The organism is Amycolatopsis sp. FDAARGOS 1241 (genome assembly GCF_016889705.1).
Lineage (GTDB): Bacteria > Actinomycetota > Actinomycetes > Mycobacteriales > Pseudonocardiaceae > Amycolatopsis.
On sequence record NZ_CP069526.1, the window covers coordinates 2,535,314 to 2,591,976 of the forward strand.

General features: G+C 67.4%; 55 protein-coding genes and 3 pseudogenes (2 of these 58 running past the window's edge). 38 read left to right on the forward strand and 20 right to left on the reverse strand.

From position 1 onward, the window contains the following. Positions 1-1,009, forward strand: the 3' portion of a protein-coding gene (gene ctaD, locus I6J71_RS12580; RefSeq protein ID WP_204094880.1) for a cytochrome c oxidase subunit I. Its footprint begins 764 nt before the window's first position; the window shows 1,009 of its 1,773 coding nt (coding positions 765-1,773); its start codon lies beyond the left edge, outside the window; its stop codon occupies positions 1,007-1,009. Positions 1,010-1,547: 538 nt separating this feature from the next. Here ctaD and I6J71_RS12585 read toward each other — a convergent pair. From I6J71_RS12585 to nhaA, 3 genes are all read right to left on the reverse strand, one after another. Next, positions 1,548-2,174 carry a TetR/AcrR family transcriptional regulator gene (locus tag I6J71_RS12585; protein WP_239154724.1) on the reverse strand — a complete coding sequence of 209 codons (627 nt, stop codon included), beginning with the start codon at positions 2,172-2,174 and terminating at the stop codon, positions 1,548-1,550. A gap of 130 nt (positions 2,175-2,304) precedes the next feature. Continuing rightward, positions 2,305-2,892, reverse strand: a complete 588-nt coding sequence (locus I6J71_RS12590; RefSeq protein ID WP_239154726.1) for a uracil-DNA glycosylase family protein — start codon at positions 2,890-2,892, stop codon at positions 2,305-2,307. 126 nt (positions 2,893-3,018) lie between these two features. Next, on the reverse strand, positions 3,019-4,431 hold the full coding sequence (gene nhaA, locus I6J71_RS12595; RefSeq protein ID WP_204094882.1) for a Na+/H+ antiporter NhaA: 1,413 nt from the start codon (positions 4,429-4,431) through the stop codon (positions 3,019-3,021). Between the two features lie 196 nt (positions 4,432-4,627). Between nhaA and I6J71_RS12600 the strand changes: the two genes are divergently transcribed. The 7 genes from I6J71_RS12600 (at position 4,628) to I6J71_RS12630 (ending at position 10,298) form a co-directional block, all read left to right on the forward strand. Beyond that, positions 4,628-5,068, forward strand: a complete 441-nt coding sequence (locus tag I6J71_RS12600) for a thioredoxin domain-containing protein (protein WP_204094883.1) — start codon at positions 4,628-4,630, stop codon at positions 5,066-5,068. A gap of 454 nt (positions 5,069-5,522) precedes the next feature. After that, positions 5,523-6,032, forward strand: coding sequence for a hypothetical protein (locus tag I6J71_RS12605; RefSeq protein ID WP_204094884.1), 510 nt, complete (start codon positions 5,523-5,525; stop codon positions 6,030-6,032). 145 nt (positions 6,033-6,177) lie between these two features. After that, on the forward strand, positions 6,178-6,525 hold the full coding sequence (locus I6J71_RS12610) for a GNAT family N-acetyltransferase (protein ID WP_204094885.1): 348 nt from the start codon (positions 6,178-6,180) through the stop codon (positions 6,523-6,525). Between the two features lie 55 nt (positions 6,526-6,580). Next, entirely contained in the window at positions 6,581-7,195 is a 615-nt protein-coding gene (locus I6J71_RS12615) for a GNAT family N-acetyltransferase (protein ID WP_204094886.1), read from the forward strand. A 42-nt stretch (positions 7,196-7,237) separates the two neighbouring features. After that, the gene (locus I6J71_RS12620) at positions 7,238-8,110 is read left to right on the forward strand and encodes an aldo/keto reductase (RefSeq protein WP_239154728.1); all 873 of its coding nucleotides are present in this window, start codon (positions 7,238-7,240) and stop codon (positions 8,108-8,110) included. Positions 8,111-8,186: 76 nt separating this feature from the next. Next, positions 8,187-9,653 carry an MFS transporter gene (locus tag I6J71_RS12625; protein WP_204094887.1) on the forward strand — a complete coding sequence of 489 codons (1,467 nt, stop codon included), beginning with the start codon at positions 8,187-8,189 and terminating at the stop codon, positions 9,651-9,653. A 168-nt stretch (positions 9,654-9,821) separates the two neighbouring features. Beyond that, on the forward strand, positions 9,822-10,298 hold the full coding sequence (locus I6J71_RS12630) for a hypothetical protein (RefSeq protein ID WP_204094888.1): 477 nt from the start codon (positions 9,822-9,824) through the stop codon (positions 10,296-10,298). Positions 10,299-10,365: 67 nt separating this feature from the next. Here I6J71_RS12630 and I6J71_RS12635 read toward each other — a convergent pair whose 3' ends face one another. The 5 genes from I6J71_RS12635 to I6J71_RS12655 all read right to left on the reverse strand — a co-directional run bounded on the left by I6J71_RS12635 (position 10,366) and on the right by I6J71_RS12655 (position 14,208). Then, complete coding sequence (locus I6J71_RS12635; RefSeq protein ID WP_204094889.1) at positions 10,366-10,605, reverse strand: hypothetical protein; 240 nt, start codon at positions 10,603-10,605, stop codon at positions 10,366-10,368. Between the two features lie 65 nt (positions 10,606-10,670). Continuing rightward, positions 10,671-10,874: a hypothetical protein gene (locus tag I6J71_RS12640; RefSeq protein WP_204094890.1), complete on the reverse strand. Its 204-nt coding sequence runs from the start codon at positions 10,872-10,874 to the stop codon at positions 10,671-10,673. Between the two features lie 180 nt (positions 10,875-11,054). Then, positions 11,055-11,441 (reverse strand): hypothetical protein, encoded by a 387-nt coding sequence (locus I6J71_RS12645; RefSeq protein WP_204094891.1) that lies wholly within the window; start codon positions 11,439-11,441, stop codon positions 11,055-11,057. A gap of 59 nt (positions 11,442-11,500) precedes the next feature. After that, positions 11,501-12,604, reverse strand: a complete 1,104-nt coding sequence (gene tal, locus I6J71_RS12650) for a transaldolase (RefSeq protein WP_204094892.1) — start codon at positions 12,602-12,604, stop codon at positions 11,501-11,503. Then, entirely contained in the window at positions 12,601-14,208 is a 1,608-nt protein-coding gene (locus I6J71_RS12655; protein ID WP_204094893.1) for a cytochrome bc complex cytochrome b subunit, read from the reverse strand. Before I6J71_RS12655 ends, tal begins: the two co-directional genes overlap by 4 nt. 574 nt (positions 14,209-14,782) lie before the next feature. Between I6J71_RS12655 and I6J71_RS12660 the strand changes: the two genes are divergently transcribed. From I6J71_RS12660 to I6J71_RS12685, 6 genes are all read left to right on the forward strand, one after another. Continuing rightward, positions 14,783-15,286, forward strand: coding sequence for an SDR family oxidoreductase (locus tag I6J71_RS12660; RefSeq protein WP_239154732.1), 504 nt, complete (start codon positions 14,783-14,785; stop codon positions 15,284-15,286). A gap of 97 nt (positions 15,287-15,383) precedes the next feature. After that, complete coding sequence (locus I6J71_RS12665) at positions 15,384-15,854, forward strand: hypothetical protein (RefSeq protein ID WP_204094895.1); 471 nt, start codon at positions 15,384-15,386, stop codon at positions 15,852-15,854. 648 nt (positions 15,855-16,502) lie between these two features. After that, positions 16,503-17,150: a sigma-70 family RNA polymerase sigma factor gene (locus I6J71_RS12670; RefSeq protein ID WP_204094896.1), complete on the forward strand. Its 648-nt coding sequence runs from the start codon at positions 16,503-16,505 to the stop codon at positions 17,148-17,150. 137 nt (positions 17,151-17,287) lie between these two features. Further along, positions 17,288-17,893 (forward strand): sulfite oxidase-like oxidoreductase, encoded by a 606-nt coding sequence (locus tag I6J71_RS12675; protein ID WP_204094897.1) that lies wholly within the window; start codon positions 17,288-17,290, stop codon positions 17,891-17,893. Beyond that, on the forward strand, positions 17,893-18,591 hold the full coding sequence (locus I6J71_RS12680; RefSeq protein ID WP_204094898.1) for an FAD-binding oxidoreductase: 699 nt from the start codon (positions 17,893-17,895) through the stop codon (positions 18,589-18,591). Before I6J71_RS12675 ends, I6J71_RS12680 begins: the two co-directional genes overlap by 1 nt. 340 nt (positions 18,592-18,931) lie before the next feature. Next, positions 18,932-19,357: a hypothetical protein gene (locus I6J71_RS12685; protein WP_204094899.1), complete on the forward strand. Its 426-nt coding sequence runs from the start codon at positions 18,932-18,934 to the stop codon at positions 19,355-19,357. Positions 19,358-20,428: 1,071 nt separating this feature from the next. Here I6J71_RS12685 and I6J71_RS12690 read toward each other — a convergent pair. Further along, the gene (locus I6J71_RS12690; protein ID WP_204094900.1) at positions 20,429-20,923 is read right to left on the reverse strand and encodes a hypothetical protein; all 495 of its coding nucleotides are present in this window, start codon (positions 20,921-20,923) and stop codon (positions 20,429-20,431) included. Between the two features lie 7 nt (positions 20,924-20,930). Here I6J71_RS12690 and I6J71_RS12695 point away from each other — a divergent pair, with 7 nt between their 5' ends. Then, on the forward strand, positions 20,931-21,464 hold the full coding sequence (locus tag I6J71_RS12695) for a hypothetical protein (protein ID WP_204094901.1): 534 nt from the start codon (positions 20,931-20,933) through the stop codon (positions 21,462-21,464). A 291-nt stretch (positions 21,465-21,755) separates the two neighbouring features. On the opposite strand, the gene I6J71_RS12700 is transcribed toward I6J71_RS12695, so the two are convergent. Then, entirely contained in the window at positions 21,756-22,700 is a 945-nt protein-coding gene (locus tag I6J71_RS12700) for an NADP-dependent oxidoreductase (protein WP_204094902.1), read from the reverse strand. Positions 22,701-23,049: 349 nt separating this feature from the next. Here I6J71_RS12700 and I6J71_RS12705 point away from each other — a divergent pair, with 349 nt between their 5' ends. Then, a complete protein-coding gene (locus I6J71_RS12705) occupies positions 23,050-23,664 on the forward strand; it encodes a TetR/AcrR family transcriptional regulator (RefSeq protein WP_204094903.1) in 615 nt (204 codons plus the stop codon). An 87-nt stretch (positions 23,665-23,751) separates the two neighbouring features. Further along, entirely contained in the window at positions 23,752-24,183 is a 432-nt protein-coding gene (locus I6J71_RS12710; RefSeq protein ID WP_204094904.1) for a DUF5709 domain-containing protein, read from the forward strand. 120 nt (positions 24,184-24,303) lie between these two features. Here I6J71_RS12710 and I6J71_RS12715 read toward each other — a convergent pair whose 3' ends face one another. Further along, entirely contained in the window at positions 24,304-24,894 is a 591-nt protein-coding gene (locus tag I6J71_RS12715) for an RNA polymerase sigma factor (RefSeq protein ID WP_204094905.1), read from the reverse strand. Positions 24,895-25,103: 209 nt separating this feature from the next. Next, complete coding sequence (locus I6J71_RS12720) at positions 25,104-26,075, reverse strand: ornithine carbamoyltransferase (protein WP_204094906.1); 972 nt, start codon at positions 26,073-26,075, stop codon at positions 25,104-25,106. Between the two features lie 188 nt (positions 26,076-26,263). On the opposite strand from I6J71_RS12720, the gene I6J71_RS12725 reads away from it, so the two are divergent. The 6 genes from I6J71_RS12725 to I6J71_RS12750 all read left to right on the forward strand — a co-directional run bounded on the left by I6J71_RS12725 (position 26,264) and on the right by I6J71_RS12750 (position 32,127). Next, the gene (locus tag I6J71_RS12725; RefSeq protein WP_204094907.1) at positions 26,264-27,202 is read left to right on the forward strand and encodes an NADP-dependent oxidoreductase; all 939 of its coding nucleotides are present in this window, start codon (positions 26,264-26,266) and stop codon (positions 27,200-27,202) included. Between the two features lie 180 nt (positions 27,203-27,382). After that, positions 27,383-27,619, forward strand: a complete 237-nt coding sequence (locus I6J71_RS12730; protein WP_204094908.1) for a hypothetical protein — start codon at positions 27,383-27,385, stop codon at positions 27,617-27,619. Between the two features lie 17 nt (positions 27,620-27,636). Beyond that, positions 27,637-27,858, forward strand: a complete 222-nt coding sequence (locus I6J71_RS12735; RefSeq protein WP_204094909.1) for a DUF2630 family protein — start codon at positions 27,637-27,639, stop codon at positions 27,856-27,858. A gap of 169 nt (positions 27,859-28,027) precedes the next feature. Next, entirely contained in the window at positions 28,028-28,699 is a 672-nt protein-coding gene (locus I6J71_RS12740) for a hypothetical protein (protein ID WP_204094910.1), read from the forward strand. A 549-nt stretch (positions 28,700-29,248) separates the two neighbouring features. Beyond that, positions 29,249-30,589 (forward strand): NAD(P)/FAD-dependent oxidoreductase, encoded by a 1,341-nt coding sequence (locus I6J71_RS12745; RefSeq protein WP_204094911.1) that lies wholly within the window; start codon positions 29,249-29,251, stop codon positions 30,587-30,589. Between the two features lie 164 nt (positions 30,590-30,753). After that, positions 30,754-32,127: an NAD(P)/FAD-dependent oxidoreductase gene (locus tag I6J71_RS12750; protein WP_239154734.1), complete on the forward strand. Its 1,374-nt coding sequence runs from the start codon at positions 30,754-30,756 to the stop codon at positions 32,125-32,127. 165 nt (positions 32,128-32,292) lie between these two features. Here the strand turns inward: I6J71_RS12750 and I6J71_RS50630 are convergent. Further along, a pseudogene (locus I6J71_RS50630) lies at positions 32,293-32,370 on the reverse strand (hypothetical protein); the annotation flags it as partial. Positions 32,371-32,482: 112 nt separating this feature from the next. Then, positions 32,483-33,260, reverse strand: a pseudogene (locus I6J71_RS12760) (transposase). 468 nt (positions 33,261-33,728) lie between these two features. Here I6J71_RS12760 and I6J71_RS12765 point away from each other — a divergent pair. The 3 genes from I6J71_RS12765 (at position 33,729) to I6J71_RS12775 (ending at position 35,736) form a co-directional block, all read left to right on the forward strand. Then, positions 33,729-34,019 carry a transposase gene (locus I6J71_RS12765; protein WP_204094912.1) on the forward strand — a complete coding sequence of 97 codons (291 nt, stop codon included), beginning with the start codon at positions 33,729-33,731 and terminating at the stop codon, positions 34,017-34,019. After that, positions 34,016-34,900: an IS3 family transposase gene (locus tag I6J71_RS12770; RefSeq protein ID WP_204094913.1), complete on the forward strand. Its 885-nt coding sequence runs from the start codon at positions 34,016-34,018 to the stop codon at positions 34,898-34,900. Before I6J71_RS12765 ends, I6J71_RS12770 begins: the two co-directional genes overlap by 4 nt. A gap of 173 nt (positions 34,901-35,073) precedes the next feature. Further along, entirely contained in the window at positions 35,074-35,736 is a 663-nt protein-coding gene (locus tag I6J71_RS12775) for a DNA-3-methyladenine glycosylase (RefSeq protein ID WP_239155338.1), read from the forward strand. A 183-nt stretch (positions 35,737-35,919) separates the two neighbouring features. Here the strand turns inward: I6J71_RS12775 and I6J71_RS12780 are convergent, their stop codons facing one another. Further along, entirely contained in the window at positions 35,920-37,797 is a 1,878-nt protein-coding gene (locus tag I6J71_RS12780; protein WP_239154736.1) for a transketolase, read from the reverse strand. 469 nt (positions 37,798-38,266) lie between these two features. On the opposite strand from I6J71_RS12780, the gene I6J71_RS12785 reads away from it, so the two are divergent. From I6J71_RS12785 to I6J71_RS12795, 3 genes are all read left to right on the forward strand, one after another. Then, entirely contained in the window at positions 38,267-38,647 is a 381-nt protein-coding gene (locus tag I6J71_RS12785) for a nuclear transport factor 2 family protein (RefSeq protein ID WP_204094915.1), read from the forward strand. A 197-nt stretch (positions 38,648-38,844) separates the two neighbouring features. Further along, the gene (locus I6J71_RS12790) at positions 38,845-39,726 is read left to right on the forward strand and encodes a hypothetical protein (protein WP_204094916.1); all 882 of its coding nucleotides are present in this window, start codon (positions 38,845-38,847) and stop codon (positions 39,724-39,726) included. 399 nt (positions 39,727-40,125) lie between these two features. After that, positions 40,126-40,659, forward strand: coding sequence for a TetR/AcrR family transcriptional regulator (locus tag I6J71_RS12795; RefSeq protein ID WP_239155340.1), 534 nt, complete (start codon positions 40,126-40,128; stop codon positions 40,657-40,659). A gap of 1,061 nt (positions 40,660-41,720) precedes the next feature. On the opposite strand, the gene I6J71_RS12800 is transcribed toward I6J71_RS12795, so the two are convergent. Next, positions 41,721-42,635 (reverse strand): DNA-3-methyladenine glycosylase, encoded by a 915-nt coding sequence (locus I6J71_RS12800; protein ID WP_204094918.1) that lies wholly within the window; start codon positions 42,633-42,635, stop codon positions 41,721-41,723. Positions 42,636-43,289: 654 nt separating this feature from the next. On the opposite strand from I6J71_RS12800, the gene I6J71_RS12805 reads away from it, so the two are divergent. The 4 genes from I6J71_RS12805 to pcaD all read left to right on the forward strand — a co-directional run bounded on the left by I6J71_RS12805 (position 43,290) and on the right by pcaD (position 47,064). After that, positions 43,290-43,838 (forward strand): carboxymuconolactone decarboxylase family protein, encoded by a 549-nt coding sequence (locus I6J71_RS12805; protein ID WP_204094919.1) that lies wholly within the window; start codon positions 43,290-43,292, stop codon positions 43,836-43,838. An 80-nt stretch (positions 43,839-43,918) separates the two neighbouring features. Continuing rightward, the gene (locus I6J71_RS12810) at positions 43,919-44,743 is read left to right on the forward strand and encodes an isocitrate lyase/phosphoenolpyruvate mutase family protein (protein ID WP_204094920.1); all 825 of its coding nucleotides are present in this window, start codon (positions 43,919-43,921) and stop codon (positions 44,741-44,743) included. 52 nt (positions 44,744-44,795) lie between these two features. After that, complete coding sequence (locus I6J71_RS12815) at positions 44,796-45,443, forward strand: nitroreductase family protein (RefSeq protein WP_204094921.1); 648 nt, start codon at positions 44,796-44,798, stop codon at positions 45,441-45,443. Positions 45,444-45,762: 319 nt separating this feature from the next. Further along, positions 45,763-47,064 (forward strand): 3-oxoadipate enol-lactonase, encoded by a 1,302-nt coding sequence (gene pcaD, locus I6J71_RS50635; RefSeq protein WP_370542128.1) that lies wholly within the window; start codon positions 45,763-45,765, stop codon positions 47,062-47,064. Between the two features lie 113 nt (positions 47,065-47,177). On the opposite strand, the gene I6J71_RS12825 is transcribed toward pcaD, so the two are convergent. Then, positions 47,178-47,483: a DUF427 domain-containing protein gene (locus I6J71_RS12825; RefSeq protein WP_204094922.1), complete on the reverse strand. Its 306-nt coding sequence runs from the start codon at positions 47,481-47,483 to the stop codon at positions 47,178-47,180. Between the two features lie 173 nt (positions 47,484-47,656). Here I6J71_RS12825 and I6J71_RS12830 point away from each other — a divergent pair, with 173 nt between their 5' ends. The 4 genes and pseudogenes from I6J71_RS12830 to I6J71_RS12845 all read left to right on the forward strand — a co-directional run bounded on the left by I6J71_RS12830 (position 47,657) and on the right by I6J71_RS12845 (position 51,341). Further along, positions 47,657-48,430 carry an SDR family NAD(P)-dependent oxidoreductase gene (locus tag I6J71_RS12830; RefSeq protein ID WP_204094923.1) on the forward strand — a complete coding sequence of 258 codons (774 nt, stop codon included), beginning with the start codon at positions 47,657-47,659 and terminating at the stop codon, positions 48,428-48,430. Positions 48,431-48,614: 184 nt separating this feature from the next. Next, positions 48,615-49,535 (forward strand): ferritin-like domain-containing protein, encoded by a 921-nt coding sequence (locus tag I6J71_RS12835; RefSeq protein ID WP_204094924.1) that lies wholly within the window; start codon positions 48,615-48,617, stop codon positions 49,533-49,535. 144 nt (positions 49,536-49,679) lie between these two features. Then, a pseudogene (locus tag I6J71_RS12840) lies at positions 49,680-50,232 on the forward strand (transposase). Positions 50,233-50,423: 191 nt separating this feature from the next. Further along, entirely contained in the window at positions 50,424-51,341 is a 918-nt protein-coding gene (locus tag I6J71_RS12845) for an NADP-dependent oxidoreductase (protein WP_204094925.1), read from the forward strand. Between the two features lie 1,073 nt (positions 51,342-52,414). Here I6J71_RS12845 and I6J71_RS12850 read toward each other — a convergent pair. From I6J71_RS12850 to I6J71_RS12860, 3 genes are all read right to left on the reverse strand, one after another. Next, positions 52,415-52,747, reverse strand: a complete 333-nt coding sequence (locus tag I6J71_RS12850) for a GNAT family N-acetyltransferase (RefSeq protein ID WP_204094926.1) — start codon at positions 52,745-52,747, stop codon at positions 52,415-52,417. A 1,320-nt stretch (positions 52,748-54,067) separates the two neighbouring features. Next, entirely contained in the window at positions 54,068-54,685 is a 618-nt protein-coding gene (locus I6J71_RS12855) for a TetR family transcriptional regulator C-terminal domain-containing protein (protein ID WP_204094927.1), read from the reverse strand. Positions 54,686-54,781: 96 nt separating this feature from the next. Next, positions 54,782-55,411, reverse strand: a complete 630-nt coding sequence (locus I6J71_RS12860; protein WP_239154740.1) for a TetR/AcrR family transcriptional regulator — start codon at positions 55,409-55,411, stop codon at positions 54,782-54,784. A 1,011-nt stretch (positions 55,412-56,422) separates the two neighbouring features. On the opposite strand from I6J71_RS12860, the gene I6J71_RS12865 reads away from it, so the two are divergent. Further along, positions 56,423-56,663, forward strand: the 5' portion of a protein-coding gene (locus I6J71_RS12865) for a TetR/AcrR family transcriptional regulator (protein ID WP_204094928.1). Its footprint extends 389 nt past the window's final position; 241 of the gene's 630 nt are visible here — the first part of the coding sequence; its start codon is at positions 56,423-56,425; its stop codon lies off the right edge, out of view.

Consider the following 56,663-nt stretch of genomic DNA (forward strand, 5'->3'; position numbering starts at 1 on the left):
GTTCTGGTTCTTCGGCCACCCCGAGGTCTACATCATCGCGCTGCCGTTCTTCGGGATCGTGTCCGAGATCTTCCCGGTCTTCAGCCGCAAGCCCCTCTACGGGTACAAGGGCCTGATCTTCGCGACCCTGGCTATCGCCGCGCTCAGTGTTTCCGTGTGGGCGCACCACCTCTATGCGACCGGTGCCGTGTTGCTGCCGTTCTTCTCCTTCATGACCTTCCTCATCGCCGTCCCGACCGGCGTGAAGTTCTTCAACTGGATCGGCACGATGTGGAAGGGCCAGCTGTCCTTCGAGACGCCGATGATCTTCGCTGTCGGCTTCCTGGTGACGTTCCTCCTGGGCGGCCTGACCGGTATCCTGCTGGCCGCCCCGGCCATCGACTTCCACGTCTCCGACACCTATTTCGTGGTGGCGCACTTCCACTACGTGCTCTACGGCACGATCGCGTTCGCGACCTTCGCCGGCATCTACTTCTGGTTCCCGAAGATCACGGGCCGGATGATGGACGAGAAGCTCGGCAAGTGGCACTTCTGGACGACGTTCATCGGCTTCCACGGCACGTTCCTGGTGCAGCACTGGCTCGGCGCCGAGGGCATGCCGCGCCGCTACGCCGACTACCTCGCCAGCGACGGGTTCACCACGCTCAACACGATCTCCACGATCGGCGCGTACATCCTGGGCGCGTCCACGCTGCCGTTCATCTGGAACGTGGTCAAGAGCTACCGCTACGGCGAGATCGTCACCGTCGACGACCCGTGGGGCTACGGCAACTCCCTCGAATGGGCCACGTCCTGCCCGCCGCCGCGGCACAACTTCACCGAGCTGCCCCGCATCCGCTCCGAACGCCCCGCGTTCGAGCTGCACTACCCGCACATGGTGGAGCGCATGCACGCCGAAGGGGAGATCGGCTTCTTCGGCAAGCCGCGCCACGGGGCCGCACCTTCGCAGAAACTCGTCGAGGCCACCATGCCGGGCAGCCACGACACCGACAACGCGGGCGAGCAATAGTCGTGCCCACCCTCGTCCGCTCCGCATCCGGAGGAAGCCCCAACCGGTGAGCGCCGGCGCCCCGGGGCTGATGTGCCACTGACACTCGCGAGGGGTGACCTCGCCGAGCTGGTGCGCTGCCCGGCGCGCCAGCCGGCTCCGAACGCGTTACGGACTGTGATCAGAACCCACGGATTCGGCGCGATGTACTGCGTTGAGCCCTCCGGCGCCTCGAGGTGCGACGAACTGGAAGGCGTCACCCTCGAGGCCCGTGGCAGACCGGGTCGCGCCGCGACCGCGCGATGCCGCATCCCCTGGTGTCCAGCAGGTCGCCGGCGACGGGGGATGCCCATCCGTCCCGCGAGCGGGTAAACGAAGCGCCTGGCAACCCGAATGCGGAGGCAAACAGGCGCAAGGGGCCCTCCCGAGGTGCGCACTGAGGCAGCCGTACCGGCGAGGCAAACGCGGACTGGCGATAGCAGGTCAGGATCAGGCCGTTCTGCAAGACGAGCGCCGCATTGGCTTCCATGGACGAGCCCGGGGTCTCGCCGGCAGCGTCTCACGCCTCAAAGGTGCGGATGTAGTCGATGGCCATGTCGAGTGCGATGCGCATCGGCTTGATGTCGTGCTCCGTCTGCGCCAGCAGATAGCCACCTTGGAGCGCCCCCATCAAGCCGGTGGCGAGCCGTTCGGGGTCGGCGTCGCGGCGCAGTTTACCGGTGTCGCGCATCCGCCGCAGACCATCCGTGAGCAGGCCGAGCCAGGTTTCGAAGTGGCCGGCAAGGGCGGATCGCGCCCGTTCGTTCTGGTCGGAAAGCTCACTCGCGAGCGACCCGAGCCGGCATCCATAAGCGCCGTTGCGCAGGGCGTTGCGCTGGATGATCGCATCACGCCAGCGCTCGAGCCCCCGGATCGAGTTCAGCCGGCGCAACTGCTCCCCCTGGTTGGCCAGCACCTCCTCGGCCTGATGTTCGATGACGTCCTGGACGAGCGCGTCCTTGTCGGCATAGTGGTGGTAGAGCTGTGACTTGCTGGTGCTGCTCGCCGCACGAACATCGTCGAGCGTGGTGGCGGCCACTCCCTTTACCGTCATCAGGTCTACCGCGGCTCGCAGAATCCGAGCCCGGGTCGCCTCGCCCCGCGCCGTCAGCCGGACAGGCTTCAGTGTGCTCTCCGGTTCCGCCACGGCGACAGGCTATCGTACCTGCGCGTGACCGGGGTGACTCGACCATCCGAGCCCAGGTCAGACCTCTCCGCGTTCTTCGTGAAGCTCCATGTCGATCAAGCTGGACTCCCTGAGCCGTAACCCGCAGTCATCAGTGTCCCAGCGCGATCGACACCCGGCGAGCCAGTTCAGGTACGACCTCGGCGGTGAACCAAGAGTTCTTGGCGTGCCAGCCGTAGTTCAGTGGTGACGGGTGCACCAGCGGAAACTCGGCAGGAAGGTATTGCCGGTAGGACTGCACGGTCTGGGTGAGGTTCGCCTTCGCTCGGCCCGCGAGGTAAAACCGCTGCGCGTATGCGCCGATGAGCACCCGGAGAGTGATGTTCGGCATCGCCGAGAAGATCCGTGGGTGCCACCGTGGCGCGAAGTCCTTGCGCGGAGGCAGGTCACCGGTCTTGCCCTTGCCCGGGAAGTAGAAATCCATCGGCACGATGGCGAACAGCGCCGGGTCGTAGAATTGCTCGTCGCGGACACCGAGCCACGCGCGCAGGCGCACGCCGCTGGCGTCGTCCCACGGGATGCCGCTTTCCTGGGCGCGCCAGCCTGGCGCCTGGCCGATGATCGCGATCCGCGCGGCCGGGGACCCGGCCCACACGGGACGGTAGCCGAGGTCGCGTGCCCACGCGTTGGACGGGTCGGACGTCAGTTCGTCCACGACTGCACGCAAGACGTCGGTCAACTGCACTCCTGGTTCGTGGCGGGACGGCCGGGCAACACTCTAGATGGACTATGTGGTCCATCGATTCAGGGGTCAGCGAGATTGCTGCCGCGCTCCGGAACGACGGAGGTGACCCAGCTGCCGGCGCTAGGCCAGGCTCGGATCCAGCCACGGACCTTCGGGCAGCTCCGGTAGCGCGAACTGCTCGTCGAAGGAGCACAACGGGAGGCGTTCGCCGAGGAAGCGCAGCACGACGGAGCCGAGGACCGCGGAACAGAGCGACCCGCCGAGAACACCCACTTTGGCCTGCTGCTGCAAGGTGGGGTCGGTGAAGGCGAGACCGGTGATGAACAATGCGATCGTGAAGCCGATGCCGGCCAGCATGGCGCCGCCGATGAGGTGGCTGTAGCGGACCCGGCCCGGCAGGGTGCCCAGTCCCGTCCGGAGCGCGATTCCTGCTGCGAGCGAGATGCCGACGGTGTTGCCGACGATCAGGCCGACCGCGACGCCGAGGGTCACGGTGGAGGACGCCGCAGCCCGCAGCGTGGCACCGTCGAGCTGCACGCCGGCGTTCGCCAGGCCGAACACGGGGATGATCACGAAAGCGCTTATGGGGTGCAGAATTGCCTGCAGCCGTTCGTTCGCCGAGAGCGTCGCCTTCATCGCGGTCGTGGCAAGCCGCACCCGCACGGCATCCGCGCGCTCGATCACGGCGCGCCCGTAGAGCCGGATTCGCTCGCGGGTGTGACCGTCGACCTCGCCGGCCGGCACGAGCAAGCCGATGAGCACGCCGGCCAGGGTGGGGTGAACTCCGGACGCGTCAACAGCTGCCCACAACCCGGCACCGACGACGAGGTAGGGCGCCAACCGCCACACGCCCAGCCATCGCAGGCCGAGCAGCGCCACGATCAGCACCGCCGCTACAGCCAGCGCCACCACGGACACGTGGTGCGTGTAGAACACGGCCATCACCGTGATCGCTCCGATGTCGTCGCCGATCGCGAGTGTGAGCAAGAACAGCCGCAGTTGGTCCGGGCAGCGAGGCCCGAACAGCGCCAGTACGCCGATCAGGAAGGCCGTGTCACTCGACATCGGAATGCCCCAGCCGACCGCGGCGGCGCCGGAACTGTTGAACAGGAAGTAGATGATCGCGGGCAGGGCCAGTCCACCGAGCGCGCCGCAGGCCGGGACGACGATCGAGCGGAGGTCGTGCAGCTCGCCGACGGACACTTCCCGGCTGATCTCCAGCCCCACCACGGCGAAGAACACGACCATGGCAACGTCGTTCACCCAGTCACGAAGGCTCAGCGAAAAGTGCGCGGCGCCGACTTCCGCGCCCGCATGAGTTCCCCAGAACGCGTCGTAGTTCACCCCTGCCACGTTCGCCCACACAAGGGCGGCCACTGTGGCGGCGAGAAGCAGGACAGCGCTGCCGGCTTCGGTCGCCAAGAACTGGCGGAACCCGGCCGACACGTACGGCAGCGGCACGTTCACGCGGCGGGTCGTCGACGGCAACCGAGGGAGGAGCCCCTCGGTGAATCGGCTCGAGTCGGCCTTCACGGGGCCGAGTATGCCTGACGTACAGGCAGCTTGGTTGTGTACCGTCCGTCAGACTGGGCGTTAGCCTGGGCACGTCCACAGCTGCCCTGCGGTGGCACTGTCCGGAGTGGACCGACCCGGCACGGAAGGATCGCGCGTGGCGACGCGGAGTGACATCAACCTGGACCGGCACGTGTACGGCAATCCATCAGCTCCGGTGACCGTGGTGGAATACGGAGACTTCGAGTGTCCGTACTGCGCTGCGGCGGCGCCCGAGCTGCGCAAACTGATCGACAGCTCGGGCGGCTCGATCCGCTTGGTGTTCCGCCATTTCCCGATCTTCACGATTCACCCGTACGCGCTCACGGCCGCTCTCGCCGCGGAGGCTTCGGGCGAGCTGTTCTGGGAGATGCACGACTTGCTGCTCACCCATCAGAGCAAGCTGACGGATGTCCACCTGCGGGCATACGCTGCCCGCATCGGAGCCGGCGACGTTACCGGCGAGGCCGTGCAACGGTTCCGCCCGGCCGTCGTGGCCGACTACACCTCCGGCGCCGAACTGGACGTCCAAGGCACACCGACGCTGTTCATCGACGGTCGCGCGTACGAAGGCCGGGTCAGCTATCAGGCGCTGCGATCGGCAGTACGCCTGCCCTGACCCGGCACCTCAGGCGCGGAGGTAGCGCTCCGGACCGGCTGCCGCGTGCTTACGAGCTGTCGAGAGCCTGCGTCCGGAAACGGACCAGGCTTGAGTTCGAAAAATGGACCTTCTGGTTCCGCACTCGGCATGATCGCCTCCAGTGATCGACAACACGGTCGTGACCGCCACCGAGACGACGTACGGGTGAAAAGAGGAGGAACCGGTTCCGAGACCTCAGGATGGCGCCGTAGTCTCGTCCAGTGGCGTGAGGCACGCCCGCCTTTGGGATCACGATGCGATGCACGGGCAACGTGACAAGGGCGACGTGCCTGGCGGTTCTCGACCCACTTAGTGGACTAAATAGTTCTCTTTGGTGCATGATGGGCGCGCCGGAGAACGAAGCTGCGTCACGCGCGCTCAGCAGCGCTGAATGGGCGGACTTCGTCGTGAGAACGCGAGAAGGGCCACCACGGTGAGTGAGCAGCTGGGCTTCATGCCGAGTGCGCCGGTGACAAGCCTTCCCTTGAAGCTGTCCGCAGCCGTCGTCACGGGCAACGGCAGCCGGTTCCGCGAGGTCGAGCCCGACCGCTTCTCGCAGCTGGAGCTCTCGATCAGTGTGCACCTGCTGGGCGGGATCGAAATCATGCTCGCCACGACCCACAAATCCGGAGAAGGCGCTGCCGGCTCCACGGAGGATAACCCGGCAGCAGAACGTTACGAGCTGCACACCAACTCGATCTTGCTGAGTTCGATGCCTGACGTCATTCACCTCGCCGGCCGGAGCCGCGGCTCGCACCACGACGGGGCCGGCGCGCGGTCGTACACGCTGACGTTGACCTTCTCCGATGGGAACGCTACCGAAAAGTTCTGGAGCACGACGTTCGACGTGCCACGTTCACCGCTCGTCGACTCGACATGGCACCTGACCGTGCCGTTCACTCACTCGTTGACATCGGCGGCTCTGCCTCCTCGCGCACCGTGACACGAGAAGGACGTCACCGCGGTGCACACAGCCCGCAGCCAGCACACTGCCCGGACAAGAGTGTCGGCCCTTGTGTCCAGTGCGGACTCCGTCCCGAAACCTCGTCGAAGACTGTCTTGCTTGAGCAGTGATCAGGAGAAATGAAGTGAGTACCGTGATGGATGTACAGAAGAACGGCGACAGCGGGTCGTATGAGGCTGTGGTTGATGGGCAGGTTGTCGGCATGATCGTCTACCACGTGCCGGGTGGTGGTCAGCGGGTGACGTTCAGTCATACGATCGTTGAGCCTGAGTACCGCGGTCGGGGGATCGCGACGCGGCTGGTGAAGCACGCTTTGGACGATCTGCGGGCACAGGATCTGAAGCTCACCAATTACTGCCCGTTTGTGGCGGATTACATTGCTGACCACCCCGAGTACAAGGTGCTGGTTGATGGTCGTTTCCCGGGCCGGGCGGCGGTACCCGACCGTGCGCCGCGCGAGCGCACCAACTGATGGTCGTGCGAGCCGCATCGGAAGCTGGGCAAACGACGGCGTAGGGAGTGTGGAGATGGTCAAGGGATCGCATTCGGTCGACATCGACGGAGCTGTGATTCGGACCGCGCGCCTGGAGCTTGCTCCGTGGACGATGTCCGATGTCGAAGCGGCTCTGGGCATCTTCGGTGATGGGGAGGTCGCTCGGTGGTTGGCGCCGGCCATGGATCGGATTCCGGACGTGGCTACCATGCGGCAGCTGGTGTCCGGGTGGGTTGTGGACGGTGCGGCCATCGAGCCGCCGCTCGGCCGCTGGAAGGTCACTGATCTCGCCCTGGGGCAGGTTGTGGGAGCGGTCTCTTTGCTGCCTTTGCCGCCGGACGACATTGATTCCGAGATTGGTGTTCAGATCGCTCGTGACCGGTGGGGGAGTGGCTATGCCGGTGAAGCCGGTGACGCGATCGCCCACTATGCCTTCGCTGCCGGCGCGGACGAGATTTTCGCGGTCTCGCGTCCGGCGAACCAGCGTGCCGCGGCGGCGGCGCGGCGAATGGGGATGGACTGGGTCGGGCAGACCGACAAGTACTACGAAACGAGGCTCGACGTGTTCCGTTTGCGCCGGTACGACCTGGACGCACCGGCGGTCGCGGCGCCGGACGCCGATCAGGCGGATGAACTCACCGACTTCTGACCGATTCGCACCGGTACGCGTGCACAACATCCTGGAGAAGAAATGACCATGCGTGGAACCCTTCCCGATCGCTGCGGCACCTTCACGATCGGAGGTCACGCGATCACTCGGCTCGGACTCGGGACCGCCCAGATGAGCGCGTCCGGTGTGTGGAGTCATCCGAAGGACGCCGCCGAAGCAGCACGTGTTCTCCAAGAAGCGATCGATCTTGGTGTGAACCTCATTGACGTCGCCGAGTCTTCCGGGCCGTTCGACTATGAAGAACTCATCGTGCGGGCACTGAGCCCGTTCCCCGAAGACTTGCTGCTGATGATCAAGGGTGGACTTCTTCGATCGCCCGAAGGACAGTGGGAACCGGTACCGCGGCCCTCGTTCCTTCGCAAACAGATCGAGACGCGGCTGTGGTACCTGAAGCTCAACCGTGTGCCGTTGTTCCAATTGCACGGGTTCAGTCCGAACGCTCCTATTGCTGATCAGATCGGACTGCTCACCGATATGCAGCGAGAAGGAAAGATCGGGCAGATCGGGTTGGCAGAAGTGACTCTGGCCGAACTGGAGGAAGCAAGAAAGTACGCGGAGATCGCGACGGTTCAAGCTGAATACAACCTCATCAACCGGGCGGCTGACCCGTTGCTGGACTACGCGGAAGCGGCGAACATCGGGTTCATCCCTTGGCTTCCGCTGGCGACCGGCGCGCTGGCCAGTCAGGACGGCCCTCTGGCAGAGATGGCGCGACGGCGCAGTGTCACGCCGGCGCAGCTCGCTCTGGCCTGGCTCTTGAAACGCTCGCCTGCGATGCTCCCCACCCCTGGCACACTGAGCCTCCAACACCTGAACGACAACGTGTCCGCAGTGGACATTCCTCTGACGGCAACCGAAGTCGGTGATCTCGATCGGTTGACAGCTGAACCGTGATCGCATTCTTTCGGAAACGGCGTTCGGTGAGTTCCCTCGGGAGATGCCGGCAGTCAGTACGTGGAGGGCACTCACCGTGGCCAGTTCCGAGGTTGCCCTGCCGCGTCCGGTGGGTTTTCCACTCCGGTCCGCGCAAGGTCGACGGATCCTGATCGCGACGGTCCTCGGCGCCAGCCTCGCGGGTATCGACTCGAACGTCGTGAACGTCGCCCTGCCCGACATCGGCCGGGACTTGGGCGCGAGCTTCGCGTCGCTGCAGTGGACCGTGACCGGGTACACCCTCAGCCTCGCCTCGCTCATCCTGCTGGCGGGCGCGCTCGGAGACCGCTACGGCCGCAGGCGGATCTTTCTCATCGGCGTCGCTGGTTTCACATTCGCGTCGGTCTTGTGCTCGGTGGTCCCCGACGTGGGTGGCCTCATCGGCGCGCGCATCCTGCAAGGCATCGGCGGTGCGTTGATGGCACCCGCGAGCATGGCCATCCTGCAGTCCACGATCGCGCCTGATGACCGGCCGAAGGCGATCGGAACGTGGTCCGGGTTCGCCGGAATCGCGGGAGTTCTCGCGCCGTTCGTCGCTGGGTGGCTGTTGTCGTTGGGTTCGTGGCGGTGGATCTTCCTGATCAACGTGCCCGTCGCGGTCATCGTGCTGCTGGTGAGCCTGCGCCACATTCCGGAGACCCGCGACGGCGAATCGTCCGGCATGGACTGGGGTGGCTCGGCTCTGGCCGTCGCGACACTCGCCGCGGCGACTTACGCGCTGACCGCGATACCGGCAAACCCCCGAGGACCGTGGGCATGGGTGAGCGCGTTCGTCGCCGTCGCGGCGGGGATCGGATTCGTCTGGTACGAACGGCGCACGCCATCGCCGATGCTGCCGGCGTCACACCTGAAGTCCAGGCCATTCGTCATGATCAACGTGATGACCTTCATCGTCTACGGTGCGTTCGGCGTGTTCTCCGTGATCTTCACGATCGCACTGGAGACCGTCTCCGGGTACAGTCCTGCCAAAGCCGGCAGCTCTCTCCTGCCGATCACGATCATCAGCCTCGTTTTGGCGCGATCCAGCGGTAAACTCGCCGCGCGGATCGGGCCCGGGTTGCAATTGATGGTCGGCCCCGCATTGTGTGGCGTCGCCGCGCTGATGGCTTTGCAGGTCAGCCCAGGCGCAGGCTACTGGAGTGTGGTGATCCCGCTCCAGTGCGTGTTCGGCCTCGGCACGGCCACGATGGTGGCTCCTTTGACGTTCGTGGCACTGTCGTCCATACCGGGCGACCACGCCGGAGTCGCGTCCGCGGTCAACAACGCCGTCGCGCGAAGTGCCGCCTTGCTGTGGATCGCCGCGCTTCCCCCGCTCGTCGGGCTCACCGGCGCCTCGTACACCCAATCCGAGGCGTTCCTGCCCGGCTATCGGCTGACGTGCATCATCTGCGCTGTCGCTCTGTTCGTCTCCAGCGCGCTCGCCGCCGCGGTTTTCCGCAGCCACACTCGGTGCGACCGGCGGCCCTTGCTGGTGCACCCCTTGCTGCACCCACCATGCCGATAGCGGCACGCCATTCTGTTCGTGCTCCACCATCTCGATCCTGATCACGAAATCGTGCGAATGGGCAGTAAGAGATGCGGCTGGCGTGTCGCCAAGCACGTGGTACTGAGGTAATGACGTCCTGGGAACCCGGCATCGTCGTGATGAGGACGAGAGGAAGAGGAGTCCTTGATGGACGCAGTAAACGGCAAGGTGGTGCTTCGCTTGCCGCGGCTGGTTGCAAGGGTCGACCGCGCCATGGCTGTTGCGGCTGCCGTGCACGCGGGGCTCGTGCTGGCCGACTTCGTGTTGCTGGGGCTGCTCGCCGGCGGTTTGCCCGTGCTGAAGGAGTTGTTCCTCGTCGTGCTCGGCCTCGCCGGCCCGGCGATCGGCATCACGCGCCATTTCCGCTCCGCGACACGGGACGGAGCAGGTCTCGTCATCGTCTCGTCCGCCGGCTCGCTGCTCCTGGGTGTGCTGTGGCATTTCGTGCTCGGCGGACCCGGCAGCCTTCGGGTCGCCCTCCGGTCGGGGGTGCCCGTCTTGACGCGGGTCTTCGAAGTCTCCGTGACGCTCCAGGTAGCCGCGGCCGCGGCGGCACTGCTGCTGGCCGCTTTCGCGTTTCGCCGCCGGACTTCGATCTTGTCGATCGGCCGGATCCAAGCGTAGAGCGTTGTTTTCAGCGTACTGCCGGGCGTTCATCGCGCCCCGGCGTGCCTGCGGGGAACACTATGGGTCAAGGAGGCCGGGGCATGGCTTCGACTGCCGCCGGTGATGGGGCGACCAAGCTGTCGAGCGCGGACTCCTCGCCGTCGGGCAGCTGCCCGCGCGGGACGCGGTGCTGAAAGACGCCGTCTCCCACGTCGAGGCGCCGTGAGACGTCGAAGCGCAAGCCGCGGATGCCGCTGAGCAGGCGGAGGACGACGAGATTGGCTTCGAGGTCTTGCTCGCCGAGGCCGTCGTTGTGCCAGATCACGGGGCCGCTGCGCCTCGGTGATCAGCGAGCGGGAACCGTCCACAGTGCTCGGTGGTCCGGGCCGGTCAGGAAGCCGTCGTCGAACGGCTGAGCTCCTCCCAGGCGCCGGCGTCGGCGCGCACGGCTTCGTGGTGGTTGCGCAGCCCGTCGAGCGCGTCTTCGCCGAGGAGGAAGTGCAGCGGCGGGTTCTCGGCGTCGAGCGCATCGAGGATCGCCGCGGCGTCCTTCGCCGGGTTGTTCGGCTCCTGCCCCACCACGCCCTTGACCATCCGCCGCAGCTCGCTCGAGGTCGCGTCGTAGGCCGATCGGGGGAGTAGCTGGCGCGCACGGCGTCGAGGTCGCCGCACGCCATTGCTCGGAAGTAGTCGTCCACGACGGAGGTGGTTGGTGCTCGTTTCGGGCATGGGCGTCTCCCCGAGCTTGCCGTGCCACGCCGGTCGATGGTGCGGTTACGACGACGCCGTGGTGCTCGACGCCTCAGCGGCGCGAGAGCCGGACGGCGTGGGTCGGGCGTAGCGTCCGGAGAACTGTGAACCATCTCCGCGGTGGGTGAAGCGCAGGCCGACGATCGAGCCGTTTTCGACCATCCAGTGCAGATCGTAGGAGGCGCGGTAGCTGGGTGGCCAGAACGACGCGAAGCGGCCGTCGACGTCGACGTACCAGTCTCCGTGCGTGGCGTGCCCCCGATCGAAGTAGGTCGTGGTGCCACTGTGGTCGAAAACTTGTTCTGCACGGTTGTCGTAAACGAGCCGGCCGGCCGTCAACGCGGCCACCAGGTTCTTCGTGGTCACTTCGGCGCCGTCGGCGGGGTTGAGTGACTCCAGTGATCGAGGCAACGGGATTCCTTCAGCACTGAGGTGTGGGCGCGGGCGCGAGAGGAGCGGTGAGGGGGTGTTCAGCCGAGCAGCGCGCCGACTGAGGCGTGGAGGGCGCGCCAGCTGGCTGAGAACTTGGCGACGCCCTGACTCAGGAGCGTGTTGTACACATCGTCGAGGTCGACACCCGCCGCGGCGACGGCCGCGATGTCCGCTGCCGCCTCCTTGCCGCGCCCGACGACCTGATCGCCGGGCACCTCGCCGTGATCGGCGAACGCCGAGAGCGTCGCGGGTGGCATCGTGGACACGGTTCCGGGCGTGATGAGACCGGTGACGTACTTGGTGTCCGGGAAGGACGGATCCTTGACACCCGTGGACGCCCACAGGAGCCGCTGTGGGCGGGCGCCCTCGGCGGCAAGGCTCTGCCATCGCGAGGATTCCCACACTGCCGACAAGGCCTCGTGAGCGAGCCGTGCATTGGCCAGCGCAGCCTGGCCGCGCAGCTCTGGGACGCCCATGGCGTCGAGGCGCATGTCGACCTCGGTATCCACTCTGGACACGAACAGCGAAGACACGGAGTGGAGGGACGCGAGGTCGTGGCCGTTCTCTCGGGCCTGTTCGAGGCCCTCGACGTACGCCTCGCCGACTTCGGCGCATCGCTGCGCCGAGAAGACCAGGGTCACGTTCACGTTCACGCCGGCCGCGAGGGCACCGGTAACAGCCTTGACGCCGGCCGGCGTGGCGGGGATTTTCACCATGAGGTTCGGCCGGTCGACGAGCTCCCAGAGCTGGATCGCCTCCGCGATGGTCGCGCCGGTGTCGCCGGCGAGCTCGGGGCTCACTTCCAGCGACACCCTGCCATCGACTCCGTCGGTCTTCTCCCAGATCGGACGGAGCACCTCCGCTGCGTGCTGAACGTCCGAGATGGTCAACGCTCGAACGGACTCCGCAACGTCGATTCCGTTGCCGGCCAGTTGTTCCAGCTGCGCGGCGTAGCGGCTGCTGCGAGTGATGGCGTTGGCGAAGATCGTCGGGTTCGTGGTGACGCCCACGACTGAACGGCTTCGCACGAGGTGTTCGAATTCGCCGTTCTCCAGGATGTCGCGTGAGAGCTCATCCAGCCAGATCGACACGCCGGCGTTGGTGAGTGCGTGGAGCGGGTCGCTGTTCTTGTCGTGTGTCATTTCGTTTCCTGCTGGTGGACGGCTCGTTCCAGGGCAGCGGTTTCTTCAGGTGGGTCCGGCGTCCACAGCGAACCCGGCACGGCACGACCGGCGGCCCCGAGCTTGTTCATCTTCTTCGGCACCGGCGCGCCCTGGTACTCGAGCGGGATCGCGTGGCCGTCGCCGTCCACGCCGCCCAGCGGCTGGTGGACCTCGATGAACTCACCGTGCGGCAGGCGCTTGATGATGCCGGTTTCGACACCGTGCTCCAGGACCTCGCGGTCGGCCCGCTGCAGGCCGAGGCAGATCCGGTAGGTCACGTAGTAGGCGATCGGCGGCACGATCAGCACGCCGATGCGGCCGGCCCACGTGGTGGCGTTCAGGGAGATGTGGAACTGGTCGGCGATGATGTCGTTGAAGCCCGTCAGCTCGATGACCAGGAAGAACCCGAGCGCCATCATGCCCAGCGAGGTGCGGACCGGTGCGTCACGCGGCCGCTGCAGCAGGTTGTGGTGCTGCCCTGTGTCCTTCGACAGCTTCAGCTCGATCCAGGGGTAGAGGATCAGCGTGCCGAACAGCACTGACATGCCGATCGCTCCGGAGAAGAACACCGCCGGGATCGTGTAGTTCCCGAGGTAGACCTCCCACGCGGGCCAGATGCGCAGCATGCCGTCGGCCCAGGCCATGTACCAGTCCGGCTGCGAGCCGGCCGACACCATCGACGGGTTGTACGGACCGAAGTTCCACACCGGGTTGATCTGGAAAAGACCTGCCATGAGGGCGGTCACGCCCGTGACGACCACGGCGAGCGACCCGCCGTGGAGTGCGAACTCCGGCATGATCCGGATACCGACGACGTTGTCCTCTTTCGCGCGTACGCCCGGGAACTGGGTGTGCTTCTGGTACCAGACCAGCGCCAGGTGGACGCCGATCAGGGCGAAGAGGATCCCCGGCAGCACGAGGATGTGCAGCGTGTACAGGCGCGGGATGATCTGGTCGCCCGGGAACTCGCCGCCGAACAGCGCCCAGTGAAGCCAGGTGCCGATGACCGGCACCGACAGCACGATGCCCGACAGGGTCGCGCGGATACCGGTGCCCGACAGCAGGTCGTCCGGCAGCGAGTAGCCGAAGAATCCCTCGAACATGCTGATCAGCAGCAGGACCACACCGATCACCCAGTTCGCCTCACGCGGTCTGCGGAACGCACCGGTGAAGAAGATCCGGAACATGTGCAGGAGAGTCGCGGCGATGAAGATCAGCGCTCCCCAGTGGTGCAGCTGGCGCACGAAGAGGCCGCCGCGCACGTCGAACGAGATGTCCAGCGTCGTCTTGAACGCTTGCGACATCTCGACGCCCTGCAGGTTCGTGAAGCTGCCGTGGTAGGTGACTTCCTGCATCGAGGGATCGAAGAACAACGTCAGGTACACACCCGATGCGATCACGACGAGGAAGCTGTACAGCGAAACCTCACCGATCAAGTACGACCAGTGGGTCGGGAACACCTTGTTCATCTGGTGCCGCAGGCCCTTGGCGAGCTTGTACCGCTGATCCGCGTTGTCCGCGGCCCGCCCAAGGCGCTCCTCGAGCGCGCCCGCCCTCTTCGTCGGCATGCTCAATGAGCTCATGTCACGTTGGTGGCAGGGGCCGGGCCCGGTCTTACCTCCGCGGGCGGGCAAAAGGAGTGACCGACACCACGTTCGACGGTCCACATCCGTTTCCTCGCCGATCCACGGGCTTGGTGGCCCCGGGGATTTCTACGGGTGCATCGTCGTTGCACGCGGAGTTGACTGGAACCCGGACGTTGCCACGGTGTGGTGCGCGGCGGAGGCACACGCTCCGGTTGTCGGTCGGTGCGTGCGCAGCGGGTGCCCGGTGGGTGTGGGCTCTTGGTCTGTGCATGTTCAGGGCGCCCAAGCCGTGTCTGTCACTCGCTACGGACGCGGTCGACTTGGCCGTGCTCCGCTCTGTCGCGCCGGCATGCCCGGTCCGGCTGCTGACTGGTTCGTTGTGGTTCACGTAGGCCTGGCTGCCTACTGACCTCGAGCCGGCCATGGGTTTTCATGTGCTGGCCGGTACTTTGTCGAGTGGGGAGTGAAATTCGATGGGTGAAGGCTTCGAGGGTTGTAAAGTCGTCGTTGTCGGGGGTTTGATACAGGTTTTGCTACGGCGCAGCAAGTGCTCGCGGGGGGTGGCAGCGCCGTGATTACCGGCCGAAGCCCCGGCAAGCTGCGGATGGCGGTGAAAACACCGTCGCGGCAGGGCGAGGCATGGGGCATCGCGGCGGAGCTGACCGACCGCGCCCAGGTTCCTGGGGTTCGAAAGCAGCTTGCCGCCGAGCGTGCTGATGCGCGTCTGCCGGTGAACGGGGCGGGGTTTTCACCCCGAATGCGTTCACTGAATATGACGAAGCCTTCTACCACTCGTTCAACGAACCTGAACCGCGCAGTGGTTTTCACTACCCGGACTGTCGTCGCCGGGATGCTCGCCGAGGGCACGGGTGGTGCGATCGTCAACATCGGCGCGTTGTGGGCACACCAAGGGATTGCGGCGACACCCACACTCCGGGTTCTCTGTCCAGGGCCGGATCGGCACCGTGGAAGAGAGGTAGCGAACATGGTGTCGTTTCTGCTCTCGGACAAGAGAAGCTGGATGATCGGGGCCATCGTCGACGTCGACGGCGGCGTCATGGCCGGGCGCAACTGAACACCGACCCGAGGCACGGGATCCCGAAGCGGCGGTAAGCGGAGACCGCCGCCGGTCGCCAACAGGTGAGCATCCACAGGGGAGGGAAACAGTGGGCGTGAGCCATGACAGCCGTCCGAACGGACCGATTCCGCCGAAGCCTTCTACGATGGCGACGGACGAGATCGCTGCTCATCCTCCGGTTCCGAAGGGCTACCTGAGGACCGCGGTCTCCGACGGCTCGATCACCATCTTCGTCACCGGCCGGCTGCTCGAGCCATCGGCCGTCGAACGGCTCTGTGCCGAGCTCGACTTCGCGACGTCGGTGTGCCGCGGGATGGTCACCATCGATCTGACCGACTGCACCGAGCTTGGCACGGAGGCGGCACAAGTCCTCCACCGGCAGCACAGCGCGGCTCGGGCCTCGCAATCCCGATACCGGTTCCGCGTCATCGTGGACTGTGCGTCGATGATTCGCGCCCTCGCCGCCGGTGGCGTCCAGCTCGAGCACGACGCTCGACGGCACCGTACGCGCACCGCCCCGCCTCGCCGGCACGCGGCCAGCCTGGTGTCGCTTCGAACGGCGTAGGGCACCGCGCGCCGTTCCCACTGGTCATCCCTTTGATTGTCTCTGGAGAGGTATCTGGACTTTTTGGTCCTTTTTCGCTAGGAAGGTAGCAGCGGTCTCGACAGTCCGTCCAGGATCGCGGCGGCCTGCCTCCGGTGCGGCCGTCGTCACCCGCCAACACAGGAGTCAGGATGCCCGAGACCGTGTCAACGACGACGAGCTGCTACGGGAGATCGAGACGACAAATCGGCCAAGGAAGGAACGACCGATCGACAACTGCAACCAGGATGCTCGTCGTGTTGAGGAGCTCTTCCACGGCGCCGTCGCGTAGCTTTGCGTCGCCCTCGCCGACAGGTGCTGTCGCAACGCGGACTGATGCGCACCATCGGGTGGTGTTCCAAGGCCCGGCAGCTCGAGCAGCTCTGACGGCGCCGCCAAGGCGCCGCTCGGCTGATGGCTCATGCCGCAGCGTGGTCTGACGGTGCCGCGCAATCGCTTCGCAGGCGCAGGGGCGTTCGGCTGCCCGACGACCGCCGGTATCGACGCGTAGCGGCGAGGTTGCAGATGCAGAAGGCGGTCAACGGAGAGAAGGTGAGGCGGCATGACGCAAGGCGCGTCCCGCATCCAGGCGGCATACACGGCTGAGACCGGACGGAAACCACAGTCCACATGACCACGTCAGACGTCAGCGGACGAGTCCTGGTCCGAGGACGCAGCTTCGACCCCGAGTCCGCCACCTGGGTCCGAGAGCTCAGCCCCGGCAGCCCGCACTTCGAAGACGCCTGCCGCAGGCTGCACGCGATGCTCATCAAAATCGCCAGGAGAGAAACGGCACGCAGATCTTCGACTTCGCGGATCAGCGGCCCCGAGCTCGAAGACTTGGCCCACCAGGCCGCAGCCGATGCGCTCATGCGCATCACCCACAAGATCGAGGAGTTCCGCGGCGACGCACAGTTCAAGACGTGGGCCTTCAAGTTCGTCATCTTCGAGGTGTCGACGAAAGTCGGCCGGCACTTCTGGCGCGACCACCGCGTGTCCCTCGACCAGGACGAGACGAACCACGCACGCGCCGCAGTCGGCGACGAGCCACCCCACCAGGCCCAAGCTCTCGAGCTCCGAGCCGCCCTCACCCACGCCATCGAAAACGTACTGACCGAACACCAGCGGACCGTCTTCGTCGCCGTGGCAATCGACAACGTTCCCATGGACGCCCTCGCCGCCCGACTGGACACCAACCGCAACGCCATCTACAAAACCATGTTCGACGCCCGCCGCAACATCCGCACCTACCTGGTGGAAAACGGCTTCATCGCTTGACCAACAGGCCACGAGCCGGTGACGTACCGCTACAGCGCGGTGATGGCTCTCACCTACCTCTAATCTGGACGTTATCGTCCACAAACGTCAGGATCGCTCTGCGGTCCGCAGCCGAACGAGAAAGGTGGACACACATCATGATCACAAGAGGCTTCGTCGGGCGCCAGCGCTCCGGCCGGGATCCGCGGCTGCCACCAGGTCAGTACGACGCGGGTAGCGAATGGCCGGTGCTGCACGCGGAAGCGACGCCGTCGATCAGCACCGACGAGTGGACTTTCACCATCGACGGCCTCGTCGACAAGCCCACCAGCTGGACCTGGGACGAGATCCACGCCCTCGAACCGGACCGGTACGAGGGCGCCATCCACTGCGTCACGACGTGGTCGAAGTTCGACATGACCTTCGACGGGGTCTCCATCGACACGCTGCTCGAGCTCACCGGGGTGAGCGATGACGCGGCGTACGTGCTGGCGCGCTCGCACACCGGCTACACGACCAACCTGCCGATCGAGGACGTGGTCGACGGCCGGGCCTGGGTGGTGTGGGACGTCAACGGCGCACCGCTGGACGACATCCACGGTGGCCCGGCCCGGCTGCTGGTGCCACACCTGTACTTCTGGAAGAGCGCCAAGTGGGTGTCCGGGCTGAAGTTCATGGCCGAGGACGAGCAGGGCTTCTGGGAGCGAAACGGCTACCACGACCACGGTGACCCGTGGCTCGAGCAGCGCTACCAGGGGGACTGATGCCGGCCTCTTCTTCCTGGCAGACCGGCGTCGTGACGGCGATCGGCCCGGAGACGCCACACGCGAAGACTTTCCGGCTGCGGCTGGCCGAACCCCGGACACACCGGGCCGGCCAGTTCTACGTCGTCCGGCTGACCGCACCGGACGGCTACCACGCCCAGCGCGACTACTCGGTGGCCAGCGCCCCCGGTGGAGACGAGATCGAGCTCACGGTCGAGATGCTGCCGGACGGCGAGGTGTCCGGGTTTCTGCACAACGTGGTCGAAGTCGGTGACGAGCTGCAGGTCCGCGGCCCGATCGGCAGGTCCTTCTCCTGGGACGGTGGCGCGCCGATCCTCGGCGTCGCCGGAGGCTCGGGCGTGGTCCCGCTCATGTCCATGCTCCGGCTTGCGCGACGCCTGGGCCGCGCTGACCTGATGCGGCTGATCGTGTCCGTCCGTTCGCCCGCCGAGCTGTACTACGCGGACGAAATCCCCGGTCCGGAGACCACCGTCGTTTATACGCGCGAAGCTCCCGTGCACAGCTCGCGACCCGTGGGACGTCTCACAGCTGACGACTTCCGCCCCCTTGTCGAGTCGGACCGTGAGGTCTACGTGTGCGGTTCTCCGGGCTTTTGTGACGGAGCCACCGAATCGCTACTCGAGGCCGGAGTCGAGACGCAGCGGATCCGCGTCAGCCGGTGGGGTCCCACAAGCTGAGCGAGTCGTCGTCACTGCGTCGTCGCGTCCGGGGCCGTGCGGAGCAATTCTGAAAGACATGGCTGTTGCCGGTGTTGACTAGGGTGAAGTTCACCACCAGCACGCGGGTTCCCGGTGGTGACGGTCCCCCTCCGGTCCTGTTCGGCCGGCTCCGCGAGCTCGGGTTGCTGGGCGCAGTGCTCGGCGAGCTACGGCAGGACCGCAGCGCGGTGCCGGTGGTTCGCGGCGAGGCAGGGGTTGGCAAGACTGCGTTGCTGAAACAGCGGTCGAGGCGGCCGGCGATCTGCAGGTTGTCCCCGTCGCCGGCGCCGAATCGGAGGCGGAGTTCCCCTGCTCCGGCGTGCACCAGGTGTGCGCGCCGCATCCGGACAAGCTCGAACGCCTGCCGACTCCCCGGCGTGCCGCGCTGACCACCGCGTTCGAGCTGGCGGAGGGGAGTCCACCGGACCCGTTCGTGGCCGCCCTGGCTGTGTTGACTTTGTTGACAGAAGCTGCCGCCGAGCAACCGCTGGTGGGTGTGATCGACGACGCGCAGCTCGACAGCGCCTCGATGCGGACGCTGTCGATGGTCGTTCGCCGGCTGCGGGCGGATCCCGTTGCGATGGTCTTCGTGGTCCGCGATGGCGAGCAGAACCGCGATCTGGCATACCTGGAGCGGCTGCCTGAGCTCCTCACCGGACGTGGCGACAGGGGATGCGCGGGCACTGCCGGTAACCACGATGCCCGCCCTGATGGAAGAACGGGCGTGCGAGTGCATCCTCGCTGAGGCGCGAGGCGACCCGTTGGCTCTGCGGGAATTGCCGCGTGTGGCGAACCTGCCCGCGTTCGCCGGAGGCTTCAGGCCGGATGGCCACCGAAGGCCACTGGCGCGACGCATCGAACGCAGCTTCGCCACCCGGGTGCCCGCATTACCGGCGGACACCGGGCTGCTGTGGCTCATCGCTGCCGCCGACCCGGTGGGGGAGGCGGCGGTGCTCTGGCGTGCCGCCGAACTCCTCGGTGTCCCTGAGTCGGCCGCGGAACCGGAACAAGCGGCAGAGCTGATCACGATCGGGCGCCGGGTGTGGTTTCGCCACCCGCTGATGCGGTCCGCCGGCTACGAGTCGGGCGGCAGCGCCGACCGCCGGCGCGTGCCCGAGGCGTTTGCCGACGCCATCGATCCCTGGGCCGACGCGGAGGACCGGGCACGGCAACGCGGTCAGGCGGCGACGAGTCCCGACGAGGCGATCGCGGCCGAGCTGGCACGGAATGGCCGAGCACGCACGCGCCCGCGGCGGAGTTGCTGCAGCGTCGGGGTTCCTGGCCGATGCGACCGAGCTGATCCCGGACCCCGTCGAGCGCGCGTGCCGTGCACTGGCAGCGGCGCGCGCGAAGCTCGACGCCGGGGCTCCAGATGCGGCGCTCGAACTGGTCGCCCAGGCGCAGGCGGCGCCGCCGGAACTCATGCGTCAGGCCCAGATCGAGCTGCTTCGCGCGCAGATCACGTTCTCCCTCAACCGTGGCCGCGACGCGCCGGCATTGCTGCTGTCAGCGGCGGAACGCCTGCGGGACTCGACCCCTTGCGCTCACGCGAGACTTACCTGGAGGCGACAGCGGCGTCGGTCTTCGCCGGTCGCCTCGGGTGGACGCAGGACAGCGCGCCGGCGGGGATCGCCCGTGCCGTGCGGTCAGTCCCGTCGGCCCCCTCTCCGCCCGGGCGGTCGACCTGCTGCTCGACGGCCTCGTGCTGCGGTTCACCAAGGGCTACGCGGCCGCAGCCCCGGGCTCATCCGCGCCGTGCGGCAGTTCCGGCGGGATTCCGCCTGCGGTGCCGCCGGTTTGCGCGGGTACGGGGTCATCAGCCGGATTGCGCTCGACCTGCCAGCAGTCGTGGGACGACCTGGCGGCCCGGCAGGTGCGGATTCTGCGGGCACAGGGCGTGCTGCGGTTGCTGCCGGTCGCGTTGGCCAACCGCGCCGGCGGGTGCGTGCACGCCGGGCGCTTTGACGAAGCCACTGCCCTGCTCGAAGAGTCCGATGCCATCACCCAAGTAACCGGTGCGCCGCCGCCGCTGTACATCGAGCCGGTGCTCGCCGCCCACCGCGGGCAGGAGGCGCGGACGCTGCAGCTCGTGCGCGCGAGCCTGCACAGCGCCACCGCACGCGGTGAGGGCTTCGTGATCCCGATCGTGCAGTACGCGGCCGCCGTGCTGCACAACAGCTTCGGCCACTACCGTGAAGCGCCGGCAGCCACCGACTCGGCCGTCGAGCACGACGACCTCGGCATGTACGGCTACGTGCTCCTGGAACGGGTCGAGGCGGCCGCTCGCGGCGGGGAGCCCCGGGATCGCCACCGCCGCGATGTGGGAGCTGGCCGGGGGAGCCGAAGCCGACGAGCTGTACCGCACCGCCATCGAGCACCGCGAGCGCAGCAAAGTCGACGCGCTGCGAGCGAGAGCCCAGCTGCTCTATGGCGAATGGCTGCACCGGGAACGCCCTCGTGACGCCGCAGCCAGCCAGCTCAGGCCCGCCTACGACACGTTCCGGCGCGTGCGCGCCGACGGGTTCGCCGAACGCGCACGCCGAGAGCTCGTCGCCGCTGGGGAAATCGTGCACGCACCCACGGCGCCGCCGACGGAACGGCTGACCGGGCGGGAAATCACCATCGCGCAGCTGGCGGCCGAAGGACACACCGACTCCGAAATCGCCGTGCAGCTTTTCCTCAGTCTTCGGAAAGCTCGGCATCGCCTGAGGAGGAAGCTGAAGGCCGCGCTCGCGGATCCGCTCGCGAGCAGCGGAGGACACCAGGCCTTGCGACGAACCTCGCCGGATCCGCAGGTCCCGCCACGACCCGTTGCCGCGGCCTCCGCCGGCACCCGTACGAGCACGCGATAGCGAGCGGTTCCAGCCGGCTCCAGGGCGGAGGCCGGGTTCGAAACCGGCGCCGGATCTCTTGTGCCGGGAAAGGGCCACGTCCGTGCACGTGAACCCGTCTCCCGGGAACCACTTCACCTCTGGAAACCAACCATCTCGAGACCCGCTCGCGCACAGGGTGGAACGGCTCACCGACGGGGTGGGGCGAATAGTCGCTCGAACCCTCGGAGGGCTATCGGCCTCTCACAGCCCTGGCCACGCCGCTGACCGCGACCCAACGAGGAGACAGAACCGGTCACTGTCCCCGAGTCCTTACGGGTGAACGCGGATGATTGTCTTGCCCGGGGTCCGCTCGGTCGGGTTGAAGGCCGCGACGGCGTCGTCGAGGGCCGCGACGGTGCCGATGTTCGTCCGCACCCGTCCGTCCCGCACCCGCTGGACGACCTCACCCAGCTGGGCGCGATCGGGCACGACGACGAAGTCGACCGTGCGGCCGTCGGTGGGCCGCGCTTCCGGCGGGCCGGCGACGCTCACCAGCGTTCCTCCGGCTCGAACCAGACCCGCAGACCGGGCTGCGATGTCCCCGCCGAAGACATCGAACACCAGATCGACCCCGCCGATGTCTTCCAGGGTGTCGTTCTCGAGGTCGACGAACTCCTGCGCGCCGAAGTCGAGCGCCGCCTGACGCCCGCCTGCGCGCCCGGTACCGATGACGTAGGCGCCGGCCTCTCGTGCGAGCTGGGCGGCCATCGATCCGACGACGCCGGCCGCACCGTGCACGAGGACGCTCTGCCCCGCTTGCAGCCGGCCGTGCTCGAACAGTCCCTGCCACGCGGTGAGGCCTGACATCACCAGGCCGGCTCCCGTCGTGAAGTCGACGTCGCCCGGCAGTGGCGCGAGGTTGCGCGCCTCGACGACGACATATTCCGCCAGCGTGCCGTCGCGAGTCCAGTCCGTGAGGCCGAACACCCGCTGTCCCACCGCCGGCCCCGCCGTGCCGTAACTGAGCGCCGTGACCACCCCGGCCACTTCGTGCCCGGGGATCGACGGCGTCCGGTCGCGACCGAGACGATCGACCCAGGTCGAGGGCCACTCCAGCTCATCCCAGGTGAACCCCGACGCATGGACCTCAACAACCACATCCCCGTAGTTCGCACCTGCGAGGTCAGCGAGCCTCGCCGCATCCGGATCGGGCCGCTCCACCAGCCTCATCCCAGCCCGGCCCGCGGCTTCGTCGGTCACCACGATCGCCTTCATCTGAATCCCTCTCACTACGAGTCCTCGCCGTCACACTCCGTGGACGACATCGTCCATTATGGTCCCCGCGCGGAGGAAGCCGCCAGCCAGGGCGAGCAGGCGCTGCTGGGCCAAATCACTGCTCACCCGCACCCCTCGGCCGAGGGGAAGGATGGGCGGGTGGCGCGATTGTGACAACAGTGTTCGGTGTTGCGGGCCAGAATTGGCGGACGTGCTCGGACTCGCAACCACCGAGACCGAGTTGGGATCCACCGGGCTTTCCTGCAACGCGTCCGAATCGGACTGTATAGTCCATGTTCAGTCAGGGTGGAGGTTCCCGACCGTGCTGGGTGCGGCTACTGTTCCCACCATGACGGCCGACCGGTACGACGGGGCTTGCCCACGTCGCAACACTTCGGGACCGGGATCTCGGGCACGCATCGTGGCAGCGGCGACCAGACTCCTCCTGCGCGAAGGCGTCGGCTCGCTCACCCCGGCGCGCATTCACGTCGCCGCCGACGTGACTCGGACCGAGCTCGACCACCTGTTCCCGGACCACGACACGATCGTGGAGGCGATCGTGGAGGCTCAACTCGACGTCGTGTTACGAGCGCAGCGCCCCAGCTTGGACGCGGTCCAGCGCCTCGCAGACCTGGAACGCTGGCGGTCACGACTGCTCGGCCCGTATACGTCGGAGAGCAGCTGCCCTCTCGGCTCGCTGATCTACCTCGCACACCGGCACGATCGTGGCCGCCATGCCCTCACTACGGCGTTTTCCCAGTGGAAAGGGCTGCTGGCGTCGGCCTTGTTTCGTCTCCAGGCCGCCGGCGACCTCGACGCTTCCGTAGACCCCGAGATTCTTGCCACCGGCGTCATCGCTGCCCTGCAAGGAGGTTACTTGCTGGCGCACACCACCCAGGACGCCGATCAGTTGCGCGTGACTCTCGACATGGCGCTCGGCCAGGTTCGCTCCTATGCGACGTGATGGCCGTAACCACCGGTGGAACAGCGCAACGCGGTAAGAATCCGCGCCACGCCGGCGCACATCGTCAAATACCCAGGGAGGTTGGCCATGAGTGACGACGCTGACGAGTACGACGGGGGCGTGGATATCGACTCCGGCGTCCTCGAACCCGACGAGAGCCTCGACGAGCGGGATGTCGAGGACGTCCTCGACGAGGGCTACTCACCCGGCGAACGACCGATCGCCGTGTTCGATTGGGGCACCACGGCGCGCGAGGCCGCCGGGCACGAGGACCTCGGCCACCGCCTCGCGCGCGAACTACCCGATTTCGCCGCCGAGCCCGAAGGCGACGGTCTGGGCGACGCATCGGACACGGACGGAGAGCTCTACGACGACCAGGTCGGTACTGTGCGCGCCGGGCGACTGATCGAGGACGAGGAGTCGGACCCGGTCTACCCGTATCTGTTCGCGTCGGACGCCGGAGTGGACGGCGCCGCCGCGTCCGCGGAGGAGGCGGCCATTCACATCGTCCCCGAATAGCCTGAGACCGGCCCGGCCGCTCAAGGTGAGGCCGCATGTCGCGGACGTCGGGCGCAAGATCTTGTGTGGATTGCTCCACGGTTCACACCGTGGAGCACGCCGGCATCCCCCTTTGTCGGGTCAGTCATCCAGCAGTGCGGCGCGGATCTTGCGCCGGGTGTCGAAGAGGAGTTTGTAGACCGCGTTCCGGTTCGATCCCAGCTCTTCGGCCAGCTCCTCGACGGTGCGCCCTTCCACTACCGACCCGATGAACGCGCGCCGTTGACGAGACGTCAAGCCGGTCTCGACTACCCGCCGGACCGCGTCCGTCACAGTGGGCAGGTCGTCCGTGCCGGGCCGCGCGGTTTCGGGAACCTCACCGACCAGTTCGATGAACCCCCGGTTCCAGGGATGGCGTTCCATGCTGCGTGACACGGTGCGTTGAACGATGGTGTAGGCCCAGGTCGTGAATCTGGCTTCACCTCTGAACGACTCGAGGCCGTTCAGGACGAACAGAAACGCGTCAGCGACTGCCTGGTCGACGACGTCGAGCAACTCCACGCCGACGAGCCCACCGGCTCCCCGGCGGTGGCCCAGCTGCATACGCCCGAAGCGCAACAACAATTCGAACAGCATCCGCCTGCCGGCTTCGCCGGCGGCTCCGTCACTCCTCAGCAGCCGTAGCCATTCTTCGTCTTCGACCCGCCAGTCGGCAGCTCCGCCTTCGCTCATGCCATCCGGCTCCGCGCATGGACGGCCGACGACGGTCCCCTGCTCAAACAGCGCTACACAAGAGCATCACATCGTGGACTATATAGTCCATCTAGACAGGGCTCAACCGGTCATTGTTCGTCTGTTCTGGCTCAGGAGCCAGTCACCGAACGCAGCGGCGTCTACGAAGTGATAACGCCGGCTGGGCTGCGGCCGAAGGCCGGGCCCGCTCAGCTGACCGGCGTCGGCGCACGAAGCACCCACTGCAACGCAGCAGCCGCAGCCGACGCGTTGTGGTAAGCCTGCCGGCGGGCAAGCGACAGCGGCCCCCCGAGCACGTCGGACTCGACTTCCTGGCCGGGTACTGCGGAGAAGTCGCGGAGCAACACCGCGTCGGTGTCGCCGGAGAAGCTCGCCATCGTCTCCCGGTTGACGTGGAACGGGGCGAAGCGTTCGTCCCAGCCGGGGTCGTCGTGGGGCAACTCCGTCGGCTGCCACCGGGCCGTGTAGACCGCGTCCACCGGATCGGGTCGCCGGGGCAATTCGTCGAACTGCCGGATCGGGTCGCCGCCGGGCCGGCGCCCGTTCAGCGCTTCCAACTCCTCCGGTGGGAAGCCGTACCCCTCGGGGCAGTAGACGTCGAGGCGCATCTGTGGTGTCCCGACCACCAGGTGGGCCAGCGAGCGGGCGGTGTTGCCGGCCGCTCCCACGTAGGCGAGGCGCAGCCCCGTCGTCCGGCCGAAGTGATCCAGCAGCGCGCAGGCGTCGGCGATCGCCTGGGTGGGATGCTCCTGGAGAGTCGCCGCGTTCATGGTCGGGGGGAGCTCGTTCGCGAGAGCTTCGAGCTCGGTCTGCGGGCCGTTCGTGCGCACCACAGCGGCATCGACGTAGGGGGCCAGCCGCATGCCCGTGTCCGCCCACGTCTCGCGTGCGGCGCTCTGCAGACCGGACGCGCCGAAGTGCATGGTGTGGCACCCGAGCCGGGTCGCGGCGCTCCAGAACGACGAGCGGGTGCGCGGGGAAGGCGCTGTGAAGACGAACGCCAGCCGCGCTCCGGCCAGCCGGTCTGTCCACAGTTCGGAATCGGTGCCGTAGCGGTGGGCGGCCGCCACAACGGCCGCCAACTCGTCGGGCGCGAGGGTGGCGAGCGTCAGAAGCGGGCGCCGGGCGGGATCAACGGCCCCCGCCGTCTCCGTGGTCACATCGCCTCCCCTGGGCCAGCCGGTGGTCGTGGGCGTGGATCTCAAGTCAAGCGGACTATAACTGGACCATATGGTTCACATTAACGTGGGATCCCGGAGGCGGCCAGGACGTCCCAGTGCCGCGCCGAAGTGTGCCCCGTGCCGTGCCGGTGCGGCGTGTCTGGCCGAAGATCGAGAGAGGACGTTTCATGCAAGCCATTACTGTGCGGGATCGTGAGGCTGGGGTGGGCGGGTTCGTGGTGGGTGAGGTGCCGTATCCGCATGCTGCGGAGAACGATGTGGTTGTGCGGGTCCATGCCGCGGGTTTCACGCCGGGGGAGCTGGCGTGGCCGGCGACGTGGACGGATCGGGCGGGGCGTGATCGCACGCCGAGTGTGCCCGGGCATGAGCTCTCGGGTGTGGTCGTGGAGCTGGGTTTCGGGACGACGGGGTTGACGGTGGGGCAGCGGGTGTTCGGGCTGTGCGATTGGGCGCGGGATGGGTCGCTGGCGGAGTACACGGCGGTGGAGGCGCGCAACCTGGCCCCGCTGGCGGCGGATCTCGACCACAGTGTGGGGGCGGCGTTGCCGATCTCGGGGTTGACCGCGTGGCAGGGTTTGTTCGACCACGGTGGGCTCAGGGCCGGGCAGAGTGTGCTCATTCACGGGGCGGCGGGCGGGGTGGGGTCGATCGCGGTGCAGCTGGCGCGGGAGGTGGGGGCGCGGGTGATCGGGACGGGCCGGGCTGCGGACCGTGAGGTCGTGCTCGGTCTGGGGGCTGAGGTGTTCGTGGACTTGGCTGCGGAGTCGTTGGAGGGGGTCGGTGAGGTGGATGTGGTGCTGGATGTGATCGGGGGTGAGGTGCTGGCGCGTTCGACGGCGTTGCTGCGGGCGGGTGGGACGGTGGTGACTGTCGCGATGCCGCCGGTGGTGCAGCCGGAGAACGGGCGGGCGGTGTTTTTCGTGGTCGAGCCCGATCGTGTGCGGTTGGCCGAGTTGGCGCGGTGGGTGCGGGAGGGCCGGTTGAAGCCGATCGTGGGTGAGGTGCGGCCGCTGGCCGAGGCGGCTGCCGCGTTCGGGCCCGACCGCCGCCGGATCCCGGGCAAGACCATCATCCGGGTCGCGGACGAAGGAGGCCAGCGTTCATGAACGGAGCACGAATCGCCGGCGGCCCGCAGCCGCTGCTGTTCCGGGACAGAGGGTACCAACGGGAGCGCGCCAAAAGCTGAACGCAAGGGCCGCCGCGAGAAGTGTAAGACGTCAGCAGCTGCTGCCGCTAACCCTTGGATACCAAGGGCATCTTCCCTCGGCGCACAACGGAGCACAGCGATGACCGACATGGTGACAGGCCGGAAACTCGTCGCAATCGGCGGCTGCGGAGACAAGAGCAAGGAGGCAGTGGGCGACGCCGTCACGTGCGGCGGCGCGGCCGGCCTCTTCGGCGGGGACGGGAAGGGGACCGACGTGCGCCGCAGCTTTGAGGATGAGCGGTTCGAGAAGTTCATCCGGGCATGGCTGGAACTGCTGGACACCGATCGGAACCTGCTGGCGAACGCAAGGACCTGAACATGGGGCGTTCGCGGATGATCACTGACGAGCTCGCGTCTCTCCTCGACGAGGAGCACGATGTTCGCAGGCGCGCCCTCCGTCGCACCGATGGCTTGTCGAAGGAAGAGCAAGTACGCCTGAACGAGCTCGAGCACGATCTGGATCGGATTTTCCAGCTGCTGCAGCAGAGGCGGCGGGCGCTCTCGGTCTTCGACCGCAGCACGGACGGTGACGACGACACGGACCGAGCGGGCTGACCGCCGTTTTCACTCCGTGATATCGACACCTGGACCAACCGGGCCCGCGCCTCCGAACGCACCGCCGATCCGGCGACGCGTCCGCTGACTCCTCCGGAGCTCGCCGTGCCGAGGCCTGGCAGAGCCGCAACTGTTGACGGGCGACCAGTGTGTGAGCAGGAGGCGTCGGATGGATGTGGGTTCGCATGCGCGGGACCTTCCGGTCCTGGTCGGTGCCGCTGTCACGCAGTCGGTACTCGCCTACGATCACCTCACGGGGCGCGACCCGGTCATGCGTTACCTCGTTTGCCGGTTCGGGCGGCCGGAGCCGTTCGGACACCACGAGGAAGCCGGGCTCGGCGACAACTTCTCGGCGCTGGTCCGCTACTCGACCGCGCGACCGTGCCACGCACGCTCAACTTCGGTCGTGTACGCGCAGATCTGCCGTGCTACCAGCGGTTACCCATCCGCCGAGAAGGTTGCGGACCTCGGTGCGGGCCGGCTGGCCGGGTTGGGCTTGCCGGGTGCGGACGCCGATCGGCTCGTGCGGCTCGCGCAGGCACAGCTCACCGGCGACGTCGAACTGGACCTGCTCGTCGGGCGTAACGACCGGCAGGTCCGCGAGATCCTCGCGCGGTACGGCGTTCCCCGCTGTGTGACGGACCTGTTCCTGATCCGCCGCCTGCATCGGCCGGACATGCTGCCGGCCGGCGACCCCGCCCTCGCCCGCACTGTCCGCCGGATCTGGGCGTGTGGCAGCGCCGACAAGGGATTCGGCATGCGCTGGGCGCCATTCCGCACCTACGCCGCGGCCCTGCCGTGGGCAGCTGTCGCGGGAGGTCACACCACAGGTCGAGAATGACCGATAGCCGCGGAGGGTGCCGGAGTGCCGACGAGCCGGCCGCAGCCCGAGAGGGCGATCCCGCCGCAGGCCAGGCTGAAGAGAGTACCCGCGCGTCGTCGGGCAACCGAGCAAACTTCCTTTTCCATCGCAACGGCTCCGCCACATGCTGCACAGCGGAATGCGCCCGGCGCGCACCGGGAAGACGCTGACCGCCGCGTAGCGAAGCGCCCGGACGGCCTCGACACCACCAGCCCCCGGCGCGTATCGGGCAGGGGCACCTCGGCACCGCGTCGATCCGGGCATCCCCGACGCGCTCAGGAGGAGCTTCAGCTGCCGGTGTGCTCCCGGCCTTCGAGTTGGCCGGATCCAGGTCCCAGCGTAAGAACTTGGCCCCGGCACGGCGCAGAGTATCGGCAACTCGACTGAGCGCCGATGAGAGTTGTCGTCGGCGACCGGTTGTCACCGTCGGTCAGGCTCGACGTTTTGCTCGCCCTACCGGCGTTGACGATGCCGCCATTGCCCGGCTTCGTACCCCCGGTCACTGCACCCGAGAAAACAGAGGGCCTCATGCGGAAGATCTTGATCGTCGGCGGCGGCTACGCCGGCTTCTACGCAGCGTGGAAACTCGAAAAGAAGCTGCGCCGGGGTGAGGCCGAAGTGACGGTGGTCGATCCGCGGCCGTACATGACGTACCAGCCGTTCTTGCCTGAGGTGGTGGCCGGTTCGATCGAGGCCCGGCACGCCGCGGTGTCGCTGCGCCGCCATCTTCACCGCACGCGCATCATCACCGGGATGGTCAGCGCGATCGACCACAAACGCCGTTCGGTCACGGTCCGGCCCGCGGGCGGTGACACGTTCGAACTGGGCTACGACCTCGTCGTGGTCACCGCCGGCGCGGTCACCCGCAAGTTCCCGGTGCCCGGTATCGCCGAGCAGGCCATCGGTCTCAAGCACGTGGAGGAGGCAGTCGCGATCCGTGACCGGCTACTGACGTCGTTCGACCGAGCGGCCATGCTGCCGCTGGGGCCACAACGGCAGAAGCTGCTCACCGTCACGTTCGTCGGCGGCGGGTTCTCCGGCGTCGAGGGCTTTGCCGAGCTGCTGTCGCTGGCGACCGCGTTGCTGAAGCGCTATCCCGAACTGCACCGCGGCGAGCTGCGGTTCCACCTCGTCGAAGCATCAGGCCGGATCCTGCCTGAGGTCACCAGCTCGCCTGGCCGCTGGGTCGTGCGCTTCCTCCGACGGCGCGGCGGACAGGTGCACCTGGACACGCAGGTGAAGTCGATGACCAACGGGCACGTGGTGCTCTCCACCGGCGAGGAGTTCGACTCGGAGCTCATCGTGTGGACGGCGGGCAACGCCGCGAACCCCGTGGTGGAGAAGCACACCGACCTACCGGTGGACGAGCGTGGGTTCCTCATCGCCCGGCCCGACCTGCGTGTCGGCACCGACGCCGAACCGGTGTCCGACGCGTGGGCTGCCGGAGACGACGCCGCGATCGAGGACCTCACCTCACCGATCCCGGGCACCCGCACGGTGCCCAACGCCCAGCACGCCGTCCGCCAGGGCAAGCTGCTCGCCCGCAACATCGCCGCGACCCTGCACGGCGGAAGGCCGAAGAACTACCGGCACCACAGCCTCGGCTCCATCGCGGAGCTCGGCATCGGTCACGGCATCTTCCAGTACCGGCGACTCGTGATCAAAGGGCCGCTCGCTTGGCTGATGCACCGCGGTTATCACGTGCTGGCCGTGCCCAGCTGGGAACGCAAGGTCCGCGTGCTCGTAATTTGGCTGACCGCGGGGTTGTTCGGCCGGGACATCCTCTCGCTGGCGTCGGTGCAACACCCGCGCGACGCTTTCGTTGATGGTGGTGAACCCGTCGTGCTGACTGAACCGGACCTTTCCTGACCCGGACACCACTGCATCGAGTCCGCCTTCCGGTAGGAAATCGTGCATTCGCGCTAGCGCGAGTCCTGGGGGTCCTGTCCTGCGTGCCGGCCCGGCCAGCGCGACGCGCCGGTCGATCTCGACCAGGACCGCAACGACACAACAGACCTATCGGACGGTGGCCTTTGAGTGAGCACTTCGACGCGATCGTGATCGGCATGGGCACGGGCGGCGAAGCCGCCGCCTACCGGCTGCTGGCCGGTGGCCTGCGGATCGCGGTCATCGAAAAGGAGCTGATCGGCGGGGAATGCGCCTACTGGGCCTGCATCCCGTCCAAGACCCTGCTGCGTTCCACTGAAGCTCGCGCCGAGGCCCAGCACGCCGCCGGGCTCACGCGGCCAGGTCTGGACTGGGCGGCGCTGCCTGACTACCGCGACTACATGGTCCGCCACCTTGACGACACGGGCCAGGCCGACGGTTTGCGCAAACTGGGCGCCACCGTCATCAAGGCGACCGCCCGCCTCGCCGGCCCCGGCCGAGTCGAGGTCGAGGGCCGGTTGCTGACCACCGACCACGTCATCATCGGCACCGGCGCGGCCGCGAAACGCCTGTCGATCGACGGCCTGACCGACGTGCCGGTATGGACCAACCGCAAGACGACCACGCTCACCCGGATCCCTGAACGCGTGGCCTTCATCGGCGGCGGCGCTGCCGGTATCGAACTCGGCCATTTCCTGGCCCGCATGGGCACCCAGGTCACCATCGTGCACCGCGGCCCACGCCTGCTGGACCGCGAAGATCCCGCTCTCGGTGACCTGATCGCCGAGCTGCTGACTGCCGACGGCATCGACGTGCGGACCGGCGTCCGAGCCCACACCGTCCACCGCCGCACCGGACAGCACGGCGAACAGATCGTCGTCGAACTGGATGACGGTACCAGTGTCAGCACGGACGTCATCGTCAACGCCACCGGCCGCACTCCCAACACCGCCTCCCTGAACCTGGCGGCGGTCGGCGTGCGACCCGGGCCCCGAGGCGAGCTCCCGGTGGACGAGAATTGCCGCGCCGCCGACGGGCTGTGGGCCATCGGAGACGTGACCGGAGTCGAGCTGTTCACCCACGTAGCCACCTACCAGGGGCGCGTGGTGGCCGACAACATCTTGGGCCGACCCCGCGTCGCCGACTACACCGCCGTGCCCCGCGTGGTGTTCACCCAACCCGAGATCGCCGCCGTGGGTCTTACCCCCGCCCAAGCGCGCGGCCGAGGGATCGACATCGCCGCCGCCACGCTGCATCTGGCCGACGAGATCGCGCGCCCCTACACCTACGAGACCGCCCCCTCCGGCACCTTCACCCTGATCGCCGACCGCCGGCACCGCACTCTCGTCGGCGCCTGGGCCGTCGCTCCGCTCGCCGGTGAATGGATCAACACCGCCGCCCTGGCCATCCGGCACCACCTCACTGCCGACGACCCCGCCGACGGCATCGCCGCATTCCCCAGCTACACCGAAGCCCTCACTCTGGCCGCCGACAAACTCTCCAACCAGCTGCAGCGATGAGAGACACCCGCAGCTTTTGCCCGTGGCAGCACGACGCACAAAGCCTGTGAAATCGCACGACTGGGCAAGGAAACCCCGCCGTTCGCCGAATATCGGTGTGGTCACGCACGAGGCCCGTGACGCCGGTCCGGACCGGACTGTGTCCGTCGATTGTCGACAGTGCGGTCAGCCGGCCAATCCAGCGCCACCGGACACCACGAGCTCTTGCCCGGCGACGTACGCGGCTCCGGCCGAAGCCAGGAACGCGACGGTGTCGGCGCGCTCCTCTGCCGTGCCGAGGCGACCGAAGGGGTTCTCGCCGCCCTAAGGGCTGTCTCGTTACTGGTGTTGTGGTTGGTGGGGTTGGTTGTTGTGGTCAGCCGGCGAGGATGATGTTGTGCAGGTGCGCGAGTGCGGACAACACCGTGTCGGCGAGTGTGTTCGCAGCGCGGCGGTGGTCGCGGAGAATCTTGACGTTCTTCATCTTGGCCGGGACGTGCTCGATGCGGGCACGGATCTTGCGGTGGGTGGTGTTGAGGTTTTCCTTCCACTCGGGCAAGCCGCCGTCATGGGGTTTGCGGTCGGGCATGACGACTTCCGGGTTGCCGTGGTGCCGCCATCGGCCATGACTGGGCGATCGGCGAGTTGCTTGGCGATGCCGGAGTCGTGGTAGACGGTGCAGTGGTTGCGGCGGCCCGGCTGCGGGTCGCCGGTGGCGATCACCGGCCGGGTGTCGGCGTCGATGGCGACGTGCACGTTGGTGGAGTAGTGGTAGTTCTTCGACGGGGCGGCCGGCCGGTGATCCCGGGTCGGGACCAGGGTGCCGTCCACGATCGCCACCGCGTCGATCCGGCGTTTGCGGACCGGGGCGAGTGCCGGCAGCGGGCCGATCGTGTCGCTTCCCCCGGTGCGCCGCGGAATGCGACACCCCCAATTGCGGTCCGATCTGGCGCATCGTCAGGTTCGTCCGCCAGCAGATCGCGACCAGCAGCACCCGGTCGGTCAGCGGTAACGGCCCTGCCGACCCGGGCGACCATCCGCGATCTCGGCCCCACCCGCTTCGCGACCAACCGCACCAGCTTCCGGAACTGCGCCGGCTCCGACCCCGTGAACGGGGAAACCCACTCCGGCTGCGACGCTGTGATCACCTGCACCACACCACCATGATCAACTAACGACCCCGCCAGTCCCACACCGGGTTACGAGACATCCCTTAGCGCCCGGCATCGCGGAGACGCCATCGGATCCCATGCCGGGCTGTGGTTCGCAGCATGGCGGTGTCGGCGTATCCCGGGCTGCCAGCGTTAGCGGCAGCGCTTTGATCAGAGTGAAGAACTGTCCTTTGGTGCTCATGGTGAACACCACGTCGAGAACGGAATTGGTGTTGCCTTGACGGGACAGCTCGACGGGCATCGCGCTTGCTCAGTCCGCGCCAGCGGGTAAGGAGGGAGGGCTACCGCGGGCGACGAGTGACTGACGCACGCCGCTGAGCTCGCCCGGCGCAACGTCGTTCTCCCGAGCGTCCATCCTGCACCCACAGGAACCATCTAGTCCACCCTGAGGTTGTCCCCTTGAACCGGACACCCTGATCCCAGACAGCGGTCTGGGATCAGGGTGTCCCCGTGTCAGGCAAGTCGAAGTACCCCGAGCAGTTCCGCAGGGACGCCGTCGAGCTGGCCCGCTCGTCGGACCGGCCATTGCGGCAGATCGCCCGCGAGTTGGGCGTGAATCACGAGACCCTGCGCAACTGGGTCCGCACCGCCGAGCAGGCCCAGGCCGGCCCTGTCGACACGACGGCCGCCGTGGACCAGGAGGAGCTGCGGGCGCTGCGCAAGCGGGTAGCCGAACTGGAGCTGGAGAAGGACATCCTCCGCAAGGCAGCCGCCTATTTTGCCAAGGAGATGGGTCGTTGACCCGCAGCTACCGGTTCATCTCCGAACACCGCGCCATCTTCGGCGTCACCCGGCTGTGCGGGGTCCTGGGCGTGCGGCGTCCGGGCTTCTACGAGTGGCTCGCCGCTGCGGCGGCGAGGGCGGAGCGGGCCGCGGCAGACGAGGGGTTGGCCGCCGAGATCGCCGAGGTCCACGTGCGTCACCGAGGCGCCTACGGGCGTCCGCGGATCGTCGCCGTGCTGCACCGCCGCGGCCGTCGGGTCAACCACAAACGGGTCGGACGGGTCATGCGCGAGCACGGGGTCGTCGGTCTCACCCGCAGGCGGCGCAGGTCTCTGACCAGGCCCGATGTTGTCGCGGCGTCGGTGCCGGACCTGATCGGTCGGGACTTCACCTCCCCGTCGCCGGGGAGGCGGTTGGTGGGCGACATCACCTACCTGCCCACCCGGGAGGGCTGGCTCTACCTGGCCACGGTGATCGACCTGCACACCCGAGAAATGGTCGGGCACGCGATGGCCGACCACATGCGCGCCGACCTCGTCCGCGACGCCCTCGACCTCGCCGTCAGACGTGGCCTGATCAGCGGTGACGCGGTTTTCCACGCCGATCGCGGGACGCAGTACACCTCTGGGCGGTTCCGGTCCGCACTTGCCGAGCACGGCATGCGCCCGTCGGTGGGCCGGACCGGGTCGTGCTTCGACAACGCCGTCGCGGAGTCGTTCTTCGCCACCCTCAAGACCGAGATCGGCACCGCCGTGTGGGCGACCCGCGACGACGCCCGACGGGACGTTTTCGCCTACCTGGGCTACTACAACCACGACCGTCTACATTCGACACTCAACTACCGCACCCCACACGAAGTCCGCGTCGGCTATCGTCAAGGTCTCACCCTCGTGGCATGAAATCCGGTGTCCGGCCTTCGGGGACAACCTCACCCAGATGACCCACAAGTCCCGGCCCCGTCGTCCCGTCATTCATGTCGCCCGGGTTACGACCGGAGAGATCGCGCCGTCCTGTTTCGACACTGCGCAATCTGGACTATCCCGGCCACGTTTGCCACGCTGGTGAGGTGACCATGACTCGCACGGGGAAGCGCGCGACCAAGGAACAGCGCGCCGCGACCGAGTATCTGGGCTCGCTCGGCGACTCACTCGCCCTGTGGGTGCAGTCGACAGGACCGATTGATGCCTACGGGACGCACCTTCCCGTCGAGGTTCGCGGTCCGCTCGAATGGTTTTCCTTCACCATCGCCTCCCGGCAGCTCAGCAGGGCGACGGCCTCCGCGATCTACAACCGGCTCGTCGCGCAACTGGGCGGCTCCATCACCGCCGAGCGCGTGATCGCGGCCGACGAACAGACCATGCGCGGCGTCGGCTTGTCCCACCCGAAAGCCCGGGCAATCCGCGGACTTGCCGAACTCGCCGATGACGGCCTGCTGGAACCGGAGAAGCTCGCGGCGATGTCGGACGCCGAAATTCACCACGAACTCGTGGCCCTGCCGGGTGTCGGTCCGTCGACAGCGCAGATGTTCATGATGCGGTACCTCCACAGGCCGGACATCTTCCCGGCCGGCGACCCCGCTGTGCGCGCGGCGGTCACGGCACTCGACCGACTGGACAGGAGGATCACGCCGAAGGCCGCGGAGCAGCGCAGTGAGCTGTGGCGGCCGTATCGGTCGTATGCGACGTCGTACCTGTGGGGCTATGTGTGGGAGCTTCATCCTTCCGCCGCCGGGTGAACCGACGCACGGTCGCAGCAGCCCGGACGGGTCGGTGTTGCAGTGAGAGCGCGCACGGCCCTCGGAGATTCCGGCCCGGCGGGCGAACTGCGCCACGGTATGCGGATGATTCCGAGGCGGCGCCGAGCTTTTCCATCGACAGCTCCGGTCATTGACTGCGGATCATCGATTCCTGGCCGGTGCTCACGCCAGCAGGGTGCGTGCCGCGGCGGCGATGTGCGACGCCGCGATCCCTGCCGCGTCGAGCAGCTCCGGGGCCGTGCCCGAGCCGGGCAGTTCCCGCACGGCCAGGTGTTTCATCCGCAGCGGTGCCGACCCGGCCGCCAGCAGTGCGTCGGCCACGGCGGACCCGAGCCCGCCCTCCGGATGGTGGTCCTCGGAGACCACGATCCGTCCCTTGGTGGCGCCGGCCGCCTCAAGCAAGGTCTCGGTGTCCACCGGCTTGACCGAATACAGGTCGATCACCCGCGCGGTGATGCCCTCTCGTGCCAGCTCGTCGGCCGCGGCCAGGCATTCGTGCAGTGTCACGCCGGCGCCGATCAGTGTCACGGCGTCGTCTTCGGCGGAGCGCAGTACCTTGGCGCCGCCGATCGGGAACTCGTCGTCCTCGGAGTACAGCGTCGGGTATCCGCCGCGTGTGGTGCGCATGTACGAGACACCGGAACGGTCGGCCATCTCCCTGGTCAGTGCCACGGCGCTGGGCCCGTCGCAGGGATACAGCACCGTCGAGCCCTGCACGGCGCGCATCATCGCGAGGTCCTCGAGCGCCATCTGGGAGGGGCCGTCGGCGCCGATCTCGACGCCGGCGTGTGAGCCGACCAGCCGGATGTTCGCCGCGGAGATGGCCGCCATCCGGATGAAGTCGTACGCCCTGGTGAAGAACGCGGCGAACGTGGACGCGAACGGCACGTAGTGGCGCACGCTGAGCCCCACAGCTGCCGCGATGAGCTGCTGCTCGGCGATGTACATCTCGAAGTAGCGGTCCGGGTAGGCGTGCGCGAACTCGTCGGCGTGCGTGGAGTTGCTGACCTCGCCGTCCATGCCGACGACCCGGGGGTGGGTGGCGCCCAGCCACTTGAGCGCGTCGCCGTAAGCCTTGCGCGTGGCCACCTTCTCGCCCGGCGGGTAGGTCGGCTTCGGCGCGCCGGCGTTCATCGGCCGCACTGTGGGTGAGCTGTCGGAGGCTGGAACCGGGCCCCGGACCAACAGGTCCCGCTCGCCGCCCAGCTCGGCGAGCGCGCGTTCGGCCAGGTCGGGTGGCAGCGCCTTGCCGTGCCAGCCCTCGTGGTCCTCGATTTCGGAGAAGCCCTTGCCCTTGATGGTCTTGGCGAGGATCACCGTCGGCTGGTCGCCACCGGCCCCGGCGGCGTGTAGCGCGCGGTCGATCGCCTGCAGGTCGTGACCGTCCACGGTGATCACTGCCGCGCCGAACGCCTCGGCGCGGCGGGCGTAGGCGTCAAGATCCCAGCCGAGTTCGGTGGGCCCGCGTTGGCCGAGCCGGTTGACGTCGATCATCGCCACGAGGTTGCCGAGCCGGTAGTGGCTCGCCTTGTCCAGTGCCTCCCAGACGGACCCTTCGGCCAGCTCGCTGTCACCGCACAACACCCATACGCGATAAGGCAGCTTGTCCAGGTACTTGCCCGCCAGCGCCACGCCGACGCCGTCCGGCAGGCCCTGCCCGAGCGAGCCGGTGGCGACGTCGACCCACGGCAGTACCGGCGTGGGGTGGCCCTGCAACCGTGAACCGAAGCGCCGATAGCCGGTCATCAGCTCGTCGTCGGAGACGACGCCGACGGCCTTGTAGACCGCGTACAGCAGCGGGGAGGCGTGGCCCTTCGAGAAGATCAGGTGGTCGTTGGTGTCGGCCCGCGGCTGATCCCAGTCGTAGCGCAGGTGCCGCGTCACGAGCACGGCGAGCAGGTCTGCCGCCGACATGCTGGAAGTGGGGTGGCCGGAGCCTGCGCTGGTGCTGGATCGGATCGAGTCGATCCGCAGCTGCGCGGCCAGCTCGGCGACCTGTTCCAGGCCGACGTCGATCAGGGGTTGCCGGGTATCGGTCACGATTGTCTCCCTTTCTCCGTGTGGCGACTCGTCACCGGGCGCACTGGCGGTCGCCACTCTCTGCTGACACGCGAGATCCTCCCCGTTAGCCGCACGGAAAGATCAGATCTTCCCGCGACCGGCGGCTCGCGTTCCTGACCCTGATTCCAGACCGCCTCCGTGCCGGAGGGTCAGGTGTCCAGACTGTCAACAAGCTCTGCAGTTTTAGGATGGGCTCCCGGCGCGGTTCTGCGCGCGCTCAAACCTGTCTTTGCCGAGTCCTTGACCGGCGAGGCCCACGCTACTCCGGGTGTGGGCTGTCACACCCGCGTGACCGGCGGGGCGCGATCCTGCTCGTCGAGGGTGCACCGAGATCGCGACCCTGCCGGTAAGACAGCACGACTGACCGACACTGATCACTGGCACGAGCACGTCGGTCGCCGTGCACACCTGCAACGACCGCTGAACCGCTCACCGGAGGAGCCAGAGAATGAGCGACGCCGAGCAACCGTTCGAGGATCTCGCGATCCTCGAACGGCTCAACCTCGACTACGTCGGGGCCGACCAGGCCGGCGACGCCACGCGCTTCAGCGAGTTGCTCGCTGAAGATTTCGTCGTGCAAACTCCAGGTGTCACGCGCAACCGTGAGGAGTTCCTCGAATACATCGCCAAGCCGCGGCCCTTCAAGGACCTTGCCGTGCACGACGTCAAGATCCGCATCCTCAGCGATGTTGCTCTGATCCACGGTCGCAGCACGTACACCATGCTCGCCGATGGCGCGGAGCAGGAAGCCCTGTACACCGACGCGTACCAGAAGCGTGAGGGCACCTGGGTCTGTGTCTCAGCCTGTGCGATCGCTCCGGGCACTTGATGCGCCGCGTGTGAGGCTCCTGGTCCACGGCTTCGTCGAGGTGTGTGCGTGCGTGTCGTGTGCACAGTGTGTTGCTCGCGTCGCAGGCCAGGCGTGAGCTCGGCTTGCTGCGCATGGTCGTGGCTGCCGAGTGCCGGGAACCAGTCGCTTCAACCACAAGCTACTTGCCCAAGCCGTTGATGGGGGAGGAGCCCACGATGCCCGGCGCCACTACGCCCGCAGTGTCCCGAAACACCGACACAACCCAGGTTGTGCACCTGCCTGTTCCCGATGGTGTGGAGCTGCCTCCGCTGCCCACCCAGGCGGATTTCTGGGTCGGGCATTACCAGCGGGTGCTGCTCAATGTCCGCACCGGCGAGCTCTCCTTTTTCTGCACCGACTGGCGTGTGCACGCGCCGATCCGTGACAGGGGTGCGGATCGGGCGGTCTGGACGTCGCAGTACCCCGGCGAGAATCCGAATAGCGCCGTGCCTGCGGCTACTCAGCCGATCCCGGAGTTGCTGATGTTCTTCATCGACACTTGGACGCGCGTCGACTTCCCTGCTTCCGCGCACCCGCCGACGCCGGCGTGGGTGTACCTGAATCGCGAGCAAGGCGACGCGTTCGTGGCCTCCCTGGTGCCGTTGGCGCAGCAGTTGGTCGACAACCTGTTCCGAGTGCCCGGCACCGACGATCTCGAATGGTCCGCTGAATCGGTGGCCGCCGTGCGGGCGATCGATGCCGCGTGCAGCCGATATCACCAGGGACCGCTTGGCGTGGAGCTGTCGCTGGAGGGCGTGGTCAACTTCGCCGATGCTGTCGCAGCGGCGCCGGGGCTGGTCCGACGCGAGTGGGCCGAGATGGAAAACACCGCGCTGGACGACGCGGCCGAAGGGCTGAGCAGGTCTGCGTACCATTGTGACCCGCAGTTGCGGGAGCTGTTCGGAAAGCCGTACCACGACGGCGGCATCGAGCTGAACGTGTATGGAGCGCGGTCCTGGCTCTACGCCTACCGCGCCCACGAGGCCGGCAACCGCCGGCGCCTACCGGGACGAACTGCGTGCCCCTCTGGTCGAGGGCGGCCTGGCGCAAGCCCGTGAGGCGGTCGCACGCCGACCCGTCGGCACCTCGCTCACGAGGGCCCCCCAATACCCGGGAAAAGTCGGGCGGATATGGAGTGACCTGTCGAAATTCCGGCCACGTGGTGGCGGTTAAGGCGGTGAATTCGGCGTGGGTCTGTTCGATGGGTGCTGATGTCGCAAGGCGATCGCGGATCCACGGGTGGCCGCAAAGTCCGCTCCAGCTGTGTCACCTCAGGGGGAGGCGAGAAAGAGCCTGACCTGGATCGCATAACGGAATCACATTGCTTGGCACCCGGGCCTGTGCGGGTACGCTAATCTGTCGCCGTGGTGGAACCGGAGAGCACAATGAAGCCTGTCCGGCTGACGGCTAGAGGTGAAGCGACCCGGGCTCGGATTCTGCGGGCTGCTGTGGACCTGATGACGGTAAAAGGCGTGGCCGCCACTACGCTCGACGATGTTCGTGCGGCGAGCGGTACCAGCAAGTCACAGCTCTACCGCCACTACGCCGACAAGGACGCGCTTGTTCGGGACGTGATCGAGTACCAGGCTGAGGACCTGCTGACCGCGCAGGGGGAGCAGTTGCGCCGGCTGAATTCGGTCCGGGGGCTCGAGCGCTGGCGTGATGCGATCATCCAGCGGAACGCCCTGCACAACAGGATTTATGGATGCCAGCTCGGCTCCCTCGCGTGTGAGCTTTCCGACCAGAACGAGCGGGCGCGATCCGCCCTTGCCGGCCACTTCGAAACGTGGCTGGGCCTGATCGCGGATGGTCTGCGGCGGATGCGTGACGCGGGCGAATTGCGTCGTGACGTCGATCCCGAGCGGCTCGCGATCGGTTTGATGGGGGCCCTCGAAGGTGGGTACCTGCTCGCACAGACGGAGCAGGACATCAAGTCCATGCGCATCACACTCGACATGGCCATCGACTACATCCGCACCTTCCAGGTGTGAAACGCCAGTAGCGGGACACCACAGTGGCACTTCCGGCCAACGCGGTGATCCACTGCCCGACGCGGCGCATCCGACGTCTGCCCCGACTGAGGTGAACTCGAAGTGTGGGGTTCCTGTGGTTCGGGGCGGGCCGAACCATCGCGGCACAACGGCGTGACCCGGTGGGCGTTCCACGACGGTATCGTAACTTTGATGGACACTATGGTCCACTCCGTCACAGGGTGCGGCTGCGGTGAACCGCGGGCCGCCATCCGCGAGCTGATCGTGGACGTGGTGCTCGCCTGGTCATCCGACGAGAACACGACCGCGCGCCTGCCGTCGTGCGCATCCAACCGAACATCGCCCAGGCTGTGGCTGAGGTCTGCGTGCGAGCCCCGCTGCTGGGCAGCCGAAACGTCGCCGGCCCGGGGCTTCCCCCGACGAGCCAGGCGGGATTTCCCTCCCGGAACTGTACGATGACTGAGGCGCGGCCCTGGCGGCCTCCGTGGTGCGGGGCTTCGTGTGACCGGTTACGCCGGCCGGAAGCCGCTGCGGTTTTCCCTGAGTTGTGATGAGGGCTGAGGACAGCTCCCGTCGAAGGCTGGTGACCGCTGAGCACGACGACGGTGCCCGCTGCTGTCTCAACCTGGTGGCTCTTCTCACGCACTTATCAAGAAGTGCACGCAGCCAGGATGTTGACCACAGCGCCTCAGGCAGCTTCCGTCCTCCGCCACCACCCGACGCGCCTCACAGTGGACCGTATAGTCCAAATAATGATCGACAAGCCTTGCCGGCCCACCGCTGGGTGAGCTGTGCGTGTGGCAGCCCGGCGGCGTCAGCGGCCGTGGTCTCCTGTTCGGACTGGTGAACAGCATTTCTGAACACCAGGAGATTCTGATGATCCCACCACGGCTCGCCGGTCGTCTTTTGGCCGCTGCCGCCACCGACACGACTGAGGAACTGCCGGCACGGTGAGCAATCAAAGGGATGGACTCGACGCTTTGCCCGATGGCTCGTTGCTGTGGTGACCGGGATTCAGCGGCTGCAAACCGCCCCGGTGATGAAGCACGCAGACCACCGCGTCATTGGAACGGCCGGGCGCGGGGCGCGCGGTGGCGGCGACGCGGCGCCGAGCGCGGAGTGAGCTCGAGGATGCGGACCACCCGGTAGCGGTGTGGCCGCCACGGCAGGTAGAACGCCTCGATCTCCTGCTCGGCCAGTGGACGGCCGAGCAGAGCCATGCCGGTCATCCGGCCGAGGTTGAAGTCGCCGAGCGGCAGCGCGTCGGCATCGCCGAGCGCGCGATGCCCGACCTGCGCGGCAGTCCACACCCCGACGCCCGACATCGCTGACATCAGTTCGTACGCGCGGGCGGGGTCGGCGGCGGCCCGATCGAGCTTGGCCGCATGCCACGCCGCGGAGCTGACGGTCTTCGAACGGTGCAGGTCGACCCCGGCTCGCCGCCAATCCCAGATCGGGATCTTCGCCCACGCCGCGGGCGAGGGCATGACCCGCATCGTCCCGGGCGCCGGACCCGGCGCCGGGCCGCCGTGCGCGCCGACGAGGCGGGCCCAGGCGGCTTGGGCGTCCAGGCCGACCACCCGCTGCTCGAGGATCGCGGGGACGAGGGCCTCGAAGAGCCGTCCCGTACGCGGGACCCGGAGGCCGGGCAGGCGGCTCCAGGCTCGTTCCAGAACGGGATGTGCCGGCCGGAAGTCCTCCGGACGGTCGTGTTCGCCGAGCTCGGTGCGGATGCTCCCGATGAGTTCGTCGGTGCCTGGCCCCCACGCGTCGACGTCCAGGTCGTCCAGGCGCCGTTGCCGAATCCGGTAGGTGACCGGCCCGGACGAGGTGAGGGCCGTCCGCCACAGGGTCCCGTCGGCTTCCTGGCGGTGGGTGGGATCGTGGCGGCCGCGCCGGAGGCTCTTGAGCGTCAGCTTCGCGTCCACGGGAAAGCCGGGCTGCCAGTGCAGGGAACGGTCCGGCGGCATTTCCATCGTCCCTCCCTCGGGGTGCGGGAGACGGTCCTCCAGGTGGCCGGCCCGGAGAACCCGCAGTGTACGGCTGGCGCTCGACCAAGCCGGAGGTGAGGGCGAACGCGTCGGCTGCTAGCGGTGACCTCGATCTCCAGGCGGAGACCGGCCGGATCAGTGGGGCACCACGGCGAGCATACAGGCCGGTCGGTGAGAGCTGAGGTCTCTGCGTACCCGCACCCCGCCTTGGATATGGACTAGACAGTCCAGTTCAGGTCAACCGATCACGGCTGAGGCGGCCTGGCTCGAGGTGCCTTGAACTCGCACTCTCCGGTTGGCTGAATGGCTCACGGCGTGGCCGAGATGGTGCTGAGAACTGAATATGTCTGGCTTGATGAGACGGTGAGCCGCCCGTGTCCGAGGTGGTCGATTCCGCTCGCCAGGGGAAGCGACTGCGTGGAACTATGTGGTCTGTATAGTCCACACAAGGTGGCTTCGTCGTGAAGAGATCCGGAAATCGGCGCCGACGGAGTCGCCCTTCCCAACGCAGGTCACCAGGCCCGACGCAACTGACGCCACCGGCCGGCGCAGGTCACGCCTGCGGCGGAACTCTGGAGCAGTAAGAGCCGGCTGGGGCTCGACGCTGACCCTCATACACCTACCGGAGGCTGATTCGCTGTGTCACGACTGACCGTTCCCTCTCCCGATGAGGTCCCCGCCGGCTCGCAGCAGATACTCGAGGGGGTCCGCGCGCAGCTCGGCTTCGTCCCGAACATGTTCAAGACCATCGCGTCGAACCCGACTGTCCTCGAGGTCGTCACGACTCTGCAAGGCACCTTGAGCCGGGTTCTGGACGCGAGGACCCGGCACAGCATCGCGCTGGCCGTGTCGGAAGCCAACGGTTGCGATTACTGCCTGGCAATGCACACGTACGTATCGTCTGAATTCGGCGGCATGTCGAGCGACGACATCGCCCTCAGCCGTGCCGGGAGCTCGGTCGATCCCAAGCGCGCCGCGGCCGCCAACTTCGCTCGGCGGGTGGTCGACAGCCGCGGGCGGGTCAGTGACGCCGACCTCGCGGGTGTGCGAGACGCCGGGTACACCGACTCGCAGATCCTGGCGATCGTCACGGTCGCTGTGCAAGCGCTGCTCACCAACTTCATCAACAACGTCAACCAGACCGACATCGACATCCCCGCGGTCAACGCGACCGGTACGCCCAGCTGATCGCCGGTACCCCGTCAAGGCGGCGCGCACAGCCCGGTAAACCCTCACGGCCCCCCACGAGCATTCAGGAAAGGTGCACTATGCCGGGCTCGGAGCTCTACGAGAAATTCATGGCGCTGCACACCCGCGAGGGTGGCCTCGTCATGCCGAACGCCTGGGATGGACTCTCGGCGCTGATGGTGGCCGATGCCGGTTTCGAGGCGATCGCGACATCATCGGCGGCGCTCGCCGCCACACTCGGCCGGTCCGACGGACGTCACGAAGTCACCCGTGGCGAGCATCTCGAGCACGCGGGACTGCTCGGCCGGCTGACCGGGTTGCCCGTCAACGGAGACTTCGAGGACGGTTACGGCGACACGCCTGAAGAGGTCGCGGCAACGGTCGAAGCCGCCGTCGAGTTCGGCTTGGCCGGTATCGGAGTCGAGGACACCTCGGGTAATCCCGACCAACCCATCCGTGACTTCGACGATGCTGTCAATCGCGTGCGCAGCGCCGTCGACGCGGCCAAGGGGCGCCTCGCCGTCACCGGCCGCACCGACAACTTCATCCAGGGACGGCCCGATCTCGACGACACCATCCGGCGCCTGACGGCCTTCGCCGAGGTCGGTGCGGATGTGCTCTACGCGCCATTTCCTCCCGACCTCGACGCTCTGGGCGCGATCGTCACCGCGGTCGCGCCGACACCGGTCAACGTCCTGGTGTCGCCGTCGGACAAGGTGCTGACCGTCGCCGAGCTGCAGAACGCCGGGGTCAAGCGCATCAGTTTGGGTCCGTTTCTCTACGCCAACGCGATGGCGGCACTCGAACGGGCCACCAAGGCGCTCGTCGCGGGCGACCTCGCGTCGGCGACGACGGGGATGAGCTTCGACCGCATCGGCGAACTGATCGCGCGCGCCAAGAACTAGCCCACGAACCACCACCGTTCACCTACTGGTCACAAGAAGAAAGCAGATTGACATGGATCTCGAGAAGCTCATGAGCCAGCATCTCACCAGGGCCTTCGACGGCAGCAAAACCATCCCGGACGAAACCCTTCACCAACTGCTGAGGTTTCTCCGGTCCGCGCCGACCTCGACGAACATCCAGCCCAACCACTTCTACGTCCTCGCCTCGGCCGAAGCCAAGAAGCAGCTCGCGGACAACTTGGGCGAACGGTTTCAGGACAACAGCGGCAAGATCCTGAACGCGTCGCACACCATCATCCTCACCACCCGGGCGGATGTGCCGGACAGCCACCTCGACGAGGTGTTCGCCAAAGAGACCGCCGACGGTCGGTTCCCCGACCCGGAAAAGAACGCGATGTGGCAGTTCATGACCCGCGACTTCCTGAACCTGCGCAACTACGCCTACAAGGATCTGAACCACTGGATGGAAAAACAGACCTACATGGTAATGGGCATGACCATGATGGCGGCCGCTGAACTCGGCGTCGACGCCACACCGCTCGAAGGGTTCGAGCCGGCCAGCGTCGACAAGGCCTTCAAGATCCGCGAAACCGGTCACACCACGACAGTGCTGCTGGCACTCGGCTACCCCAATCCCGAGAAGGCATACAAGGGACCGATTTCGCGTTTCGAAGCAGACCGGCTGTTCACCTTCATGTGAGCATCCTGGGCTGGGGGGACGACCGCGGGCGCCACGGGGGTCGTGACCTGTGCGATGTCAGTCTTCGGTCGCCGGTTGGTGTCCCCATCGTTGACGGCTCGGGTCGCTCCGCGGACCTCCTCCTCGCTCGGTAACTGGTTCTCGGCTCGTACTGTGGGGCCGTCGAGCAGTTCGGCGAGGAACTGCTGAGGCAGGCGTCGACGAGATCCAGGCCTGCGCCAACGCGGGCCTGGATCTCGTCGACACCGATCGGGCCGGACAGCACCTCTTGCGGCGCCTCGACGTTCACGGAGTACCGCTTGCCCGGCGTCGCGGCCTCTTGCCGGCGTTGGTCGTCGTGGGCCAGGTCGACGAGGTCGCGCTCTTCCAGCGGGAACGCTACCGCCTCTGTATTTGTGGTTTCTCGATGACCGGGGCGCGTCCTGAGGACAACCTGCCCGAAAGACACGACATGACCGTCCTGCACCATCGCGCCGACGGCGCGGGCACCGCACCTCCATTGATACTCGGACCGTCCCTCGGCACCTCGCTGTCGGTGTGGGAACCGCAGGCGGCAGCACTGGCTCGTGGCCGTCAGGTGATCCGGTACGACCTACCAGGCCACGGCGGCTCACCCGCCGGGCTACTACCCGCCGCCGCCACTGTCGGCGACGTCGCCGGTCTCGTCCTCGCTCTCGCGGACCGGCTCGGCATCGACCGCTTCGCGTATGCCGGGATCTCGTTCGGAGGAGCCGTCGGCACGTGGCTGGCCGTCAACCACCCCGAGCGCGTCACCTCGCTGATGCTGATCTGCACCTCGGCTCACTTCGGGGAGCCCGGCGGCTGGCACGAACGCGCGCGCCTCGTTCGAACCGAGGGCATGGTTCCCGTTGCGGACACCGCGGCCGGCCGGTGGTTCACCCCGTCCTTCGTGGACGATCCCGCCGCCCAGGCGCTCGTCGCCGACCTACGGACCACCGACGCCACGGCCTACGCCGCGAGCTGCGACGCACTGGCCTCGTTCGACCTCCGTGCCGAGCTGTCTCGCATCACCGCGCCCACCCTGGTGGTCGCCGGCCGCGAGGACCTCGCGACACCGGTCGACCATGCCCGGCTCCTGGCCGACCGGATCCCTGGAGCGAGCCTCACCGAGGTCGCGCACGCGGCGCACCTCGTCACGGTCGAACGTCCAGCGCCCGTTTTGGCAGCATTGCGCGGCCATCTCGACAGCCACAGCGAGACACGCGACGCGACAGTCCCCAGTGACGACGGCTCCCGCTATGCGGCTGGGATGGCCGTGCGCAGGGCCGTCCTGGGCGACGCCCACGTCGCTCGGGCGATCGCCCGGACCACCGAGTTCACCTCCGTGTTCCAGGACTTCATCACCCGCTACGCCTGGGGCGAGGTCTGGACCCGTCCCGGCCGCTCGCGAACGACCCGCCGGTGCATGACCCTGACGCCGATGATCGCCAACGGTCACCACGACGAACTCGGTATGCACATCCGGGCCGCGCTGCAGGACGGGCTCACTCCCGCTGACATCCAGGAAGTCCTGCTGCAGTCGGCCATCTACTGCGGCGTCCCCGCGGCGAACACCGCGTTCGCCATTGCCGGCGGGATCTTGGAGGAACACGACAGCTGACGGCCGCGGTCAAGTCAGGGGCGCCGCGCTCGGGCGTGTGCGGCATCATCGGACCGCGGCGGAGCTGAAAATGGATCATCATTCTCAGCTACCGGTTCCGGGCAACGCCGCGGTCAGCCGACGATGTCCGCCTGCCGCGGGTCGAAGGCGACGTAGCCGGAGAAATCCTTGCCGACGCGGTCGAGGGCGGACCGGTGCGGGTGGGGGTAGCACCAGGCCGCGTCGTGTGCCTGCCCGTCGTCGGTGGCGACGTCGTAGTACTGGGCTGCGCCCTTCCACGGGCAGGTGTACGGCGTCGTGCTCGGTCGGAGGCTTCCTTGCCGGATCGCGGCCGGCGGGAAGTACCGGTTCCCCTCGATGGAGATCAGGTCCTGCTGTTCGGCTTCGGCGATCACGGTCCCCGCGACGATGGCTTTCACGAGCACGCACCCTTCGTTGTTGTGTCGACTGTCTGCGGCGCCTCGACGACCGGGTCTTACCGGGTTGGCGCACCGCTTCAGGTAAGACCCGTCGACCGTGCGGCACGAACCTTCTGATTGCCCGACCCGGGAACCGCCCGGCGTCGCGATTCGGTGAGGAAGGAACAACTGTCATGGGTGAGAGCTTCGAGGGCCGGAAGGTCGTGGTGGTCGGTGGCAGCAGCGGTATGGGGCTGGCCACGGCCCACCAGGTGGTGGGCGGGGGCGGTACCGCCGTGATCACCGGCCGGGACTCCGAGCGGGTCCAGGCCGCAGTAGACGCCTTGTCGCAGAAGGGAAAAGCCTGGGGCATCACGGCGGAGCTGACCGATCGCGACCAGGTGCCCGAGGTCCGCAAACAGCTCGCCGCCGAACACGCTGATGCGAATCTGCTGGTCAATGCCGCGGGATTCTTCATCCCGAAGGCGTTCACTGAGTACGACGAAGCCTTCTACGATTCATACAACGAATTGAACCGGGCGTTGTTCTTCATCACGCAGACCGTTGTCGCGGGCATGGTCGCCGGTGGCCAGGGCGGCGCGATCGTCAACGTCGGCTCAATGTGGGCGCACCAGGGCATCGCCGCGACTCCGCACACCGGCTACTCCGTGCAGAAGGGCGGCGTGCACTCGTTCACCAAGGCGCTCGCGATCGAGCTGGCGCCCCATGGGATCCGGGTCAACGCGGTCGCTCCCGCGGTCGTCAAGACGCCCCTGTACCTGGGCTTCGTACCGGCGGACAAGCTCGACGAAACGGTCGACAGTTTCGCCGGCTTCCACCCGCTGGGGCGGGTCGGCACCCCTGAGGACATCGCGAACGCCGTGTCGTTCCTGCTGTCGGACAAGTCGAGCTGGATGACCGGCGCGATCGTTGACGTCGACGGCGGCGTCATGGCCGGCCGCAACTAACCCCGCGGGGTAACGCCGGCGCCCTGCGGACGTTCCCGCACCTGTCCGCAGCGTGCGCCGGCAGGCAACGACCGGCAATTCCGGTGTGTGCGCCACGTTGCCCGGCGTGGCCGGCCCCGGCGGTCTGAAACGGACGAGGTGCCGTCAGGCCCGACCGTCATCATCGAACAGCACAGGAGTTGGGATGGCTGAGGACCGCTTCATCGACGACGCCATCAACCGCAGCGCCGAAACAGCCGAAGATCGGGTCAAGCTCGCCAGCATGGTGGCCGAAGCCGCCACCGGCGCACCGGCGGCTCCGACAGGAGGAGATGGACCGAGTGACGCTTCGATCCTGAACTTCGCGCTCAACCTGGAGTACCTCGAAGCCGAGTTCTACCTTCGTGGCGCAACAGGTCGGGGACTACCGGATGACCTGGTAGGCGGGACAGGGAAGCCGGGTCAGGTTTCCGGTGGTCGACAGGTCAATTTCGCCAGTCCCGTGATCAAGAACATTGCCCACGAGATCGCCATGGACGAGCGAGCCCACGTGGCGTTCCTCCGCGGCGCACTCGGTGACGCGGCCGTTGCGCGCCCACGGATCTCCCTTGGCTACAGCTTTACCGCCGCGGCGACCGCCGCCGAATTGATCAAGCCCGGCGAGATCTTCGATCCCTATGCGAGCGACCGCAACTTCCTCTTCGCTGCCTTCCTCTTCGAAGATGTCGGAGTCACGGCCTTCAAGGGCGCGGCACCGTTCATCTCCAACAAGACGTACCTGGATGCAGCAGCAGGCCTACTGGCCACCGAGGCCTACCACGCCGGGATCGTGCGGGCCACGCTGTTCGCCGAAGGACTCGCGGACGACTCGGTGTTCGATGTCCTGCACAAGATCTCCGCGGTCCGCAACGCGGTCAGCGGCCCCGCTGATGACGATCAGGATCTCGGCACCAAGGACGAAGCCAACTTGGTTCCCACCGACGAGCACGGTCGTGCCTTCGGCAGGAGCGCCGCGGAGATCCTCAACATCGTTTACCTCGATCCGCAAGGAGCCTCCTCCGGCGGCTTCTACCCGGATGGACTCAATGGAGACATCGTGCAGGGCGCGGCACCGACCGCCGGCTAGTTTCCGCCTCCGCCATTCAGCCGTTCCCGGGGGAGGCTCATGGAGTGAGGGAACGAGGTGGCGTGCCGTCGGCTCCTGGCGCGATTCACGCTCAAGAGCGTGTCTCATTTGGACTCTCTGCCAAGTTTGCGATGATCTCGTGCGGTGATCGACTCGCTGTCGCATCGACTGGTGCCCGATGAGTTGTGGGCGCCGGTGGAGCCGTCGATCCCGCCGGCGAAGGAGCGTCCGCGGGGTGGTGGGCATGCTCGGACGGATCCGCAGGCGGTGTTCCCCGCGATCGTGTTCGTGTTGACCAGTGGTTGTGCGTGGGGCGTGCCCCTCGCCGGCGGATTCTCCGCGGCCAACCCCCACGACAGCCACGCACTCAAGCCCCCTGGTCAACGCGCTGCCGGCCATCCGCTCCCGCCGGGGACCCCGGCGCCGGAAACCGGCCAAGCTCCACGCCGGCAAGGCCTACGACATCCCTGCCCTGCGCGACTGGCTGGCGCCGGCGCGTGATCTTCCCGCGCATCACCCGCAAAGGCATCGAACCCGCAGACAAGCTCGGCAGACACCGGTGGGTCATCGAACGGGCCATCGCTTGGCTGTTCGGCTACCGCCGACTCACCATCCGCTACGAACGCAAAGCCGGCCATTACTCGCCTTCCTCACCCGCGCCGCCGGCATCACCTGCTATAAGGAACTCACCAAATAAGACGCGCTCTTGACTGGCCAGGAGATTTCACGGGGCGCTCCTGCTGCGGCCGCCGTAGGAGCGCCATCACGAACCGTGTTCAGGTTCGACAACCTCCTGATCTGCGTGGTAAGACGCTGAGGTCCGATGCCGCGAATACTGCTGTACTGAAAGTGCCGCCCAGGTGAAGACTGGATACAGGAAGGTGCCGGATGAAGGCGATTGTGGTGTCGGATCAAGCCGTGGGAACGGCCGGGATGACGCTGGTGGAGCGGCCTGAGCCGGCTGCGGCAGGGAACGACGTTGTCGTCGAGGTTCACGCGTCCGGGTTCACCCCGGGTGAGCTGACGTGGCCGTCGGCCTGGGTCGATCGCCTCGGTCGTGACCGGACGCCGTCGATCCCCGGCCACGAGCTGGCCGGAGTGGTCAGCGCCCTCGGCTACGGCACGGCGGGATTGTCGGTGGGGCAGCGGGTGTTCGGCCTCACGGACTGGACGCGCGATGGCACTTTGGCGGAGTACGCGGCAGTCGAGGCTCGTAACCTCGCGCCGCTGCCGGGCGACGTCGACTTCACGGTGGGCGCGAGCCTGCCGATCTCCGGCCTGACCGCGTGGCAGGGATTGTTTGTGCACGGCCGTGTCGAGTCGGGGCAGAGCATCCTCGTGCACGGTGCCGCTGGGGGAGTCGGTTCGATGGTGACGCAGCTCGCGCGCGAGGCCGGCGCCTACATCATCGGCAGCGGTCGGGCTGCCGACCGGCAGACCGCGTTCGACTTCGGCGCACAGGAGTTCGTCGACCTCGAGAATGACTCGCTGAAAGAGGTCGGCGAAGTCGATCTCGTATTCGATGTCATCGGCGGCGACATCGGGAAGCAGTCCGCGGGCCTGATTCGAGCCGGGGGAACGCTGGTGACGATCGCCGGCCCGCCTGAGGCTCGGCCCGCCGACGGCCGAGCGATCGACTTCGTCGTCGAGGCCGACCGTGCCCAGCTGGGTGAGATCGTCCGGCGGGCGCGGGACGGACGGCTGCGGACGGTCATCGGCAACGTCTCGACCCTCGATGACGCTGTGGCCGCCTTCAACCGGACTGAGCGGGCCAAGGGCAAGACGATCATTCGCGTTCGTCCGTGAGGACTCCGGGCGGCGACTGATCGGGGCCGCCTCGCGGACCGGCGTCAACCACGCGGCCATCGTTCTTGCTTCGACGCGTCCAACTCGGAGCTTTTCGCGACCCGTGCGCCTGCTGGCAAGCCCGCCGACGGCCGTTCGATTGCGCCGGACGCCCGCCGTCGGCGGGCTCTGCTCGTTTTCGCACCCCTGTGGGCCACAGCGCCGGGTAGCGGAACCGGTAACGCCCGCATCGGCCAGGCTTGAGAATCGGCAGTGGGGTGTGGCTGAGATTTGGACGTCACCGCGCAAGACCAGCATGCTCTGGCACCACGGTATTCTGTGGAGCTTCTTCTGGTACACGGCGAACCCCGATTCAAGACGACGGAGGAATTCACCATGGCGCTCGTGATCAAGCAGATGGTCGACTCCTACCCAGGTCCCAGGTCGGCCTTCGATGACGCATTGATCAAGTGCATCGAAGAATGCGTCTCCTGTTTCCAGGCCTGCGCTGCCTGCGCCGACGCCTGCCTGGCGGAGCCTGACATCGCCTCGCTGATCAAGTGCATACGGACCGACCTCGACTGTTCTGACGTGTGTGCCGCCACGACGACCATCCTGACGCGTCGGACAGCAGTTGACCTGACGGTCACCCGCGCTGCCGTCGAGAGCTGTCTCGCCTCTTGCGTTGCGTGCGCAGAAGAGTGTGAGCAAGACGCTGCGCACCATGAACATTGCCGCATCTGCGCCGAGGCGTGTCGGCGGTGTGAGGAGTCGTGCCGGCGGCTCTTGGCGGCGCTTCCGACATCTGGATAGCCCCCGTGCCGAGGACCATGATCCACGGGTGTGGTCGTGGATCATGGTCCTGAGCACGAGCGAGGAGCCCATTCCCACGGCGAGTGAGTGCCTGATCCCGGTCCGGCGGTCGCGACGTCACGGACGGGGGAGGTGCTCGAAGTGCCGGGAGGCTGTCCAGCTGTTGGGGGTAGCTCACGACCGACATCCGAGCAGCGCGAAGCAAGTCCACGCCACGGTCAACGACGCCATCACCCCACTGACCGGCATCCGTAAGCCACGCAGCCAGGAGAGCTTCGGCGTCAGCGGCGTGACCGGACGCCGGGGTGGTGGCTGTCCACGACATCGGCGTACTCGGGATGCTCGTCGATGAAGGAGCGAACGGCCGGGCAGCCGATCGTCACCTTCGCTCCGGTGCGGGCGACGTCATCGAGCGCGCTGGCGATCAGTTCCGTGGCCACACCCTGATGCTGGTACTCGCGGTCCACCGCGACCGAGATCATCGCGACCCTGCCTGCGGTCAGCTGGTAGACCAGTGTCCCGACGCGATCCCGCCCGAGCCACGCGTCGTAGGTCTCCGCCTTCTCGTCCTTGTCCACGCGGATGTCGAGGTCTGTGTACTTGTCCCTGTCCATGCCATGACAGCGCCTCGGAGTCGGTGGTTCTTACTCGTAAGAACCACCGAAGAGCCGGTGCTAACGGTCCAGGACTGTGGTTCACAAGCCGACGCACCAGGCACCCGAGGTTCGTGGCGATCACCCAGGAAATGACAAGTCTCGAGGCAAAGCATGAGCAACTGGGAGGCTCTGGATGAGTTCCTCCGCACCGATCCACGGGATGTCGGATGTGACCTCGCCCTCGACGCACTCCACACCTACGCGGAGATGGCGGCCGCGGGTGAGAACCCCGAGGAGCTTTTCCCAGGGCTGTCAGCGCATCTGCAGTCGTGCTGCGCATGCTCAGGAGATCACGAGGCTCTATTGCGGGCAGTGCGCGAATTCGGTGGAATTTGATTCCAGTGCCGACGGTCATGTTGCCGCGATCCATCGGCGGCCTGAACGGCTTCTCGGGTCGCGTCTGCTGTGGCATTGTTGGTGGGCCTGGGAGTCGCATCCACGGCGCGCCCGGTGGTGCCGACTTCACGGTCGATCCCGTTCGGTGCACGGAACGCTCGTGCTTCAGAGGCAGTTTCACGGAGATCAACTCCGTGGTGTCGGTGCGGTCGCTGAAGCGACGCCGACTGGAAGGCGCGGCGTGTCCGGTGGGAGGGAGGGACAGCACCCGGCCGATCTCGGGCCGATCGGTAAGAACTCGGCCCGTTCCGTCGACCACCAGCACGGTTGGCCTCATCGGGTCGGCCGTTTCCTCTCAACCGGTGAGCGGGTGCTGGCGTCACATGCCGAGCACCCGCTTGCCACGACGTTCATGAGGTGCCGGCACCGACGGGCATGGCCAAGTGATCGAACGGGTCTTCTCCGGGCCGCGTACTGGGCGACAACCGGTCGATCCCCGTCCCGCGGTCGAGGGGCGATTGCACGACTTCGAAGTGCTGCCGTCCAGACGCGGTGATCCAGCCGCAGGTGACCAACGGGCCGGTCAGCGCCCGTCGCGGTGCCTGACCTGTCAGGCGTGCGCTCGGCGCGGTCCGGCGAGCCGGTGTGGATGCGCGGTGCGCGGGCTTCGTCGGGGCCCGTAGCAGCGTGCGGTCCGACGTGGCGCCCTGGACGCGGCCGCCGGCCGGACAGTCGCATCGACCCCCAGTCTCGGGATCCTCGGCTTCTCCGCGCCCGGTGATGGTGCTTCAGACTGCCCGCTTCCTGTGCCCGCGACCGGGCACCGTCCGGACATGGCCCGGCGCTGGGTGGGCCGTGGGTCCACGCAGGCAGCGGTGAGGGTGCCAGCTGGGAATTCCCTCGATGACCACGGCAGCGTAGGAGACTAGGTAGTCCAGAAGGCTACCGGTGGGAATGTACCCTCAGGTGCTCGAGCGACACATCGAGAACCGTCGCCAGCTGGCCGGGGTCACGCGTGGTCCGGGCGAGCAAAAAGCCGCCCTGCAGCGCGCCCATGATGGCGGTGGCGATCTTTTCCGGGTCGGCGCCGGGATCGAGTTCGCCCCTCTCTTGGATGCGCCGGAAGGCTGCCGCGAGAAGGCTTTCCCACGCCGCGAACCCGGCGACCAAGGCACGGTGGCCACGGTCGTGCCGCCCGGCGAGCTCGCCGATGAGCGACCCGATCGGGCAGCCGCCGGCGCCGCCGCTGATGAGGTTGTCCTCGACGAGCTTGTCCCGCCAGGCCTGGAGATCGGCGAGCGAGCGTACCTCGTCCAACAGAGGCTTCTGAACGGCCAGCACGCCGGCGACCTGGGCGTGGACGACCGCTTCGACAAGCGCGTCTTCGTTCTCGAATGCCTGCCGGAGCTGCGTCTCGGGGATCCCGCTGGCGGCTCGGACGTCATCGAAGGTGATCTCCCCGAGCCGGCGCTCACGCAGCAGGTCGATCGCCGCTGTCACGACAAGCCGGTGCGGCTCCGGGGCATCCTCGACGTCCATCCCGGTCTGGTCACCCGACATGGCTCGAACATTAGCGGACGGCCGGGGGTAGTACCACCTCGACCCGGTAGATTTGGTGGACGTTTTCGTCCACTTCGATCTTGGCATGTGGCGCGGCTACGAGGCCAGGAACGTACGGACATGGTCGATCGCCAGGTCGAGCGTCAGCTTCATCGGCTCCGCCGAGTGTGCGGTCTGCGCGAGCAGGTAACCGCCCTGCAACGCGGCGACGAGAAAGGTCGCGAGCTTTTCGGGATCCGCGTCCGGTCGGAGGATGCCGGAGGCGCGCATGCGAGTCAGCCCCTCGGCCAGAAGCTCCTCCCAGATCTCGAAGTACTTCGCGAGCATCGAGCGGGCTTCTTGGTCCCGATCGGCCAGCTCGGCGGCCAACGAGCCGATCGCGCAGCCGTAGGCGCCGTCGCGAAGGGAGGCGCGCTGGACGAGCGCGTCGCGCCAGCGTTCGAGACCGCGGATCGAGTTCAACCGCCGGAGCTGGTCCTCCTGGCGGGCGATGAGCTGCGCGCCTTGCGCCGCCACGACCTCGCGCACGAGGGCCTTCTTGTCGGGAAAGTGGTGGTAGAGCTGCGACTTGCTCGTGCTGCTGGCCGCCCGGACGTCGTCGAGCGTGGTCGCGGCCACCCCTTTGACCTGGATCAGGTCGACTGCCGCCTGCACGATGCGGGACCGGGTCGCCGCGCCGCGTGCGGTCAGCCGGGTTGTCTGCGTCGTGCCCTCCGCTTCGTCCACGGCTGTCAGGTTACCGCACTGTGTGACCCGCGACCTACGACCAGCTGGACTGCACGGTCCGCATTGTGGGAGCAGCTGGCCTCGTCACCGGCAGGCAGGGTCTCCGTTGCCGGATGATCGCCGCGGGCTACGCGGAGGGGGGCGAGGGGTTCGGACACCCGGTGGAAGTCGGCGTGCCCGCGTGGGTAACCGTGTCAGCCCTGGTAGCTGCGCCGGTGCTGTACGTTCGGCCGGCAGGAACGCGCGGCGACACCCGGGTGGATCGTTCCTGGCGGTAGGGTTTGCACGCCGTCCGCCCGACCTCCGGCCAGGCCGTGTCGCGAGATCCGCCGGTGCCCACGGAGCCGGCCTTACCGATTCCTTTCGGTTACTACTCGACGCGAATCGCGGCGCACGGCAGCCGGCCCGACCGTCCAACGCGGGACTGATGTGACCACGATGACGAAGGCGGCGGCGAGCTTGGCTACGGCACGACTGTCGAAGTCGGTCCGGACGGCAATGATCGCCCAGGTCAGGAACCCCGACGAGGCTACTCCAAGCGCGACGTCGGGCCACGCACTTTCGACTGTGCGCGCCACGCGCGTGCACGTGACCTTGAGGCCGTGAGCTCGAGAGCGTCGGGCGGCCGGATCGGGAATCGCCGGCGCGGTGCTGCCGGCCGCCTGCGCGGACGGCGCGAGGGCGCAGGTGGGGACCACAGCTGCCACCACGTGAGCCGACGCGTTACGCGCTGTGCTGCGGCACGCGGTCGTGGGAGGAGCTTTGCTTGGACTTCAAGGTCCAGTATACGGTGGGCGGCATGCTGGACCTCGAGGTGAAGCTGTTTCAACGTCATGTTCGGATTCCCGCAACTCAAGCAGCTCGTCGCCCGGAAATAGTGGAAACTGGGGTCGCTGCGAGTGGATGCACCACCGGGGGACCAGACGCCATCGAGGGGTTGAATGGACCTAGTAGTCCATTGATGGAGGCCCGAGGGACTGTGGTTGCTCTGTCGCGCCGGGGGACCGAGTCATGAGCGGTGGTTTCACCGGAGATGGAGCGGCATGGTCGGCCGCGGCCGATGACGCGGCGAGGCAACGAGTGATGACGGCGGCGGTGGACCTGCTGTGCCAGCGCGGCCTTCGGGCGGCGGAACTCGGTGTGGTGGCCGGCCTGGCGGGCGTGAGCGCTCCATGGCTACGGGAGTACTTCGCGGACATCGAGGCACTGGTCGCTGAGGTGGTGCGGGTCCAGGTGCGCGAGGTCTTCGCGA

Bases quoted from the DNA above. Each gene is read 5' to 3' on its own strand.
- I6J71_RS12640 (WP_204094890.1), bottom strand. From the start codon at position 10,874: ATGGTCAAGGGCGTGGTGGGGCAGGAGCCGAACAACCCGGCGAAGGAC.
- I6J71_RS12615 (WP_204094886.1), top strand. From the start codon at position 6,581: ATGGTCAAGGGATCGCATTCGGTCGACATCGACGGAGCTGTGATTCGG.
- I6J71_RS12845 (WP_204094925.1), top strand. From the start codon at position 50,424: ATGAAGGCGATTGTGGTGTCGGATCAAGCCGTGGGAACGGCCGGGATG.
- I6J71_RS12705 (WP_204094903.1), top strand. From the start codon at position 23,050: ATGACGGCCGACCGGTACGACGGGGCTTGCCCACGTCGCAACACTTCG.
- I6J71_RS12745 (WP_204094911.1), top strand. From the start codon at position 29,249: ATGCGGAAGATCTTGATCGTCGGCGGCGGCTACGCCGGCTTCTACGCA.
- I6J71_RS12835 (WP_204094924.1), top strand. From the start codon at position 48,615: ATGGCTGAGGACCGCTTCATCGACGACGCCATCAACCGCAGCGCCGAA.
- I6J71_RS12810 (WP_204094920.1), top strand. From the start codon at position 43,919: ATGCCGGGCTCGGAGCTCTACGAGAAATTCATGGCGCTGCACACCCGC.
- I6J71_RS12715 (WP_204094905.1), bottom strand. From the start codon at position 24,894: ATGAGCGAAGGCGGAGCTGCCGACTGGCGGGTCGAAGACGAAGAATGG.
- I6J71_RS12775 (WP_239155338.1), top strand. From the start codon at position 35,074: ATGACTCGCACGGGGAAGCGCGCGACCAAGGAACAGCGCGCCGCGACC.
- I6J71_RS12815 (WP_204094921.1), top strand. From the start codon at position 44,796: ATGGATCTCGAGAAGCTCATGAGCCAGCATCTCACCAGGGCCTTCGAC.
- I6J71_RS12630 (WP_204094888.1), top strand. From the start codon at position 9,822: ATGGACGCAGTAAACGGCAAGGTGGTGCTTCGCTTGCCGCGGCTGGTT.
- I6J71_RS12790 (WP_204094916.1), top strand. From the start codon at position 38,845: ATGCCCGGCGCCACTACGCCCGCAGTGTCCCGAAACACCGACACAACC.
- I6J71_RS12680 (WP_204094898.1), top strand. From the start codon at position 17,893: ATGCCGGCCTCTTCTTCCTGGCAGACCGGCGTCGTGACGGCGATCGGC.
- I6J71_RS12740 (WP_204094910.1), top strand. From the start codon at position 28,028: ATGGATGTGGGTTCGCATGCGCGGGACCTTCCGGTCCTGGTCGGTGCC.
- I6J71_RS12620 (WP_239154728.1), top strand. From the start codon at position 7,238: ATGACCATGCGTGGAACCCTTCCCGATCGCTGCGGCACCTTCACGATC.
- I6J71_RS12830 (WP_204094923.1), top strand. From the start codon at position 47,657: ATGGGTGAGAGCTTCGAGGGCCGGAAGGTCGTGGTGGTCGGTGGCAGC.
- I6J71_RS12785 (WP_204094915.1), top strand. From the start codon at position 38,267: ATGAGCGACGCCGAGCAACCGTTCGAGGATCTCGCGATCCTCGAACGG.
- tal (WP_204094892.1), bottom strand. From the start codon at position 12,604: ATGACACACGACAAGAACAGCGACCCGCTCCACGCACTCACCAACGCC.
- I6J71_RS12655 (WP_204094893.1), bottom strand. From the start codon at position 14,208: ATGAGCTCATTGAGCATGCCGACGAAGAGGGCGGGCGCGCTCGAGGAG.
- I6J71_RS12800 (WP_204094918.1), bottom strand. From the start codon at position 42,635: ATGGAAATGCCGCCGGACCGTTCCCTGCACTGGCAGCCCGGCTTTCCC.
- I6J71_RS12670 (WP_204094896.1), top strand. From the start codon at position 16,503: ATGACCACGTCAGACGTCAGCGGACGAGTCCTGGTCCGAGGACGCAGC.
- I6J71_RS12710 (WP_204094904.1), top strand. From the start codon at position 23,752: ATGAGTGACGACGCTGACGAGTACGACGGGGGCGTGGATATCGACTCC.
- I6J71_RS12855 (WP_204094927.1), bottom strand. From the start codon at position 54,685: ATGTCGGGTGACCAGACCGGGATGGACGTCGAGGATGCCCCGGAGCCG.
- I6J71_RS12675 (WP_204094897.1), top strand. From the start codon at position 17,288: ATGATCACAAGAGGCTTCGTCGGGCGCCAGCGCTCCGGCCGGGATCCG.
- I6J71_RS12730 (WP_204094908.1), top strand. From the start codon at position 27,383: ATGACCGACATGGTGACAGGCCGGAAACTCGTCGCAATCGGCGGCTGC.
- I6J71_RS12700 (WP_204094902.1), bottom strand. From the start codon at position 22,700: ATGAAGGCGATCGTGGTGACCGACGAAGCCGCGGGCCGGGCTGGGATG.
- I6J71_RS12695 (WP_204094901.1), top strand. From the start codon at position 20,931: ATGTGGGAGCTGGCCGGGGGAGCCGAAGCCGACGAGCTGTACCGCACC.
- I6J71_RS12725 (WP_204094907.1), top strand. From the start codon at position 26,264: ATGCAAGCCATTACTGTGCGGGATCGTGAGGCTGGGGTGGGCGGGTTC.
- I6J71_RS12735 (WP_204094909.1), top strand. From the start codon at position 27,637: ATGATCACTGACGAGCTCGCGTCTCTCCTCGACGAGGAGCACGATGTT.
- I6J71_RS12850 (WP_204094926.1), bottom strand. From the start codon at position 52,747: ATGGACAGGGACAAGTACACAGACCTCGACATCCGCGTGGACAAGGAC.
- I6J71_RS12795 (WP_239155340.1), top strand. From the start codon at position 40,126: ATGACGGTAAAAGGCGTGGCCGCCACTACGCTCGACGATGTTCGTGCG.